The 57671-nt window shown below is 45.0% G+C and carries 49 protein-coding genes (1 of these 49 running past the window's edge); 35 read left to right on the top strand and 14 right to left on the bottom strand.

The window, feature by feature from the left end; genetic code table 11:
- Together A37S_RS0114250 and A37S_RS0114245 are read right to left on the bottom strand one after the other, a co-directional pair.
- Window positions 1-30 carry the 5' portion of an efflux RND transporter periplasmic adaptor subunit gene (locus tag A37S_RS0114250; protein WP_028297573.1) on the bottom strand. 1152 nt of this gene lie to the left of the window's left edge, so 30 of the gene's 1182 nt are visible here — the first part of the coding sequence; it begins with the start codon at window positions 28-30; its stop codon lies beyond the left edge, outside the window.
- Window positions 31-44: 14 nt separating this feature from the next.
- Window positions 45-1385, bottom strand: a complete 1341-nt coding sequence (locus A37S_RS0114245) for a TolC family protein (protein WP_036602582.1) — start codon at window positions 1383-1385, stop codon at window positions 45-47.
- Between the two features lie 241 nt (window positions 1386-1626).
- Between A37S_RS0114245 and A37S_RS0114230 the strand changes: the two genes are divergently transcribed.
- The 22 genes from A37S_RS0114230 to A37S_RS0114120 all read left to right on the top strand — a co-directional run bounded on the left by A37S_RS0114230 (window position 1627) and on the right by A37S_RS0114120 (window position 23932).
- Entirely contained in the window at window positions 1627-2694 is a 1068-nt protein-coding gene (locus A37S_RS0114230; protein WP_051293193.1) for a sensor histidine kinase, read from the top strand.
- The gene (locus A37S_RS0114225) at window positions 2691-3437 is read left to right on the top strand and encodes a LytR/AlgR family response regulator transcription factor (RefSeq protein WP_028297570.1); all 747 of its coding nucleotides are present in this window, start codon (window positions 2691-2693) and stop codon (window positions 3435-3437) included. Before A37S_RS0114230 ends, A37S_RS0114225 begins: the two co-directional genes overlap by 4 nt.
- 42 nt (window positions 3438-3479) lie before the next feature.
- Window positions 3480-4211 (top strand): bifunctional demethylmenaquinone methyltransferase/2-methoxy-6-polyprenyl-1,4-benzoquinol methylase UbiE, encoded by a 732-nt coding sequence (gene ubiE / locus A37S_RS0114220; RefSeq protein ID WP_028297569.1) that lies wholly within the window; start codon window positions 3480-3482, stop codon window positions 4209-4211.
- Between the two features lie 61 nt (window positions 4212-4272).
- Window positions 4273-5127 (top strand): hypothetical protein, encoded by an 855-nt coding sequence (locus tag A37S_RS0114215; protein ID WP_028297568.1) that lies wholly within the window; start codon window positions 4273-4275, stop codon window positions 5125-5127.
- 125 nt (window positions 5128-5252) lie between these two features.
- Complete coding sequence (locus A37S_RS0114210) at window positions 5253-6020, top strand: SDR family NAD(P)-dependent oxidoreductase (RefSeq protein ID WP_028297567.1); 768 nt, start codon at window positions 5253-5255, stop codon at window positions 6018-6020.
- A 148-nt stretch (window positions 6021-6168) separates the two neighbouring features.
- Entirely contained in the window at window positions 6169-6621 is a 453-nt protein-coding gene (locus A37S_RS0114205; RefSeq protein WP_028297566.1) for a GatB/YqeY domain-containing protein, read from the top strand.
- A gap of 99 nt (window positions 6622-6720) precedes the next feature.
- Window positions 6721-7392 (top strand): CBS domain-containing protein, encoded by a 672-nt coding sequence (locus A37S_RS0114200; protein WP_028297565.1) that lies wholly within the window; start codon window positions 6721-6723, stop codon window positions 7390-7392.
- A 106-nt stretch (window positions 7393-7498) separates the two neighbouring features.
- Window positions 7499-8383: an NAD kinase gene (locus A37S_RS0114195; protein ID WP_028297564.1), complete on the top strand. Its 885-nt coding sequence runs from the start codon at window positions 7499-7501 to the stop codon at window positions 8381-8383.
- A 161-nt stretch (window positions 8384-8544) separates the two neighbouring features.
- On the top strand, window positions 8545-9399 hold the full coding sequence (gene porG / locus A37S_RS24790) for a type IX secretion system protein PorG (protein WP_169719505.1): 855 nt from the start codon (window positions 8545-8547) through the stop codon (window positions 9397-9399).
- Between the two features lie 17 nt (window positions 9400-9416).
- Window positions 9417-10163, top strand: a complete 747-nt coding sequence (locus A37S_RS0114185; RefSeq protein ID WP_028297563.1) for an undecaprenyl pyrophosphate synthase — start codon at window positions 9417-9419, stop codon at window positions 10161-10163.
- A gap of 104 nt (window positions 10164-10267) precedes the next feature.
- Window positions 10268-12850 (top strand): outer membrane protein assembly factor BamA, encoded by a 2583-nt coding sequence (gene bamA, locus A37S_RS0114180; protein ID WP_028297562.1) that lies wholly within the window; start codon window positions 10268-10270, stop codon window positions 12848-12850.
- A 268-nt stretch (window positions 12851-13118) separates the two neighbouring features.
- Window positions 13119-13658, top strand: a complete 540-nt coding sequence (locus tag A37S_RS0114175; RefSeq protein ID WP_425414409.1) for an OmpH/Skp family outer membrane protein — start codon at window positions 13119-13121, stop codon at window positions 13656-13658.
- 104 nt (window positions 13659-13762) lie between these two features.
- Window positions 13763-14353: an OmpH/Skp family outer membrane protein gene (locus tag A37S_RS24785; RefSeq protein WP_051293191.1), complete on the top strand. Its 591-nt coding sequence runs from the start codon at window positions 13763-13765 to the stop codon at window positions 14351-14353.
- Window positions 14354-14549: 196 nt separating this feature from the next.
- Window positions 14550-15797, top strand: a complete 1248-nt coding sequence (gene hemA, locus A37S_RS0114165; protein ID WP_028297560.1) for a glutamyl-tRNA reductase — start codon at window positions 14550-14552, stop codon at window positions 15795-15797.
- Between the two features lie 120 nt (window positions 15798-15917).
- A complete protein-coding gene (gene hemC, locus A37S_RS0114160; RefSeq protein WP_028297559.1) occupies window positions 15918-17504 on the top strand; it encodes a hydroxymethylbilane synthase in 1587 nt (528 codons plus the stop codon).
- A 152-nt stretch (window positions 17505-17656) separates the two neighbouring features.
- Window positions 17657-18625 (top strand): porphobilinogen synthase, encoded by a 969-nt coding sequence (gene hemB, locus A37S_RS0114150; protein ID WP_028297558.1) that lies wholly within the window; start codon window positions 17657-17659, stop codon window positions 18623-18625.
- A 133-nt stretch (window positions 18626-18758) separates the two neighbouring features.
- Window positions 18759-20060, top strand: a complete 1302-nt coding sequence (gene hemL / locus A37S_RS0114145) for a glutamate-1-semialdehyde 2,1-aminomutase (RefSeq protein ID WP_028297557.1) — start codon at window positions 18759-18761, stop codon at window positions 20058-20060.
- Window positions 20061-20144: 84 nt separating this feature from the next.
- On the top strand, window positions 20145-21011 hold the full coding sequence (locus A37S_RS0114140) for a sensor histidine kinase (protein WP_028297556.1): 867 nt from the start codon (window positions 20145-20147) through the stop codon (window positions 21009-21011).
- An 11-nt stretch (window positions 21012-21022) separates the two neighbouring features.
- Window positions 21023-21733: a response regulator transcription factor gene (locus tag A37S_RS0114135; protein ID WP_028297555.1), complete on the top strand. Its 711-nt coding sequence runs from the start codon at window positions 21023-21025 to the stop codon at window positions 21731-21733.
- A gap of 3 nt (window positions 21734-21736) precedes the next feature.
- A complete protein-coding gene (locus A37S_RS0114130; protein ID WP_028297554.1) occupies window positions 21737-22252 on the top strand; it encodes a hypothetical protein in 516 nt (171 codons plus the stop codon).
- A gap of 8 nt (window positions 22253-22260) precedes the next feature.
- Window positions 22261-23295, top strand: coding sequence for a uroporphyrinogen decarboxylase (gene hemE / locus A37S_RS0114125; protein ID WP_028297553.1), 1035 nt, complete (start codon window positions 22261-22263; stop codon window positions 23293-23295).
- Window positions 23296-23395: 100 nt separating this feature from the next.
- Window positions 23396-23932, top strand: coding sequence for a CopD family protein (locus A37S_RS0114120; protein WP_028297552.1), 537 nt, complete (start codon window positions 23396-23398; stop codon window positions 23930-23932).
- Between the two features lie 128 nt (window positions 23933-24060).
- On the opposite strand, the gene A37S_RS0114115 is transcribed toward A37S_RS0114120, so the two are convergent.
- The 3 genes from A37S_RS0114115 to A37S_RS0114105 all read right to left on the bottom strand — a co-directional run bounded on the left by A37S_RS0114115 (window position 24061) and on the right by A37S_RS0114105 (window position 28134).
- Window positions 24061-27069: a glycosyltransferase family 117 protein gene (locus A37S_RS0114115; protein WP_051293190.1), complete on the bottom strand. Its 3009-nt coding sequence runs from the start codon at window positions 27067-27069 to the stop codon at window positions 24061-24063.
- A gap of 281 nt (window positions 27070-27350) precedes the next feature.
- Window positions 27351-27680, bottom strand: a complete 330-nt coding sequence (locus tag A37S_RS0114110; protein WP_036602576.1) for a Rieske (2Fe-2S) protein — start codon at window positions 27678-27680, stop codon at window positions 27351-27353.
- Window positions 27681-27771: 91 nt separating this feature from the next.
- On the bottom strand, window positions 27772-28134 hold the full coding sequence (locus A37S_RS0114105; protein ID WP_028297549.1) for an MmcQ/YjbR family DNA-binding protein: 363 nt from the start codon (window positions 28132-28134) through the stop codon (window positions 27772-27774).
- A 641-nt stretch (window positions 28135-28775) separates the two neighbouring features.
- Between A37S_RS0114105 and A37S_RS0114095 the strand changes: the two genes are divergently transcribed.
- The 3 genes from A37S_RS0114095 to A37S_RS0114085 all read left to right on the top strand — a co-directional run bounded on the left by A37S_RS0114095 (window position 28776) and on the right by A37S_RS0114085 (window position 34115).
- A complete protein-coding gene (locus tag A37S_RS0114095) occupies window positions 28776-32138 on the top strand; it encodes a TonB-dependent receptor (RefSeq protein WP_028297548.1) in 3363 nt (1120 codons plus the stop codon).
- A gap of 142 nt (window positions 32139-32280) precedes the next feature.
- Window positions 32281-32418 (top strand): hypothetical protein, encoded by a 138-nt coding sequence (locus A37S_RS27120; RefSeq protein ID WP_157278675.1) that lies wholly within the window; start codon window positions 32281-32283, stop codon window positions 32416-32418.
- A gap of 695 nt (window positions 32419-33113) precedes the next feature.
- Window positions 33114-34115 carry a D-alanine--D-alanine ligase gene (locus A37S_RS0114085; RefSeq protein ID WP_028297547.1) on the top strand — a complete coding sequence of 334 codons (1002 nt, stop codon included), beginning with the start codon at window positions 33114-33116 and terminating at the stop codon, window positions 34113-34115.
- 157 nt (window positions 34116-34272) lie between these two features.
- Here the strand turns inward: A37S_RS0114085 and A37S_RS0114080 are convergent, their stop codons facing one another.
- From A37S_RS0114080 to A37S_RS0114040, 7 genes are all read right to left on the bottom strand, one after another.
- Window positions 34273-34686 carry an acyl-CoA thioesterase gene (locus A37S_RS0114080; protein ID WP_028297546.1) on the bottom strand — a complete coding sequence of 138 codons (414 nt, stop codon included), beginning with the start codon at window positions 34684-34686 and terminating at the stop codon, window positions 34273-34275.
- 121 nt (window positions 34687-34807) lie between these two features.
- Window positions 34808-35182: a type II toxin-antitoxin system HicB family antitoxin gene (locus tag A37S_RS24780; protein ID WP_036602573.1), complete on the bottom strand. Its 375-nt coding sequence runs from the start codon at window positions 35180-35182 to the stop codon at window positions 34808-34810.
- A gap of 489 nt (window positions 35183-35671) precedes the next feature.
- A complete protein-coding gene (idi, locus tag A37S_RS0114060; protein ID WP_028297545.1) occupies window positions 35672-36184 on the bottom strand; it encodes an isopentenyl-diphosphate Delta-isomerase in 513 nt (170 codons plus the stop codon).
- 19 nt (window positions 36185-36203) lie between these two features.
- Entirely contained in the window at window positions 36204-37502 is a 1299-nt protein-coding gene (locus tag A37S_RS0114055; protein WP_028297544.1) for a hypothetical protein, read from the bottom strand.
- A 10-nt stretch (window positions 37503-37512) separates the two neighbouring features.
- A complete protein-coding gene (locus A37S_RS0114050) occupies window positions 37513-39381 on the bottom strand; it encodes a DUF4836 family protein (RefSeq protein ID WP_028297543.1) in 1869 nt (622 codons plus the stop codon).
- Window positions 39382-39394: 13 nt separating this feature from the next.
- The gene (locus A37S_RS0114045; RefSeq protein ID WP_051293189.1) at window positions 39395-40081 is read right to left on the bottom strand and encodes a hypothetical protein; all 687 of its coding nucleotides are present in this window, start codon (window positions 40079-40081) and stop codon (window positions 39395-39397) included.
- A 100-nt stretch (window positions 40082-40181) separates the two neighbouring features.
- Window positions 40182-42719, bottom strand: coding sequence for a cation-translocating P-type ATPase (locus A37S_RS0114040; protein ID WP_036602571.1), 2538 nt, complete (start codon window positions 42717-42719; stop codon window positions 40182-40184).
- Between the two features lie 254 nt (window positions 42720-42973).
- On the opposite strand from A37S_RS0114040, the gene A37S_RS0114035 reads away from it, so the two are divergent.
- From A37S_RS0114035 to A37S_RS0114005, 8 genes are all read left to right on the top strand, one after another.
- On the top strand, window positions 42974-43711 hold the full coding sequence (locus A37S_RS0114035; RefSeq protein ID WP_157278671.1) for an ImuA family protein: 738 nt from the start codon (window positions 42974-42976) through the stop codon (window positions 43709-43711).
- A 6-nt stretch (window positions 43712-43717) separates the two neighbouring features.
- Complete coding sequence (locus tag A37S_RS0114030) at window positions 43718-45220, top strand: Y-family DNA polymerase (protein ID WP_028297539.1); 1503 nt, start codon at window positions 43718-43720, stop codon at window positions 45218-45220.
- A gap of 6 nt (window positions 45221-45226) precedes the next feature.
- The gene (locus A37S_RS0114025; protein WP_028297538.1) at window positions 45227-48370 is read left to right on the top strand and encodes an error-prone DNA polymerase; all 3144 of its coding nucleotides are present in this window, start codon (window positions 45227-45229) and stop codon (window positions 48368-48370) included.
- 357 nt (window positions 48371-48727) lie between these two features.
- Window positions 48728-50182 (top strand): sugar porter family MFS transporter, encoded by a 1455-nt coding sequence (locus A37S_RS24775; protein WP_084163910.1) that lies wholly within the window; start codon window positions 48728-48730, stop codon window positions 50180-50182.
- 10 nt (window positions 50183-50192) lie between these two features.
- Window positions 50193-50336 (top strand): hypothetical protein, encoded by a 144-nt coding sequence (locus tag A37S_RS27515; protein ID WP_169719504.1) that lies wholly within the window; start codon window positions 50193-50195, stop codon window positions 50334-50336.
- 221 nt (window positions 50337-50557) lie between these two features.
- The gene (locus A37S_RS26325; RefSeq protein WP_051293188.1) at window positions 50558-52294 is read left to right on the top strand and encodes a sensor histidine kinase; all 1737 of its coding nucleotides are present in this window, start codon (window positions 50558-50560) and stop codon (window positions 52292-52294) included.
- Window position 52295: 1 nt separating this feature from the next.
- Window positions 52296-53054 (top strand): LytR/AlgR family response regulator transcription factor, encoded by a 759-nt coding sequence (locus A37S_RS0114010; RefSeq protein WP_036602570.1) that lies wholly within the window; start codon window positions 52296-52298, stop codon window positions 53052-53054.
- 83 nt (window positions 53055-53137) lie between these two features.
- Window positions 53138-54646, top strand: coding sequence for a TlpA family protein disulfide reductase (locus A37S_RS0114005; RefSeq protein ID WP_169719503.1), 1509 nt, complete (start codon window positions 53138-53140; stop codon window positions 54644-54646).
- 58 nt (window positions 54647-54704) lie between these two features.
- On the opposite strand, the gene A37S_RS0114000 is transcribed toward A37S_RS0114005, so the two are convergent.
- Together A37S_RS0114000 and A37S_RS28010 are read right to left on the bottom strand one after the other, a co-directional pair.
- Complete coding sequence (locus A37S_RS0114000; RefSeq protein ID WP_245586392.1) at window positions 54705-55415, bottom strand: LytR/AlgR family response regulator transcription factor; 711 nt, start codon at window positions 55413-55415, stop codon at window positions 54705-54707.
- Window positions 55415-56587 (bottom strand): sensor histidine kinase, encoded by a 1173-nt coding sequence (locus tag A37S_RS28010; protein ID WP_245586391.1) that lies wholly within the window; start codon window positions 56585-56587, stop codon window positions 55415-55417. Before A37S_RS28010 ends, A37S_RS0114000 begins: the two co-directional genes overlap by 1 nt.
- Window positions 56588-56848: 261 nt before the next feature.
- Between A37S_RS28010 and A37S_RS0113990 the strand changes: the two genes are divergently transcribed.
- Both A37S_RS0113990 and A37S_RS24760 read left to right on the top strand, forming a co-directional pair.
- Window positions 56849-57247: a hypothetical protein gene (locus A37S_RS0113990; protein WP_157278669.1), complete on the top strand. Its 399-nt coding sequence runs from the start codon at window positions 56849-56851 to the stop codon at window positions 57245-57247.
- A 234-nt stretch (window positions 57248-57481) separates the two neighbouring features.
- Window positions 57482-57671: DUF4372 domain-containing protein (locus tag A37S_RS24760; protein WP_028297637.1), on the top strand; the 190-nt coding region annotated here is incomplete at its 3' end.

Here is a 57671-nt window from a genome sequence, read left to right as displayed (position 1 = left end):
GGCAATAAAGATTTTCGTTTTGGTTTTCATTTTCTGTTTCCTGTTTATTTGTTGACGGCATCCGAGCCCTTGCTATAAAAATTGTAGATATCGATGGCCAAGAGGGCATTGTATTTGGCCTGTGTAAAGTTTTGTAACGCCTGTATGTATAGGTTTTTTTGCTGCACGTACTCTACTGTATTATAGGTGCCTATGCGCAATTCTTCGCCCGCTATACGGTAGGCCTCTTCGTTGTATTTCAATTGCTCTTGCGATGTGCCATACTGGCTGACAGCCGTATTGGCCGAGATATAAGCGCTCTCAACGGCTTGGGACAAGATGGTTTTCGTATTGGCATAGCTTAGGTCAGCCTGTTCGAGCGCGATTTTTGCCCGCGCCACGTTCGTTTGGTTTACCTTGCGGGAAAAAATGGGAATGGAGGCGGTGATGCCTATCTGTTGATATATGCTGTTGTTGAACTGGCTAAAACCCAGCGAAGTGTTATTGCCATAGGATGTTCCGAGCCCACCACTGAGGCTGATGGTAGGAAGATAGCCGCTCTGCGCATTTTTTATGTCCAATTTTGCGCCTGCTATGGCCAGTTCGCTGTTTTTTATCTCTGGTCTATAGGACAAGGCATTGGCGAGTACTTGCTGCTGCGATGGGATCGCTTGTATGGAGCCAGTACTGTCGGGCCTTTCGATATCAAAACCTGTATCCATGGGCAACTGGAGCAATTGCTTTAAGGTCAGCTTATCCTGTTTTTCATTGTTTTGTGCACTAGTGAGTGTGAACTGGTCATTGGCCAGTTGGGCTTCCAGCTGGATGAGGTCCTTGCGCGCTGCGCTGCCCGTATTGTACTGGGCTTGCATTTGCTTCACCTGCTCCTTAGAACTGTTTACCAGGTCTTCCGCATAGACAATAGTCTCTTTGTCTAATAGAATATTGTTGTACGCCTGAATAATCTGTAGATAAAGATTGTTTTTTTCTTCTTCCACATCGAGCTCGGACATGGATACGTCCAGTTGTTTCTGTTGTATATCTCTCCTTAGTACCCCTCCATTATAGAGTGTCACGGCCGAGGTGAGGCCCAGGCTACCGTTGTTGTTGGTAGTCGAACTGCCACCAGAGCCAGTTACTGTGGTGTGATTAAGATTATGCGAGGTGCTAGCGGTCAGGTTAGGCCAAAGCGCCGCCCGGGATTGAATGAGATTTTGTTCACTTGTCAGCTTGGACAATCTTAGGCTATTGACGGTGATGTTGTTTTCTTGGGCATATCGTAAGCAATCTTGTAGCGTCCACCTGGCTGGCAGCGTATCTTGGGCATATATCCCTTGAACCGTCCAAACGGATGTTACCACTAAAAGTCCCGACAGAAATAGCCATTTTCTGATGCTATTGTACATATACTTCGTTTTGATTTTCTGCAAATGAAGATTTTTGTTTTTTTGAAAAAAAATACCATGGATAGAAACGCAAGGTTGCCCGATAGACAGGCAAATTTTCCATACGAATAGGTCAAACAGGTTTAATAGACAAATATTGCTTCCATATCGGGAAATCTTTCCTTTCCGTCGGATTTTTCGTTTTGACAGAGAAATTGCGTTAAACTTGCATCCCAATGGGACAGCCCCATAGTGATACATTATGAAAACTATCAGTAAGCAACAGCAATATAAGACTTTGTGGATTGTCGTCATCCATGGCATGCTTTGGGCCTTGCTGGGCTTCGTATTGTTGTTTTATCCCCCCTTGTCGTGGAATGTAGAGTTGCCTTTCGTATTTTGGGTGAAGCAATGTCTCAGTATGTTCTTGTTGGCCGTGATTTTTTACCTGAATTATTTTGTGGTCACGCCAAATTACCTATTTCAGGATAAGTTGGGTAGATTTTTTGTGTTCATCCTCCTGTTTTTGGTTTCCTTGCAGGTGCTTAACTATGCGATTTCAAATCTGCTGTCTTTTGATCAGATGATGGCCAGTGTGCGCCATAGGCCACCGCCACGGGAATTTCGTTTGATTGACAGCTTTGTGTTGATGTTGAGCTTATTGGTGTTGGGCATCAGTACCGCCATTGCTGCGGTGCAACGATGGCAGAAAGATGCTCGATTGGGCGAAGAGCTGCAAAAGCAGCAGATAGAAGCGGAATTGTCCTTCCTGAAAGGGCAGATCAACCCGCATTTTTTCTTCAATACGCTCAACAGCATCTATTCGCTGTCTTATACAGACGTGGAACTTTCTAGGGAGGCCTTGCACAAGTTATCGCGCATGATGCGCTATCTTCTTTACGAGACACAACAAAACTTGGTAAGCCTCAAGAAAGAGATCGATTTTTTGAGAGACCATATCGCCTTGATGTCCCTGCGTTTGCATAGCAACAATCAAATCGAATTTAGGGAGCCAAAAATGGATAAAGATTTCATGATAGCGCCTATGCTGTTATTACCTTTTGTGGAAAATGCCCTCAAACATGGGATCAGCACCAGTAAACATACCCATATTTTGATCGATTTGGAGATATTATCTCCACATACCTTGCATTTGAGGGTAGAAAACGATACCTTTCAGGAACAAAAGTTGATGCAGGAATCTGGCGGCATAGGCTTGCAAAATACCAAAAGGAGATTGGACTTGCAATACCCGTCAAAATACACGCTTTCTCACGGGAAAGATGAACAGCATCGCTATATCGTTGATCTTAAACTGGATTTGTCATGACGATCAATTGTATTGCCGTAGACGATGAGCCATTGGCCTTATCGTTAGTGTCATCCTTTATAGACAAGACACCGTTTTTGAACGGTGTGGGTACCTTTTCCAGTGCCATTGAGGCGTTGGGCGAGATTGAGAAAAGGCAGGTGCAGCTTATCTTCTTGGACATTGAAATGCCCGATCTCAATGGCATGGAGTTTTCCAGGCTGCTGATGAACTCTACACGTAATTCAACCTGTAAGATTATTTTCACCACGGCATACAATCAGTTTGCGATAGAAGGGTACCAGGTCGATGCGCTGTACTATTTGCTGAAACCTTTCAATTACGCCGAGTTTCTGATGGCGGCCAACAAGGCCAAGAACTATTTTGAGCAGCAACAAGCTTTGGCACCTTCACCTGCGATGGAGGAACAACAAACGCTTGAGGAGCGTTATCTGTTCTTAAAGGTAGATTACAAATTGGTACGGGTAGACTTTGACCAGATACTTTATGTGGAGTCTTACAAAGACTACGTGAAAGTACATACGGTCAAGGAAGATGCTCCTTTGACGTCCTTGGCTAGCCTAAAATCCGTGGTGGAGAAGTTGCCGAAAAATGAGTTTACCCGTATCCATCGCTCCTTTGTGGTTGCCAACTCCAAGATAGATGCCATCAGCCGCAATGGTGTGGAGATAGGGAGGCAGCACATACCTGTGGGCGATCAATATAAAGAAGATTTCAAGCAATTATTGCAAAGGTGGGGGTAAGAGGGCTGCATCTTATATCCTTTTCTATATCTTTGTGCCAATATGTCCAAAACAGTCACTCCATACAATGCTGCTACCGTGAAGAAAAAGGATCAGGTAGCTACCATGTTCAACAATATATCCGGAACATACGACTTTCTGAACCATTTCCTTTCTTTCGGTATCGATATCATCTGGCGCAAAAGGGCCATTAGAACATTGGCTAAGCTGCAGCCCAAGCACATATTGGATGTAGCAACCGGTACAGGTGACTTTGCCTTTGAAGCATTGAAGATGCTGCAGCCCGACCATATTATCGGCGTAGATATATCTGAAGGCATGCTGGCTATTGCTAGAGAGAAAATTGCCAAAAGAGGGCTTCAGGGAAAGTTTAGTGTGGAACTGGGCGATTCGGAAAACCTTCCTTTTGCGGAAAACAGCTTTGATGCCGTGACCGTGGCCTTTGGTGTGCGCAATTTTGAAAACCTGTCCTTGGGACTGGAAAGCATTTGTCGGGTGCTAAGACCGGGCGGTCAGGTGGTGGTGCTGGAGTTTTCCAACCCTAGGAGATTTCCCATGAAACAGCTGTATAGCTTTTATTCCAAGACCTTTATGCCTTTCTTCGGAAAGCTGTTTTCCAAGGACAAAAGAGCCTATGCCTACCTGCCAGAATCCATTGTGGCCTTTCCCGATGGCAAAGACTTTACGGGTATCATGGAGCAAGCAGGCTTTTCAAAGACCAAGTGCAGGCCGCAGTTGTTCGGCGTATGCAGTATTTATACGGGAATGAAGTAAGTACGGTACTTGGTGGATCCTATTTAGTGTTTAGATAGATTGGTTTTGATACTTGAATTAAATGCTACAAAAGGCAATAATTTGTTTCATTTCATATAAGTTGCTGTTTTTTCAATCGGCAATCGCGCAGTTTTCCTTGCCCTTTGGAGGAGCTTATGATGAAGATGCGCGATTGCATCTTGGCTTTTTCTTCAATTACACGCCAAGTTACTATAGCTTGACATTAAAATCGGGTTTTTCAAGCTACGATCCCGTATTTGACAACAGTTCCGCGCTATCGGGCAAACATCTTTCAAGGGTAATCTCTGTACCCAGTTATACGGGGATGGGATTTGGGATACCTGTCGATTTTAAATTTAATGATCGCGTTGACTTTGTGCTGAGACCCACGTACAACATGCTTGCAGGGCAATATCTGGAATATCATTTTGTCGATGGGCAAGGCAACGAGGTAGTAGTGCCCCGTTTTCATCGAGATCTGCTAGAATCCAGCATTGGAACAGTAAACAGAGAATACAACTATTTTTCCTTCGATATGCCTTTGTTGGTCAAATACAAATCGAAGGAAAAGTCGCTGAAGGACAATAGGTATCGGGCATATGTAATCGCAGGCATGCGCTATACCAATAATTTGGGGGCAAGGAAATACAATAGCCAGCTGGCTGTAGAGTTTGAGAATCAACCAGAGCGAATGCCTTTGGTTATAAAGCCAGAAATTTTTTCGTACGAAGTGGGGTTGGGATTTGATATTTATTTTGAATATTTCAAGATGTCTCCCGAAATTAGGTGGTCACAAAGTATTGGCAACGTGCTAGACAGATCTGAAGCTGTAATGGCGCAAGGGCATAACCCCTATACTTCTGTTATTGATAAATTATTGCTACGAAACATTAACATTAGTATTTCGTTTCAGTGAAAGACAGCCATCAGCTTTCAGCTATTGGGGTTTTGCAATTGGTTGCGGTTTGGTTGTAGCGTAAACGTTTAATTCGTATTAATATCTCATATCTCATATCTCATATCTTTTAATCTAAAATAACCATGAACAAAAAAGTTTTCATCACTGGAGCGAGTTCTGGCATCGGTTTAGCCTGTGCCGATGTGTTTGCGCGAGAGGGCTACGATCTGCTTTTGGCCTCTAGACGTATAGATAAATTACATGCCATTGCTACGGATATACAAGTGCAATACGGGGTTCAGGTACAGGTCATAGGCTTGGACGTGCAGGACAAGCAAATGGTATCCAAAGTTTGGGACGAACTGCCGGAATCATGGCGGGAGATCGACATATTGATCAACAACGCCGGCCTGAGCCAAGGACTAGAACCCATACAAGACGGAGATACAGACGATTGGGATCGCATGATAGATACCAATGTGAAAGGACTGCTGTATGTGACCAGGAAAGTGGCGCCACATATGCAGGCGCGTAATGGGGGGCATATCATCAACATAGGCTCCATCGCGGGCAAGGAAGTGTATCCCAATGGCAATGTTTATTGCGCGTCGAAACATGCTGTAGATGCCCTATCAAAAGCCATGCGCATAGATTTATTGCCTTATAACGTGAAGGTAACCTGTGTGGCTCCCGGAGCGGTAGAAACTGAGTTTTCCATAGTGCGTTTCAAAGGAAATGTCGATAAGGCCAAACAGGTTTATACAGGCTTCGAACCTTTATATGCTATAGATGTGGCCGAGGCCATTTGGTTTGCGGCATCCAGGCCGGCGCATGTCAATGTGAATGATTTATTGTTAATGCCTACCGCACAGGCAAACAGCACGACATTTTCTAAAAAGATCACCACATAAGTCTTCAGAACATCATATTTCCATTTTATGAAGATAAAGTAGCAAAAAGAATTACATTTGTAACCATGTGGCTTGCACGGAGGCACGTATTTTTCACTCTATAATTTTGCGCCGCGCAAGACTTCGTTAGTAAAATTATATCTTAATCATGTCATTACAAGAGACTATTAATGCTGATTTAAAGGCAGCCATGTTGGCTAAGAATGAAGTAAAGGTTAGGGGGCTTAGGGCTATCAAAGCGGCCTTGCTGCTCGCGGCAACCGAAAAAGGTGCTGCGGAAGGATTGGGCTCCGATACCGAAATGAAGGTCTTGCAGAAATTGGTAAAGCAGCGTAAAGAATCGGCCGAGATTTATCAGCAGCAAAATAGGCAAGACCTATATCAAATAGAAAAGGAAGAGCAAGAGGTAATCGAGCAATATTTGCCCCAGCAGCTTGATAGTGACGAAATAGCTCGCGAGCTGGAAAAAATCATTGCCTCTGTGGGGGCAAGCAGTATCAAAGATATGGGTAAAGTAATGGGAATTGCCAACAAAGCACTTGCTGGACGTGCGGACGGCAAGACAGTGTCTGAGTTGGTGAAGAAATTGCTCAATAAATAATTTGCAGTTATGGCTTCGGGGTATGGATTCGCCAGTTAGTTGATAGGATTAAACCATTAGCTGCTTCCATCGTTTCACAATAACAGAAAGGAGGATAATATGACAGCAGGAGAAATCTTGAACAATACATTTTTCCCGGTACAAGTTGATGATACGGTCGACTATATGCTCGATAGAATGGGGGAGTATAAGGTTTCGCAATTGCCCTTGGTAAAGGAGGGTCAATACTTGGGTTTAGTATTTGAAGATGATTTATACGAGTTGTCGTCTGCAAATGGACCGCAAACCTTGCTGCCCGTAGAGCAGCGCCCTGCACGATATGTTTTTATTTACGAAAATCAACACGTCTATGATGTGTTGCGGTCTATTCAGGTAAATAGCATCGATGTGCTGCCGGTATTGGACGTTAATAACGTATATCTTGGCGCTATACTCAATGCAGATATGTCTGGCGTACTGGCGGGTTTTTTGTTGAGCAACGAACCGAGTAGCATTGTTGTACTGGAACTCAATAGCAGGGACAATTCCTTGGCTCATATAGCTCAATTGGTGGAGTCGGATAATGCACATGTACTCAATTCTTCCGTTCGTGAGTTTCAGGAATCTACCAAGATAGAGGTTACCATCACCATAGATCGGATAGACATTAATTCCATCCTCTCTGCATTTATGCGACATGATTATACCGTGAAATCGACTTTCAATGACGTGAAGCATTACGATGATACCCAGCAACGTTACGATCATCTAATGAACTATCTCGATATATAGCATGTTTTTTCTGGCCTATATCATTAGGAGCTATGATTTATTCTTTTAATTTTGCCTGAGCAGCAATGTGCAAGAGCTTCATTGCCACTAAAAACAAATTATTTGGATGAAAATAGCCATTTACGGTAGGGAGTTTCAAGACTCGGTACTCCCATATGTGCAGCAGCTCATAGATATGATGGCTAAACATCATATTGAAATCTGGATATATGCCGATTTTTATGCTTTTTTACTAGACAAAATCAATTTTCCTGATGATATTCAATCCTTCAATGATATCACCTCATTGCCGAAAGTTTCCTTTCTCCTGAGCTTGGGTGGCGATGGCACCATGCTATCGGCTGTATCTGTCATAGGAAATAGGGGTATCCCGGTGACGGGTATTAATCTTGGCAGATTAGGTTTTCTTGCTAGCATCAATAAAGAGGGAATAGAGCATGCATTTCAAGAGTTGTTGATAGGGAACTATGCCGTTGAGAAGCGGGTGTTATTGGCAGCAGGTATCGAATCGGTGCAAGGAGAACCTCCAAAAATCTTTCACGCACTTAATGATATGACCATTCTCAAGAAGGACATCTCTGCCATGATTACCCTTCATGTTCATATAAATGGTGAATTGTTGAATTCCTACTGGTCTGACGGGTTAATTATTGCTACGCCGACAGGCTCTACGGCTTATTCGCTGAGTTGCGGGGGACCAATAGTGGTTCCCGGATCGGGCAATTTCATCATTACGCCTATTTCTCCTCACAACCTCACGGTTAGGCCAATTGTGGTAAACGATGAGAGTAAGATACGTATCGTGATAGAAAGCCGGAGCGATAGTATTTTGTTTACGGCCGATTCGCAGACCGCATCTATCAGCACAGAGGAAACCGTTACTATCCAAAAGGCTGATTACCATGTGAACCTTATTCGGTTAAAACAGGAGAGCTTTTTCAAAACATTGCGTAAAAAATTACTATGGGGGCTGGACACTCGTAATTACTAATCGCCTAGCTAATGCTTGTGGAGCAAGAGCCGTTGGCTCCTGTGCGAAATCGCTCCAATGGATCCTGTGAGTCAAAAAAGTAAATCTAAAATCAAAAATCCACATTTCGGGAATTGTTTTTATCTTTACCGCTTTAAATAAAGTAATATATTTATATCGTCTTGAAGTTCGCTGTTTTGTTGTGCTTATCCATTGCTGCCTATGGGATAAATATTGCCTATTCGCAGTCTTGGGAGTTTGGTGTGCAAGGTGGTGCCTCTGGCTATATGGGAGACCTCAATCCGGAAAATCCCTTTAAGGTCAACGATTGGGCTGTAGGTGTATTGGGAAGATATAACATAAACGGCAACTATTCCCTAAGGCTAAACGCATGGCGCGCCAACATTTGGGGTAGCAGTAGCCATTTTGTTGAGGGCACTGAAGAGCGCAACAAAAATTTGGCGTTTCAATCTGCTTTGTATGAAATGTCCCTGGTGGGAGAGCTGAATTTTTTCCGGTTTATTCCTTGCTTGGATAAAATTTATTATACACCCTATATTTTTGCAGGCGCTGGCCTTACGCATTTCAATCCGAAAAGAAACGTCGATGGTCGTTTGGTAACCTTATACGACAAACCTACGGAGGTCTACGATCATCCATATGCTAGTTCCACGGAAAAGTACAAAAGGCTCACATGGAGCATTCCAGTGGGAGTAGGGTTTAAGTATAATTTCATGGGTCCGTGGACAGTAGGCGTAGAACTGGGATACCGTTTTGCTATGAGTGATCATCTTGACGATGTTTCTGGGATGTATCCCGATTTTGTAAATGCTGCTTCGGTATATTCACCGGAAAGCTTGGGCATGGTGGCTTACGATGCGCAACTGGCTCGTTTGTTGGCAGATCCTTCAGAACAAGCCCATGTGGCCGGTACTATGCGTGGCGATAGCAGAGAAAGGGATGCCTATATGATATTTAATTTTACCGTTACCTATGCAATTTTCAAAAAAGGTTGCCCGTTGTTCTATAAGAGATGAATTTCGACAATAACCACATGAGTGCAAAAGAATTAATAGACAAGGCAAAGGTGCCTAGTCACATTGCTATTATCATGGATGGTAATGGGCGGTGGGCCAGAGATAAAGGACAAGAAAGGTCGTTCGGCCATCAAAGCGGTGTGGATTCCGTGCGTGATGTGCTAAAGGGGATAGTGGAGATAGGGGTGCCTTATATTACCTTGTATACTTTCTCCACGGAAAACTGGAATAGACCAAAGGAAGAAGTACACGCACTGATGGATATTTTGGTGCACTCCATAGCTTTGGAAAGCGAAACGATGATGAAGCAAGGGATACGCCTCAATGCCATTGGCGACTTGCAACAGCTCCCTGTAAATGCCTATGATGCGCTGATGGAGGCCATTAAGGAGACGGCTAAAAATAGCGTTTGCACACTTACATTGGCCTTGAGCTATAGTGCTCGCTGGGAAATCGTAAATGCAGCCAAGCGGCTGGTGGCATTGGCTGCCAAAGGCGAAATAACGCCAAAGGATATCAATGAGGAATTGTTTGCCAATCAGTTGACTACATATAATTTGCCAGATCCTGAATTGATGATCCGTACCGGTGGAGAGCAGCGTATCAGCAACTACCTATTATGGCAGTTGGCCTATGCCGAATTGTATTTTACCGAAAAACATTGGCCCGATTTCCGAAAGGAGGACCTGTTTGAGGCAATTCTCGAATACCAAAAGCGCGAACGGCGTTTCGGCCTCACTAGTGAACAAATTATAGTGAAATAAATATTAAAAAAAAGATAAGCGAATAGGCTGTTGTAAGGTGAAATTTTTCTTTTAACAAAAATTAACAACTGATTGCCTTACTTTAGCGTCGTCAAATAAAATCGATGAAGAGACTTTTTCTGTTATTCAGTGTCATTATTATAAGTGTTAATTATGCATCTGCGCAAATACAAAATGGCGCTCAACGTAACTACAGGCCCGTAACTGGCAATGAAGACTTTAGTTATTTGAATCCAAAGGATTATATCATTGGCGGGGTAACCATTAGCGGTACCCAGTTTTTGGACAATGATGTATTGCTCACCATAGCCAAGCTTCATGTAGGTGACAGAATAGAGATTCCTAGCGATGCCACTTCCAATGTTGTGAAAAACTTGATGTCACAAGGCTTGTTTGACGACGTGACGCTAGAGGCCGATGTAGTGAAGAATGATACGATATACTTCAATATTGCGGTCGTGGAGCGTCCGCGACTTACCCGTATAGATATTACGGGCATGAGCAAGAGCCAGACGGAAGAAGTAAGAAAAAGACTTAATGAGAATACCGGTCGTATCATCAACCAAAACTTGATCAACACCACTGAAAATACCATTAGGCGTTTTCTGAGGGAAAAAAGCTTCTTATATCCCGATATTGACATTAGCCAAAGAAAGGACAGTTCGGAGGTAAACAACGAGATATTGGTCGTAAAGGTTGACAGAAATAAGAAGGTAAGGGCAAAACGTATAAACTTTACAGGTAATAAGGACTTTTCCGATAGGAAAATGCGTAAGTATTTAAAGAAGGTAAAGCAAGTAGCATGGTGGCGTATTTTTGGCCCTGGAAAGTTCAATTACGAGAAGTTTGAAACTGGCAAGGAGGCCTTGCTATCCAAATTGCATGATAAGGGCTATCGAGATGCAGAGATATTAAGCGACACGGTGACTCAACTGGACAGAAGGCACGTCCAAATTGATATAGAGGTATATGAAGGACCTAAATATTACTTCGGAAATATTACCTGGTCTGGAAATGCCAAATACAAATCAGAGGACCTTACTCGTATTTTGGGAATAGAAAGGGGACAAGTGTTCAGCGAAGATTTCTTGAACAAAAGACTGATGGGCCCTACCAAAACGGGAAGAGACGTTTCTGCACTTTATATGGATGATGGCTATCTTACTTTTCAGGTTGATCCCGTTCAAACACGTATCTATCAAGATACTATTGACCTTGAATTGCGTATGTACGAAGGGCCACAATATACCGTTAGTAAGGTGACCGTCAAAGGGAATGACATTACGAACGACAAAGTGCTAATGCGTCAAATACGAACCAAGCCAGGGCAGAAGTTTTCTAAAACACTGGTGATGCAGACCATGCGCGAAATCGCTACCCTTGGGAATTTTGACGAATCAAAGACGGGTATCGATCCTAGGCCAAACCCAAGTGATGGCACCGTAGATCTTGAATATACCGTTGCTGAAAAACCTTCTGACCAAGTGGAGCTATCAGGAGGTTTTGGTGCTGGACAGATCATTGGGACATTAGGTCTTACGTTCAATAACTTTTCTACAAAGAATATATTCAACAAAAAAGCATGGCAACCGCTACCGAAAGGAGATGGCCAAAAATTGTCTCTTCGTGGACAAACTAGCGGTAAACGTTACCAGTCATATAGCTTTTCTTTCTCCGAACCTTGGTTGGGTGGAAAGAAACCTATTTATTTTGGTTTGAGTGCTTATACATCCATGTCTTCTTATGTGGGCTATGACTATACTACTGGTAGGTACCAAGACGTAACGGATGTCACGCCGCGTATCCGCATGAACGGTGTTTCGGTTACTTTGGGTAGACGCTTGAAATGGCCCGATTACAATTTCCAGCTAAACTACTCGTTGAACTTCAACCAGTACAAGCTGCAAAACTGGACAGGATTTCTATTCCCCACTGGTACGGCCTATAATATTAACTTGACACAGGAAATCAGTAGGAACTCCTTGGATGACCCTATCTTTCCGCAGTCTGGTTCGCATTTGCGTTTCACCGTCCAAGCTACGCCTCCATACTCGTTGTTCAATAACCTCAATTATAGGACTGCAACCGATCAGGAGCGTTATCGCTGGACCGAATATCACAAATGGAAGTTCGATTCACAATGGTTTCAAAGCGTGATCGGTAAACTTACCTTTAAGGCACAAGCTCAATTTGGTTTCATAGGTAGTTACAGCAGTGTGACAGGAACTTCTGCATTTGAACGCTTCAAACTGGGGGGCGATGGTATGCAAGGCTTTGATTTCTTGCAAGGTTCTGAAATTATAGCCATGCGCGGTTATGCCAATGGCGTGGTTATCCCAAGAGATGCGAATAATGCAAGCCAAATTAACATAGCACGCAACTCTGGTAGTCCTATTTATACCAGGTACCAGATGGAACTTCGTTATCCCATTATGAATAGCGAACAAGCCAGGGTGTTTATGTTGGCTTTTGCCGATGCTGGTAATACTTGGAATCAGTTTAAGGATTTCAACCCCTTTCAGGTGCGCCGCTCGGTAGGTGTAGGTGCTAGGATATTCTTGCCTATTTTTGGTTTGCTGGGTATAGATTATGGTCATGCGTTTGATGCAGTGCCAGGGCTGTCCCGTGATCAGTGGCGCCAGCCGTTCACGTTCAGCATCATGCAGCAAATGGGTGGATTTAACTAGGAAATTGAAATTGTGGAATTAAATTTGTGTACATTTATGGAACATGATAGTTGATTGTGTAAAATAATGCAAAAGCTAGGGGTTAAACCTTAATAAGACAAAGCAGTCTTATTCTTTAGAACAAAAGAGTCGACAACGACTATGACATGTTAAAAAGATGAAACCTGCAGGATACGCGGCCATGTGAGAAATAAGAAGTGTACGTGTAGGTGCTATGAAGGTTCCCGAAAAGGCAAATTATTCACGAATGAAATTAAAAATGCAAAATATGAATATTAGAAAAATCGTACTGACATTGGCTATCTTGTCCTTGACGGGATTTGCCGCTTTCGCCCAACGTTTTGCATATGTAGACACTGAATATATATTGAAACATATTCCAGATTATACAGCGGCAGAGCAGAAATTAAATGATATGTCAGAAAATTGGCAGAAAGAAGTGGACGCTCGATATGCCGATATTGAAAAGATGTACAGGGCCTACCAAGACGATCAGGTGTTGCTCAATGATGATGCACGGAAGAAGAGGGAGGACGAAATCGTGAATAAGGAACGCGAAACCAAGGAGTTTCAAAGAAGAATATTTGGGTTCGAAGGTGAGCTGTATCAAGAAAGGCTACGTCTAATACAACCTATTCAAGAAAAGGTATCCAAGACCATTCAAGCTATTGCAGAAAGTCAGAATTTGGACTTGATTTTGGACAAAGGGAGCGAAGTTAACTTTTTATATGCCAACCCAAGACTGGACAAAAGTGATGAAGTCATAACAAAATTGGGATATAAACCAGGAAATGTTGCAAAACAGTAATATCTTGATTAAAATTGCAGCTAATATTAAAAACGGATAATTAAAATTAATTTAAATCCCACCGATCCAGCGGTGGTAAAAAACAAAAAAGGAAATTGAGTCAAATGAAAAAATTAGTTAAGTCAATTGTTGTTGGTGCGGTGTTGTTTTGTAGCTATGGTATGGTTAGCGCACAACAAAAGATAGGGCATGTAGATACAGAAGAAATCATACAGTTAATGCCTGAGTATAAAACAGCAGTTGAATCGGTTAATGCTTTTGTACAAACCAAACAAACAGAAGCGCAGCAGATGCAAGGTGAACTGCAGAAGAAGTACGCTTCTTATTTGGAGAAGCAAAAAAACCTAAGTGAAGCCAATAGAGACGTACTTGGTAAAGAATTGCAAGCACTGGAAGCGGAAATGACCGAGTTCCAGAATAGATTGCAAGAACATCAGCAAACTGCACAGCAACAAATAGGTGAAAAGAACAGGGAATTGTTGCAGCCGGTATTCACTAAGTTGACCACAACTATCGGTGCCGTTGCAAAAGAAAAGGGCTACGCCTATGTACTGGATGTAGCACAACAATCTGTAATATATTATGAAGGTGGAGATAACCTGAACGGAGATGTAAGGACAAAACTTGGTATAGCCGCTGATGCTAAACCTTATGTCCCTACCAATCCTAACGTAGGTGCTGTTCCTGCCAACTAGTTAACACTCAGGCGTACAAAAGCACAGTAAACGTAAAATTTAGCATAAGAAATGCCCCTGATAAAAGCGGGGGCATTTTTTGTTGTAGGCCATTTAGTTTATAAAGGTTCTAAATAGCTCCAAATTACAAAGTTCTGACAGATGTAGCTTTGCTTGTATGTACTTTTGTGCAACGGAAAAAATGAGGGGTTTAGCCTTGAAAGATCTAAAAGTAATAGCTTTTACACACAAACACATCGACCTAAAAGACTTAGGCAATTTGATTATTTGTAATGAGGAAATCGAAAATCGCTTGATGAATGTCAAGAGTAGCTTTGATATCCCGGAGATATTCTATGTTGGTACATGCAATAGGGTCGAGTTTGTGTTTCATTCCCCTCAGAACCTAACTTCCGATTTTGTCAAATCCTTTCTCGAAAAATTGAATTTTTGCGTGCCCAATGAGCAGTTTGCTTGCTTTTTGAGCCAAGTCACTACCTATGAGGACATGGAGGCGCTAAAACATCTTTTTAGGATGTCCTGCTCTCTAGATAGCTTAGTTGTAGGAGAGAAGGAGATTTTAGCGCAGGTAAGGCGGGCATATGAGCGTTGTAAACAGTGCGGGCTTACCGGCGATTTCTTGCGTATGGTAATGGATAGATTAGTGAAAACGGCTAAAGAGGTCTATACTAAAACCCGTATATCAAGAAATCCCATTTCCGTTGTCTCCTTAGCTTACCGTAAGCTACGTGATCTCAAGCTAACAAATGATCCCAGAATCCTCATCATTGGCGCTGGAGAGACCAACTGCAATTTGTCTAAATACCTAAAGAAACATAAGTTTAGTAAATTTTCCATCTTCAATAGAAGTCTAGATAAAGCACAAGCATTGGCGGCCGAACTGAATGGTAAAGCATTCGCCTTGTCCGATTTGACTTCCTATAAAGAAGGTTTTGATATTTTAATCACCTGTACAGGGGCCACTGAGCACGTGGTGACGCCGCTTATCTACTCTTCCTTACTCAATGGTGAAACAGATAAGAAGGTAGTAGTCGATTTGGCCATTCCAAACGATGTTTGCGAAGATGTGCATAATTTATATCCAGTTCATTACATAGAGGTTAGTAGCCTGCAGGCCATAGCCAATAAAAACTTGCAGGACAGGTATAACGAACTGGTAGATGCAGAGCGTATCATAGACGATAATATTCAAGAATTCCTACCATTGCTGAAGCAACGCGAAGTAGAGCTGGCCATGCGCCAAGTTCCCGAAAAAATAAAAGCCATTAGGTCTTTTGCCATCAATACCGTGTTTGCCAATGAAGTAAATTCCTTGGATCCAAGCTCGAGAGAGGTGCTGGACAAGATCATCAATTATATGGAAAAGAAATACATTAGTGGTCCTATGATTATGGCAAAGGAAATTTTGGTCAAAGAATCGGCCAAAGAGACAATAAAGAACTAATCTTTTCTTTATTTTATTTATCCCTTTTATATTTGCTGTCAAGGTAGAGATGTGTCGGTATGGCTATGTCTTTTAGGGAATAAATATAATCTTTATAGCTAAATAATTACATCATAAAACGTGGAGAGACAACTTGTTATTGGTACTAGGGGGAGTGAACTGGCATTGTGGCAGGCCAACTTTGTCAAGGATAGATTAGAGGAGATTGGTATTAATGCCGAGCTGAAGATCATTAAAACTCAAGGCGATAACATTCAGCATTTGCGTTTGGACAAATTGGAGGGCAAGGGTTTTTTTACCAAAGAGCTGGAAGAGGAACTTCTGTTAGGTCACATCGACCTGGCCGTGCATTCGCACAAGGATTTGCCCACAACCAATCCGACTGGATTAACTATTGCAGCGGTCTCAAAAAGAGAAGATCCTTCTGAGCTGCTTCTTATATTGAAAGATTGTGTGGATGCCACTCGTAGGCTTTCCCTTAAGTTTGCTGCTACAGTGGGCACTTCATCCAATCGGCGAAAGGCACAACTCTTGTCATTGAGGCCCGATTTGGAGATTGATGACTTAAGGGGCAATGTTCCGACCCGTATCCAAAAGTTGAGGGATGAACAATACGATGCCATTATGCTGGCAAAAGCGGGTGTGGAACGCTTAAAGATAAATTTGAGCGAATTTCATGTAGAGGAGTTACTGCCTTATGAAATCATTCCCGCGCCAGCCCAAGGCGTGTTGGCCATACAAGTGCGAGAGTCAGATACGGAATTGATTGAAGCGTTGCAACCCCTTCACGACGTCCAGGTTGCCGAAGAAATAGCCGTAGAACGAACAGTGCTTAATATGTTCGATGGCGGCTGTCATATGCCGCTGGGCTGTTACTGCCGTCGCACAGCTGATGGTTTTATGGCCTGGACCTCCAAAGCCGAAAGTGGTGAAGATTTTCCGACTCGTTTATACTTGCACGCTGCCAGCAGCGAGGGAATGGCAGAGAGCATCGTTTCCAAGTTTGCCGAAGATCGCAAGTTGCCCGAAAGCGTATTTATAACGAGGGAGCTGACCGAATCGAGCTATTTTACGCGTGCAATGTCAAGATTGGGAATTAAAGTGGAAGCTCGTTCCTTAATTAGGATATTTCCAATTATAAATGTGCTGGATCCATATATCCTTAAATACGTAAACTGGATATTCTTCGGCAGTAAGAATGGTATAGAGCATTTTTTTAAGTTAAACCCTAGATTGAGCAAGCATGTGAAGTTTGCCGTCGTTGGGCGAGGGTCGGAAGAAGCCTTGCGAAACTTGGGCCATGTTCCCGACTTTACCGGTGAAAGCGAAGGTATATCCATCGAAAAGGTAGGAAAGGAATTTGCAAAACTGGTAGATGGTCAGACGGTATTATTCCCTAAGGCAAAAGGATCTCTAGATACGGTACAGAGCTGCCTTACGAAAAACACGAAAGTTATCGACTTGCCTGTATATGAAACTGTACTCATGGACGAAGTGTCTCCAAGCTATGCCGACGTATTGATATTTACCAGTCCAACGAATGTGGATGCTTATTTCGCAGACAATCTGATGGAACCAAATCAAAAAATAGTCAGCATAGGTAAGTCAACCGGCAAGAAACTAGACGAAATGGGCTTAAAATATACGTTGCCCTACTCTCCGGATGAATTGGGATTGGCCGAGGCAGTCTTTGGATTGAACTATTAAAGACTTCTATTTGAAAAGAATGTCAGGCAACTGCTATAATGAGCAAATTTGACCATGAAGTAAATAAGCTTGTACACATTGTATCTTATCTTTGCATCAAACAATTTCAAAAAGGGGATTATTCCTCTTTTTTTATATATTAAAAATTAACCATGATTTATCGTCAGCGCAGATTGCGGAAAAATCCTTTGGTAAGAGATATGGTAGCGGAGACGCACCTTTCCAAAGATCTATTTATTTATCCTTATTTTGTTGTTCCGGGTACTCAGGTGAAGCATGCCATTGATTCTATGCCGGGTATATACCACTTTTCGGTGGATACATTGCTAGAAGATGTAGCCCTAGGCCTATCCCTGGGCGTAAACAAGATCATGCTGTTCGGAGTAGGTGAAGGGAAAAGTGTGGATGCCCACCATGCATACGATGCCCATGGGGTCATCCCTCAGGCTATTGCCGCCCTGCGCCAGCGTTTTGGCGACGAGCTTTACATCGTGACAGATGTATGCGTGTGCGCCTATACAAGTCACGGGCATTGCGGCATATTACAGGATGATTATGTACAGAATGATGCAACTATTGAGGTATTGTGCAAAATGGCCTTGGCTCACGCTGAAGCTGGAGTTGACATGATTGCCCCATCAGACATGATGGATGGCCGGATAGCCGCCTTGCGGAGTGCGCTGGACAAAAACGGCTTTGTCAATGTGGCCATTATGTCTCACGCTACAAAGTTTGCATCGGCCTATTACGGTCCTTTTAGGGATGCGGCAGATTGTGCTCCCGGCAAGGGAGACCGCAAAGCTTACCAGATGGATTTCAGGAACCCCCGAGAAGCAATAAGGGAGGCATTTCTGGATGAGCAAGAAGGGGCAGACATTCTTATGGTGAAACCGGGATTGGCCTATTTGGATATCTTGGCCAGGTTGAAGACGGAAACCAATTTGCCCCTGGCGGTATACAATGTTTCAGGTGAATACGCAATGGTTAAGGCCGCTGCCGAGAAAGGATGGATAGACGAACAGAAAGTAGTCATGGAGACCATGTACGCCTTTGTAAGGGCAGGCGCAAGTGTCATTACCACTTACCATATCCGCGATATACTGGCCAATAAGTGGATTTAGAAGCCACAAGGGGGCGTAATGCTTTACGCCCGAACAGACACAAGACTAAAGCAAAGAGACTAAAGACCAAAGCAGAAAGACTGATTGCCTTCCTAGGTTAGAAAGGAAGTCTTGATACTAAACACATACACAAGTGAAGGATATATCTAGAAGCAAATCGGCCGCGCTATATGAGAAGGCCAAGACTTATTTCCCTGGTGGGGTCAATTCGCCTGTAAGGGCATTTAAATCGGTATATGGTACCCCTCTGTTTATAGAGCGGGGCGACGGCAGTCACATATGGGATGCCGATGGCAACGAGTTTATAGATTTCTGCTGTTCATGGGGCCCCTTGATCCTGGGACACAATGATGGGCGCATACGCGAAAGCGTAATAAATGCCTTGCCTCAAGGCCTGAGTTTCGGCGCACCTACGGAATTGGAAAATGAACTGGCAGAGCTGATCCTCACGAACAATAAGTATATCCAGAAATTACGCTTTGTGAGTTCGGGTACGGAAGCAGTGATGTCTGCCATCCGATTGGCTCGTGGCCATACTAAGAGGGATAAAATTATCAAATTTGAGGGCTGCTATCATGGCCATTCAGATTCGCTATTAGTGAAGGCTGGATCAGGGTTGGTAACTTTTGGAGAGACCAGTTCACTGGGCGTACCGACATCCTTTGCCGCAGAGACCATTGTGCTTCCACTCAACGATAAGCAAGCATTGCAAGAAGCCTTCGCTCAATTCGAGGGACAGGTAGCGGCAGTTATTATTGAAGGCATACCGGCCAATGATGGATTGCTGATACAAGAACAGCACTATATTGAATATTTGAGGGCCATTACCCAAGAAAATGGCGCGCTATTGATCTTTGACGAGGTCATTACCGGTTTCAGACTAGGCTTTGAAGGAGCGGCAGCCTACTATGGTATCCAACCAGACATCATCACCTATGGCAAAATCATAGGCGGTGGAATGCCAGTGGGAGCTTATGGAGCGTCTGAGGAATTGATGAGCTGTATCTCACCTGATGGCGGAGTATATCAAGCCGGTACCTTATCGGGCAATCCGATTGCCATGGCAGCAGGCATTGCCCAACTGAACGTATTGAATACCGATGGTTTCTATGAAGGGCTTGCCACAAAGACCAAAAACCTTGTCGATGCCCTTACCGCCTATATCGATGCTCGGAATTATCAGGTGAAGGTATTCAGCATAGCTTCTATCTTTTGGATAGCATTTACTGACAAGTCTTCCATTCGCTCGGCAGATGAAATAGACGCCAATAGCATGGAGAAATATAAGGTGTTCCATAGAGCACTGCTCAATAGGGGAGTGTACTTAGGACCATCGGGCTACGAAGTGGGCTTCGTGTCGGCGGCTCATACTCAAGACGATCTAGATAAGGCCCTGACGGCCATGAAGGAGGGTTTGGACCTGGTATTTGTTTAGCATTTCTTTGTTATTTGTCATAAATACGAAGACGAATGTTGGGATTTCTCGATTTTGGATTTTTAGCTTTAATTTAGCGGTTGTATGAGAAGATCGTTGGTACTGTTTTATGCGCTGATGTTTTACGCCATTGCCCAGATTGTGTGGTGGGGTATATTGCTCATGGAAGTGGAGCCGAATAGGAAGGGGATGATAGTTGGGGAGGGTTTCTTGTTTCTGTCTATTTTTGTGGTAGGCGCCATACTTCTTAAACGAGCGATCGTCAGGGAACATAATTCGCGCACACAACAACACAATTTTCTGCTCTCCGTCACACACGAGCTCAAATCGCCCTTGGCATCCATCAAACTCTATCTGCAAACGATATTGAAACGCGATTTGGACAGGGAACAGCGCAACAAGTTCCTGCACAATTCCTTGAAGGACATTGAACGGCTGGACGATATGGTGGGCAATATCCTCTTGGCTACCCGCTTGGAAAACCTGAACGGCTCGGCCGTTATGGAAGACCTTAACCTATCCGAGATTGTAGAAAAAGTCTCCGATAGGCTGCAGATACATGCCTGTACCTCGCAAATGATTCAGCTCGATCTGGAGCCGGATGTCAGCGTATTTGGCGATCGCTTTGCCATTACTTCGGTGGTGACCAACCTGATGGAAAATGCCATTAAGTATTCTCCTGAGTGTGCCAATGTACAAGTGAACCTCAGGCGAAATGAACAAGGGAAAGGGGTGCTTGTGGTGGCAGACTCCGGGATTGGTATTGCCGATGAGGAAAAGAAGCGTATCTTTAATAAGTTTTACAGGGTAGGTAGCGAGGACACTAGAAAAACCAAAGGCACTGGGCTGGGTTTATATATAGTAAAATCCGTACTGGATAAGCACAAAGCCCAGATCAAGGTGAAGAACAATGTACCCCATGGAACCGTATTTGAGGTTTATTTTAATTAACACAAGTATTTATGCAACAGAAACAAAGAATATTGCTGGTAGAGGATGAAGAACATCTCTTGGAGGCCATTAAGCTGAACCTCGAATTGGAGGGATATAAGGTGAGTACAGCCACAGATGGCAAAAAGGCACTCAAAATTTTCAAGGAGGAACGATTCAATTTGGTTATCTTGGATGTGATGATCCCCGAGATCAATGGCTTTCAGGTGGCGGAGACCATACGTCTTGAAAACACGGAAGTCCCCATCATGTTCCTTACGGCAAAAAACAGCAACGAAGATAGGGTGTCTGGCTTGAAAAAAGGTGCCGATGACTATATGGTGAAGCCTTTCAACCTGGAAGAGCTCATCCTGCGTGTGGCCAATTTGGTGCGCCGAGGCATGAAAGGGGAGGAATTGAAGGAGCTTAATTCATACAAGATAGGAGACAAGACGATTTATTTTAATTCCTTTGAGTTGCACCATGCCGATGGTACCATCATTCCACTGACCAAGAAGGAGACCATGTTGCTCAAACTTTTAATAGAGCGTAGGAATGAGGCCGTCTCGCGCGAGCAGATATTGGAAACGGTGTGGAACTATGACGTTTTTCCTTCTACCAGGACGATTGACAATTTTATCCTTACCTTTAGAAAGTATTTTGAACCAGATCAAAAAAATCCCATTTATTTCCATTCCATCAGAGGGGTTGGTTATAAGTTTACGGACAATCAAAACCATTAGTACATGCTGACATCCAGGGCTCGCATACTGGTCATTGCCGTTTTAATTTTATTGTTTGCCGTAGCATTGTATCAGGGCACCTATCAATTGGCGGTCATTATCCTCGGCATGATCGGCTATACGGTGTGGAGTTATTACCGGGATGGAACGGTTTTTATGGCTTCGGAGGCATTCAAGCGGAAGGAGTTTGACAAGGCAAGGATACTTCTGTCCGATATCAAGAAGCCTGAATACCTGCGAAAAAAAAGGCGCAACTATTATGAATACATCAGTGGTAGTTTGGCTTTGCAATTGCTAGACTATGACAAGGCCGAGATGCATTTCCAGATAGCCAGTCGGCTACCATTCAGAAGGTCCAATGACAAAGCCTTGGTATTGGTTCAGCTGGCCAACATTAACCTGCACAAGAAAAACTATGAACGCGTGCGTGCTTATGTAGATAAGGCACGGGAGCTAGAGGTGACCAGTAGGGTTGCCCAGATTATAAACAGAATAGAAAACGAAATACCTAAACAATAAAAGTGAGTATAGCGACATTACAAAACGACCTTTTCATGAGGGCCGCATTTGCAGAGAAAACGGAACGCCCGCCGGTATGGATGATGCGTCAGGCAGGCAGGTTTATGCCGCAGTATTGGGAGATAAAGAACAAGTATTCCTTTCTGGAAATGTGCAAAACACCGGAGATTGCGGCCGATGTGACCATGCTTCCTGTGGATCTTTTGGATATAGATGCCGCGATCCTCTTTTCGGATATTTTGGTGACGGCAGAGGCTATGGGAGGCGACTTGAGCTTCACGCAGGGCGTAGGCCCTGTTTTTGCTAATCCGGTACGTTCAAGGGCCGATGCGGAGGCTTTGCGTACGGATGTAATAGGCAAATTGCAGTATGTGGCTGATGCAATTAAGGTGGTAAAGGAACGTTTGGATGCACGCATTCCGCTCATCGGTTTTGCCGGTGCTCCATTTACGGTGTTAAGCTATTTGATAGAAGGCAAATCGAGCAGGGATTTCAAGCTCACCAAATTGTTGTTGAACAATGAACCCGAACTAGCCCATTTGATATTGGGAAAGATTGCCGATGTAACAGTAGACTACCTCAATATGCAGATAGCCGCTGGCGTGGATGCCCTGCAGTTGTTCGATAGTTGGGCCTTGGCGCTCTCTTGGGACGATTATCGCGAATTTTCCCACCATTATAACAAGCTGATATTTTCCAAACTGAATAGAAAAGATATCCCCATCATTTCTTTTTGCAAGGGAAGTTCCGTTTTTGCACCCATGATGGCCGAGGCCAAGCCAGATGTCATCTCCGTTGATTGGAATGCCGATTTGAAGAACATCAAAACTGCTCTGCCGCAAGGTATGGCCGTGCAGGGCAATCTCGACCCTTTTGTGCTCTATGCCGAAAAATCGGTCATCAAGAATAAAATCGAAAGCTTGTTTGAGCGTATGAGAGGGGAGGAGGGCTTCATCTTCAACCTGGGACACGGTATCATGCCCGATATCCCATTTGATCACGTGAAGCACGCTATTGAGGTGGTGAAAGAGTTTAGGTATTAGAAGTAGGTATAGGAAGGAAGGTGTAAGGCTGAAAGACTAAAGCAGTCTAGCAAGCCGGAAAGTCTGTCTTGATACTTAATATAACTCACAACACACAACTATGATATATTTATACGCCAAGGCTATCCACATTATCTTTGTCGTCTGTTGGATGTCGGGTATATTCTATATTGTGCGCTTATTCATTTACCATACGGAGGCACGAAAGAAATCACCAGAGGAATATGCCATTCTTCACAAGCAATTTGTGATGATGGAGAGCAAGCTTTGGTGGATCATCACCACGCCATCCATGTATTTTACGGTAGGGGCGGGTTTGCTTATGCTTCATCTGGTACCAGGTCTATTGAGCAGCGCATGGATGCAGGTGAAGCTGGTATTCGTGTTGGGTATGCTTGTTTATCATTTCATCTGCCAACGCATCCTATTCCGATTAAGGGAAGAAAAGAGCAAGTGGTCGTCCATACAGTTACGTATCTGGAACGAAGTGGCCACCATCTTGCTCTTTGCCATTGTCTTTACCGTGGTACTGAAGAGTGCCGTCAACTGGATTTATGGCCTAATCGGGCTCGTTTTCTTTTCTATGATGATCATGGTAGCCGTGAAGATCTACAAGAGGTATCGGGAAGGAAAGTAAAAATTTAAAAGTAAAAAATAGATCTGCCATTTAACTGTTCGTAGTCTTACACTTCAATCCATCTTCAGGCTCAGGACGGCATTGAGCCTAGCTAACATCTCGAACAGTTTTTTCCATTTTTCATTTTCTTAGACCCTTCCCAGCTTATTTTCCAGTTCCTTATACCGTTGTTCCACAAGCGCTTTCATTTTGCTATCCTTATGCTTGCTGGCAGTTTCCAGCAAAGCGTTCAGTAGCCCCATACCTCGCCTTATTTCGTAGGCATTGTAGTCGGGTTTGGTCGCTGCGATGTCTATCCAATAGTTGAGCTGGCTATATACATACTCGGTATTCTTTTCCAGCAGTTGTTGCGCCTTAGACGTTTCGTTCACTTCATACAGAGTGTCTGTGGTGAAATACATGCCAACGGCATGGTTCAGCGAATATATGTTTTGAGGCATCACTTCCACTGCCTTGTTGGCTATGCTTTTTGCTCTTTCCCTATCCTGCTGTTGCAGTAGATCCTGCGAGAGCTGTCCCATTTCAATGGATAGCTGAGCCACCATGTTTCGGCTCAGTGGATCGAGGTACTTTTGCTCCTTCAGGTTTCCATATTCAAATTTCTCCATCAGGTTGCTATATATCGCTTCCGTGTTGGAAGGCGTATCTGTTTCCGTTGATGCCTTGATGGGCATCAGTTTGGATACCAATCCTTCGTTTACCAGGTATTTGTCCAGTCCCATGGATTCATCGGGTGGCACAACCTTGGAGAAATAGATAGGTCTTTTCCACTGGTTATGTGCCAAAATATCCAAGAGGACTATATGCGCACGCGTGATGTAGTCTCCGTTAAATTCCCACTCCATGGTGTCGGCCAACAAGTGTTGCCAGTTTTGGGGAACTATCTTGTTCTCGATCACCTCCTCCTTATTGATGGTATATTTCATCTTCTTGGTAGGCAAGAAGTTGACCAATTGGCCGGATCGGGTCTCCAGCTTGTCGTTGGGATTGTTCGATAACATCACATCCAGTAATTTTTCGATTTCTATGTGCCCTGCTATGCCATAGTCATAGTGATCCAGGTAATCCCGCACGCCCTTGGTAAACTGCTCTTCCTTCATGCTGATGGGCAGCGCTTCGGCATTGTTGATTTTCTTTTTCATCTGTCTGGCATACCAATCTGCTCCTAGCAAACCGATATTGACGATACGGACGTCCGTACGGAATTTCTCCACTTCTTGTGCGTACCACAGTGGATAGGTATCGTTGTCGCCCATGGTAAACAGGATGGCGTTGGGTTCGCAGGATGCGAGGTAGTTGTGCGCATTGAGGTCCCGGGCCGTATACTTTTCCGAGCGGTCGTGGTCGTCCCATCCCTGTATGGCCATGATGGCGGGAACTGCCAATAGCAGGCCGGAGGTAGCAAGGACGGCATAGCGCCGTGCCACTCTTTTGGATAGCAGTTCTTGCAGGGCTATGGTACCCATGCCTATCCAGATGGCAAATACATAGAACGAACCAACGTAGACGTAGTCGCGCTCACGCGGTTGTATGGGGCTATCGTTGAGGTAAAGTACAATAGCTAGCCCTGTGAAGAAAAAGAATAGGGCGGTGACAGAAAGTGTTTTTTTGTCCTTGCGGTAGTGCCATATTAGTCCTACGATGCCTAGTAATAGTGGTAGGAAGAAATAGGTGTTGCGCGTGGGGTCGTTCTCCATCTGCTGTGACAGGCTATATTGACCACCTAGGCGGGCATTGTCCAATGCTTTGATGCCGCTTATCCAATTGCCATCGGTATAATTGCCAAAGTGGCCTTCTTCGTCATTCTGCCTGCCTACAAAATTCCACAGGAAATAGCGCCAGTACATTACATTGGCCTGATAGCTGATGAAAAAGCGAATGTTGTCCACGAATGTGGGCTTCTGGCCATCGCCTATCTGGAGCCAAGAGCGGTAGAAATCTGCCCGTTTCTGGTCGTGGATACGGGGGAATAGCGTAGTTCTATCATAGACGTAATCGGACTTATGCTTTACCAAGGTATACTTGTCGGCATCTTTCCGGTAGATGGCCGCTCCCTCGGCTATGTTGGTGGGGCGAGAGTCGTAGAAGGGGCCCGTGATCAAAGGTGCTGAAGGGTACTGGTCGCGCGTCACGTATTCTATGAAGTTGAAAATATTGTCGGGTGCGTTGTTGTTGAGCGAGGGGTTGGAGGCTCCCCTGATGGCCACCATGGCAAAGGAACCGTATCCAAATATAACGAAAACGAAGCCCAGTAGGCCGGCATTTGAGAGCGCATTGCCTTTCCGCTGTGTATAACCTATGCCCAAGGCCAAGGCAAGGAGCAGGGCAAGCGCAAAAGCTACTATGCCCGAGCCAAAAGGTAAGCCCATACCGTTTACAAAAAGCAGCTCTGCTTGGGCGGCAGCTTTCAAGAGGTACTGTATGACGCCCCACAGTATGAAAGCCAAAATGGCCACACTCCATAAGAGCGTTGATGCAATGCCTTTTTTGGTTGTCTTTTCCGTCATTCTGAAATAGACCAATAAGCCTATCACCGGTATGGTCAGCAAGTTGAGCAGGTGAACACCAATGGACAAGCCCATCATATAGGCGATGAGCAGCAGCCACTTGGAGGAGCGGGGTTCGTCAGCCTTGGCATCCCACTTGAGTGCCAGCCAGAAGATCAGCGCCGTGAACAGGGAACTCAGGGCATATACTTCCGATTCCACGGCGGAGAACCAAAAGCTATCCGAAAAAGTAAATGCCAAAGCGCCAATGATACCGGCGGAAAAAATCTTGATATGGGATGTGGCCTCGTCCGTATGGTCTGTTTGATTAGCAAGTATTCTCTTGGACAGAGCCGTGATGGTCCAGAAAAGAAACAGGATGGTGAGCGCGCTGGCCAATGCCGAACCCGCGTTCATCCATAGGGCGATATGTGCACTGTTGTCTAGGGCCAAGTTGCCAAATATGTTCTGCAATAGGAGGAATAGGGGGGCACCGGGTTGATGTACGACCTGCAATTTATAGGCAGCAGCAATAAACTCGCCACAGTCCCAGTAACTGACAGTGGGCTCTTTGGTAAGCCAATAGACGATAAAGGCCAGGAGAAATACAGTCCATCCTATGAGGTTATTTGTTTTTGTATATGTCATCATAATGGTGTATATGAGTTATCAGTTATGAGTTGTCAGTTGTCAGTTGTGAGTGGGTGTACGACAGATTTCCTTCTTACGGTTTGCCGCCATTGCGATCTGCCGATTTACGAACAAAAAAGTGTCATTGCGATGATCCGCTTTTGGCGGAGAAGAAGCAATCTGCTTTTTTGTTCAAACGGGATTTTTGTCGAGCACCCTTTGTTAGTATTGCCGTAAAGATAATCAACTCATCGTCAACGTTAATCGACGGTGGGTGATAAATTTGCTAAGTAATAAAATTGTTAGGGAAAGAGTCGTTTCCAGAGGCTGGGTTTTATGGCTATATAATAACCATTTTTCCTGCTTTCTATTGGATATATGTTGATGTAGTTGCCTTGATGGGGCAATCCCCTGCCTGTCTGTAGGTCAAAGGCGTGGCGATGGTAGGGGCAAATGAGGTACCTGCTATCGCACCATCCCTGTGTCAGGTCGGCACCTGCGTGCGGACATTTGACAGCGGTGGCATACAGTTTGTCCTCTTGCTTGATGAGGCAGATGATTTTACCGGCTATCCTGGCTTTCTTGATATTTCCGTTTTCAGGGATGTACTCCCAAGGGATTTTGTGCCACATGTTTTTAGTTGTCAGTTGTGCGTTTTGAGTATCAAGTATCAAGACATAAGTATCAAGACAGGCTTCCCAGCTTGCCGGTAAGCTTTAGTCTTTAGTCTTTCAGCTTTAATCTTTCTTTTTCCTTCTTGGGCAAACCAGCGACTACCAGTTCATAGCTGTGATCTATGAGTTCACGTAAGGTGTCGTCATTAAGTTCACCTATGATATAGACACTATTCCAGTGTTTTTTGTTCATGTGATAGGCTGGTTTCACGCTGTGTGGATGCAATTCCCTTAAGGAGATTGCTCGTTCGGGATCACATTTCACGTTGAAATACAGGGGGTGTTCGTCCAGACCGACAAGCAAGAAGACTTTTCCTGCCACTTTGAAGACTAAGGTATCCTCGCCAAAAGGAAATCCTTCATCAACGGCTTTTTTGCCTAGGCAGTATTCGCGCAATGTTTCGATGTTCATGGTGAAAAGTAAAAATTAAAAAGTAAAAAAATCAGAAAACTTTACCTGCGCTTTGGCCTTACGCACAACATTGGTAAGGTTTTTAAAAAAAGAAAAATTTGTGCCCCTCATTATATTCACTTAAAAAAGGATTCTATGACGGGGGGTGTGGGCAACGGTACTTTCCATTCGCTTGGCAAAAAAAAGATACGATCGTTATTTGCACGACCTTGCTTTCGCACAACCGCCAATATAGCTGCCTATTTGTGTACACAAGATAGTCTACTCATATAAAACATCATAGAAAAAAAGAAAGAATTTTGCTTAAGGATGTGTCGGTAAATGAACCACTTTTATGTTTTTTGTTCATGCAAAAGACCTAAAAATATCAACATTACCAAAAAATTTTCCACATTCTTGTGTTTTTTGCAGGCAAATCTGTCGCATGAAGATTAATCAATCGTTATTTACCTCATTTTTTGGTTAATTTTTTGTTGTTATATTAATATATATAGTCGCTATATGTCATTTTACTGGGATTTACAAGATTTGTTTACGAAAATCAGTTAACGATTTCTTAACATAGGCTTATCGGTAAATTCGATTTCGCTAGCTACCTTTGTCCCATCAAAGCAATTAAATATTTATTTAAAACCACACAAATGAAGAAGATTTTACTCTCTCTTTTGATGTTACTGATGGCGGTAGCCCTACATGCCCAGGTAACGACAAGTAGTATGACAGGTACGGTTTTGGAGTCTGACGGTAAGCCGTCCATTGGCGCCACTGTCCGGGCCATTCATACTCCCACAGGTACCGTATACGGTACGTCCACCAACGAATCGGGCCGTTTCAACATCGCTAATATGCGCGTAGGAGGTCCTTACCGCGTGGAGGTATCCTATGTGGGCACCAATCCTGAAAAGTATGAAAACATTTTCCTGCAATTGGGTCAGCCTTATGTGCTCAACGCTACTTTAAGCTCTGGAACACAGTTGGGCGAAGTAGTGGTGACAGCAATTTCTGGTGGAGTAAACGTTAATAGAACAGGAGCAAGTACTAATATTGCTACTGGACAATTGGAAAACCTCCCTCAGATAACCAGAAGCGTTACTGAGTTCATGCGACTTACTCCGCAAGCCTCTGGCAATTCGTTTGCTGGTCGTGACGCACGATATAACAATCTACAGATTGACGGTGCTAATTTTAATAATGGTTTTGGCTTGAGTGACAGTCCACTTCCAGGGGGCAACTCTCAACCTATATCATTAGATGCAATTGAAGAAATTCAAATAAATATAGCGCCTTATGACGTTACACAAAGTGGTTTTACAGGCGCAGGTATTAATGCAGTGACGCGTAGTGGTACCAATACATTCCATGGATCTGCTTATGGTTTCTTTTCCAACGACTACCTTACCGGACGAAAGATTAAAGATGTTATTTTAGATCCCGTGGACGGGGCAAGACGCAATTATGGTTTTCGATTGGGTGGACCCATTATCAAAGATAAATTATTCTTTTTTGTGAATGCGGAACGTGAAGAGGGAACAGGCGCCAATGCATCGGGAGCAAATCTGTGGCGTGCTTCTACAAATGGTGTTGCTGACGCGAGTAATAATATTGCAAGAACCACTGTTGCCGATTTGGAAGCAGTACGCAGCCATTTGATCAATCAGTGGGGATACGATCCAGGTCTGTATGAGGGATATGCCGATGAAGCGTCCCAGCATAGCACCAAATTCTTGGCCCGTCTGGATTATAATGTCAATGAAAGACATAAATTATCTGTACGATACAACCAAGTGATTGGAGTTTCCGATCAATTGGCAAATGGAAATTCTGGTCCTTATCCGCGTAGTTCCTTCAATCGTGTGAGTCAAAACTCTATAACTTTTCAAAATGGTAACTATGGATTTGAAAATACAGTACGATCTTTAAGTGCTGAGCTGAATAGTAACTTTAATTCCAGGTTGTCTAACCAATTTTTGGCTACTTATACACGTATTCAGGACAAGCGTACTACACCAAGCAGTCAATTGTTTCCCTTTGTGGACATATGGGACGGAGGTCGTGCTGATGGTAACAACAATTATATGAGCTTTGGTACTGAGTTGTTTTCTTACAACAATGATGTAGTTAATGACAACTATTCTTTTATCAATAATCTTACATATAACTTGGGGCAGCATGCCATCACAGGAGGTGCAGCTTTTGAGATACAGAAATTTGGCAATAGCTATACTCGTATGGGGACATCATACTACCGATACGCATCTGTGGAAGACTTTCTGACTACGGGTACCGCAAATGAAGTCGCGCCAATTATGTATGGATTGACTTATCCTTACGAGGGACAAGAAACATATGCTCGAATCAATTTTGGTTTAGCCTCTGTTTATTTGCAAGATCATATGAGCGTAACGGATCGATTATCGTTAACACTGGGTGTAAGAGCCGAATTGCCGCTTTACTTGAATAAATTGACGCCTAATCAAGCTATAGATGCTATTCAGTTATTGGATATAAATGGTAACCCTACTACATACAGCTCTGGCTCATGGCCACGATCAAGGGTACTTATATCGCCACGTTTCGGATTTAATTATGATGCCATTGGAGATAGATCGCTTATAGTGCGTGGTGGTAGCGGCTTTTTTTCAGGACGTGTACCATTTGTATGGTTGACCAATATGCCAACCAATGCAGGAGTATTGCAAAATACAATAGAACCAGGTAGCTATGCACAAGTCGCTCCTTGGATTGGTAATATTACTTTCCAACCACAAGACCCATATTACTATGTAAATAATCCTCCTGCTGGTGGTGAAAATGTGTTTATTACCTCACCTTCCGGTGGAGCTCCTGGCTCTTTTGCTTTGGTAGACAAAAATTTTAAAATGCCAATGGTATGGAGGAGTAGTTTGGGTGCCGATTATAAAATACCCCAGACACCAGTGACCTTAACTGCTGACTTTTTGTACACACGTGATATCAATGCCGCATTCCAATACGGGGCAAATAGAGGAGGTTCTAGCTTAACAATGAATTACGGTTCCAGTGGGCAGGCAGATGACCTTGGGGACAATCGTGAATTTTATGTTTCCGCTAGCGATGCTGCCTTTAATTCAGCAATGGGCGCTAATAATGCAACAGTCTTAACTAATACTGATGTGAAAGGACATGCTTTTAGTGCCACCTTCGGCGCTTCGGTTTCAAATTGGAATAACCTCTTTGGATCTGTTTTCTACACCTATTCAGAAGCCAAAGAAGTAACTGCAAATGCGGGATCGAGTGCAAACTCGGCTTGGTCTGGTAGTGCAAACATCAATAGTCCCAATGATCAATTCTTGTATCATTCAAATTATGCCGTACCACACCGTATAGTAGCAAATTTGAACTACAAGTTCCAAAATACAACTATTGGTGTTTATTATAATGGATCACATCAAGGAAGGTATTCCTATACTTATTCAGCGGATATAAATAATGATGGTATCAATGCCGATTTGATCTATCTGCCACGTAACACTTCGGATATCCCATTTCAAGCATATACGCGGGATGTAACCGTGAACAATGTGACTACAACATATAGCTTTTCTGTGGAAGACCAGCGCGCGGCTTTTGATGAATTTGTAGCAGCTAATGGATTAGACAAATATCGTGGAGATTATTTGCCAAGAAATGCTTTTTTGATCCCATGGCTCAATCGCTTTGATGTAAGATGGACACAAGATTTGTTTACTAATGTAGGTGGTCAGAAAAATAAAGTTCAGTTTACTGCCGATATTGTGAACTTTGGCAACTTCCTTAATAGAGACTGGGGTATACAGAAAGTTTTTAATAATATGCAAAACTTACTAACTAGGGCTTCAGCAACAGGTGCAGATGGTGTTCCTGTTCTGAGGATGAATTCCATCATTGTTGATAATGAAGCTATACTGCCAACTACCCCTTTCCAAGATGCCAGTACGTTTGGTACTACTTGGAGTGTACAGTTGGGCTTGAGATACACTTTTTAAAGTTAATTTAAATAATATAACTCGATTTATTTGATTAAGCTCCCATCCTGCTGGATGGGAGCTTTTTTACGTTTTTATGGAAAGATATATGGTGTTAATCACTAATTTTCGGGAATGACCATTACGTTCAATAAATGATCAGGTGACTACATGTGATAGTATATTGGCAATAGAAACTGAAGCAGAGCTGATAGCTAAGCGTTTCGAGGCTAGAGTCAAGCACGATCCCGAAAATTGGGGCAGGGCTTTTCTGGCTCAAGGTGTACAGGTTGTTGAATAGGGATTATCGGTAGATTAGCAATCTTGACAAAATAACTTTCCGGTTTTCTTCTGAAAACTTTACCAAGTTGTGCACATACAGCCAAAGCGCAAGCGAACTTTGGTAAAGTTATTATACGTCGAATTAGGAAAGTTATTTTGTCAGTATCTCCCGAGTCCAAACGCAAATTGTCATGCGACAGATTCAGGATAGGGCTGGATCGCTGTACAAGTTCATTTGCTTATCACGACAAGTAATAGATTTCTGTAAACGCAACTATCAGTCCATCCACTATCGTTTGAATGTTAAGCTGAAAATAGGTATGCAAGCAGACGGTACCTTAAGGCCGAACTGTTTAAGAGGATTCAACTTTTTTGAACATGAAGAAAAGAAACGACAGCTGGTTTTTCGGGGTAGGGTTCATGTTATCAGCAAAAGACGTATTTATTGCCATATCACTGGTAGTATCCAGCTTAGTGACAGATTGTAGTGGATAGCGATTTGTTGATTGACCTTGAACGATTTTTATTGTTAAGAGGCTTTTCGGCCATCCTTTGTCGCTATGTTAAGGAAAGGTTGATAAAAAATAGTCTCTTTTCCCTTTGGCGCACTCGAATATGCGATTATATTTGTCGTTTTAAGTGTCAAGACATCAGTATTAAGATAAAAAAATAGCTAACAGCCGATAGCTGGTAGCCGATAGCTAAAAAGAAAGCATGAAACCTAAAATCGCATTGATAACTGGAGGCTTTACGGGAGAATCCGTGGTATCGCTCAAAAGTGCCGCATTTGTATATGAGCAGGTTGATAAAGATAAATACGACCTGTACAAAATTGTTATATCCTTATATTCATGGTATTATGAGCTAGAAGATAAACAAAAAATTGATATAGATCGCACGGATTTCTCGCTTACGATCAATGGGGAAAAGGTGGTGTTCGACTTGGCATTTATTATCCTACATGGCTCCCCAGGTGAAGATGGTAAGCTACAAGGCTATTTGGATATGATAGGGCTTCCCTATACCTCATGCGATGCATTGACCTCCGCGGTGACTATGAACAAGGCCTATACCAAGGCATTGTTGACCGGTATAACAGATCTTTATCTTTCCAATTCCGTTCATTTGTTTGAATCACAGCGTGCTACTGCCGCAGACCTGGTACGAGCCAAGTTGCGATTGCCTTATTTTGTGAAGCCCAATGGGGGGGGGAGCAGCATCGGGATGACCAAGGTAAAGGCCGATAGTGAATTGCAGGAGGCTATCGACAAGGCCTTTGATACGGAGAATACGGGCAAACAGGTATTGGTGGAAGAATTCGTCACTGGTAGGGAATTTTCGGTAGGGGTATATCGTGTTGGCAGCGAGTTGCGGGTGTTGCCGCCCACAGAAGTGGTGACCACGCGCGAGTTTTTTGACTTTGAAGCCAAATATACACCGGGCCTTACGCAAGAGATAACGCCAGCCGATCTGAATGAAGAGCAACTTTCTAGGGTGCAACGCTTAGTGAAGGCGATTTATATACGCCTCAACTGCAAGGGTATGGTACGTGTAGACTATTTCTTGGAGAAGGGTACGGACAAATTCTATTTCATAGAGATCAACACCATTCCGGGACAAACCGCACAAAGCTTCATACCGCAGCAGGTACGGGCATCGGGACTCACGGAAAGGGAATTCTATGGCCTTTTGATAGAAGACGCATTGGTTTCTTAATTTGCTCGCAAAGCCGCAGGGACGCAAAGGCAGTTATTCTAAGTCGGGAGGAGATAGCGTAGGACTATGGATTTTGGACGAGACAGGTAGTCTGAGGACTACCTTTTCTATTCAATCAGCCTTAGTCTTTTCCCCATTGCCCAGTTCCAAACTACCCCTATATCGCATACTGCTCCAGCAACTCCTCGGGCATCTTGGTTAATTTGCCTGTGGCTGTTTCAATGAGGATATACTCAAACCAACCCTCGCAGGAAACCTTCTCGTTCTCCTTGAACAATATTTTGAACTGTACGGTGCAGCCTCTCTCATGAATGCTTTCTATGCCCGTTTCCACGTAAAATTCCTGCCCCATTTTGAGCGGCCGCTTATAGGTGACATGTGCCGTGCGGATCACCCAACCTAGCCCGCGCTCCATATAGTCCTCCATGGTGGTACCGTAGTTATCGCGCATTTGCTCGTACCGGGCAGCCAGCACATAATCGAAATACTTGCTGTTGTGCACATGCTGGAACATGTCTATATCGTCTGGACGCACTTTCATGAGCGTGCGAAAGGAAGAGTAACTTTTCATATATTGCTGCAAAGATACCTAGAAAAAGGCAAATCTATGGGACGTGACAAAAAATCGTTGAATATGACATAAGTGGTCCGGTAAAACTGACATGGGCACAAATGGGTTGCGCCGAATAAATCTATTCAGCGCGTTTAACTAATTCCGCAGTGAAATCATCCTCATGTTTTACAGCATAGAGCAAAGCCGTTTTAACAAAGTCGTTCAAGCTGATACGGTGCTGTGAAGCAAAAATAGCCGCTCTTTTGTGTAGTCCGGCTGGTACCCTTACATTGAATGCTCCTTTATATGTTTTATCCGGAGATTTGCCCATTGCCTCACAGTCTGCCAAATAATCGTCAATAGCCTCGTGAAAAGCTGTCTTCAGTTCTGAAACTGAAGTTCCTTCAAATGTAATTAGGTCATTTAGAGCAATCACCTTACCAAAAAAAACTTCGTCGTCATCACTATAATGTATCGTGGCGGTATAATCCTTATAGGTTAATGCATCAATCATTTCAACTTTCCTCTCTCTTTTAGATGTTCCAAAACTTGCTCAATCACATATGATTTTACAATGGGCCTTGGGTGAGGGGGGGGGAGGAAACGGGCTATCAGTTTATCAAGTTTACCCATGATATGTAACTGAATTTTAGTTGCAAATATAGTGCCGAGCGCTTATATTTCAAAACATTCAAAACTTTTTTACCCCCGATATCCTTCTCTCGGTTTCTATAAACTCAACCGCCAAATCCTCAAATAGACATTAGGCCGACGAGTGTGCAATATAGACATAGGGAGGCCGGTACGGGTATGTTGAGAAATAATTAAAATAAATCATATTCCCGAATTTTTAATTGTACCTTACACAAAATCACATTGTATGTCAAAGGAAAAGAGTGCCCGGAAAAGTGAAAAAAAAACTGCCGTAAAAAACCTAAAGGAAAAACGGGAGGATAAAAAGATAAAGCAAGCCAATAAAAAGCGGTCAGAATAGGATTTGATCTTACCGATGCGCTTTCATTTGATCGAAAGTAATCTTGAACCATTCCGTATAACGTTGCGGATGTAGATGGATGTCGCGCTCGATCTCGTGTAGGGATATATAGTTGCACAACCCTACTTCCTCTGGGTTGGGAGTTATTTGTCCTTCATAGGTGCCAAAGAAAACATGGTCATATTCATGTTCTGTCAGTCCCTTATCCAGTTCACTGCGATAGATGAAGCTATAGGCCCATGTCAATGGACAATCGAAGCCCAATTCCTCTTTCAGCCGCCTATGGGCCGCTGCTTCAATATCCTCATCGGGTCTTGGATGGCTGCAGCAGGTATTGGTCCACAGTCCACCGGAATGGTATTTCCGTTGGGCTCGTTTTTGCAACAAAAGCCGGCCTTGTAGATCAAACACAAAGATAGAAAAGGCACGGTGCAAGAGCCCCTTCTCATGAGCGGCCATTTTTTCTTCATAGCCAAGCACTTCATCGTTTTTGTCTACCAGTACCACCAGTTCCTCTTTCATGTTTTTGGTTATTTCAGTATTAGTTTTGTTCGGGAAATAAACCTTGCACCAAGCTATTGATATTTTTCAAGCGATTGGTCAGGATAATTTCCATTTCTATTCTGTTGCCTTCCAATTGCTCCGCCTGCCCGCTTATACGGTTGAATGCCTGGAGAAAAGAGGGAACGTGCTTCTCCATCTTTGATGGATTCAGTTGAAATCGGAGAAAATAGGGCGTCTCTTCTGTCAAAATGGTGCTGCTGAAATCCGTTCCCGTGCCGTACGTCAACGTGTCTGCCCTTTTGTTGAAATGCAATTGATAGACGACCTGCTTGGGGATATAATTGGCCAGGTGGGGGGAAGCTTTCATACGCACGTAAAATTCGGGGACTTTCGTGTTCCTGATCTCCTTTTGTTCCGTTTTCTCGAAATTGTCGTCATATCCATAAGTAATTACCGTATCCTGCTGTTCCAGCCAGTTTGCTTTCCATTCCGCATCCAGATAGCCCCCAAAATAGCGCGTTAGCGTGTCTGCAGGAATGCTGTACTTGGCCAAGAAAGCCTTGTTCCTCCTGATAAGGGAGTCTATATCGGCCTGCAGCTGAAAAGAAGCAATGCTGTTCTCCTCGAACTGCTTTGCACGGGTGCGCTTGGCTCCATGGATCAATTGGGTTTGAAATGTTCCTTTAGCATGTATTGCGCCATTGTCAAAATCAATGCTTATATAGTCGTCCTCACCGGCATATACCACATCCGCCTTGCTTTCCATCAGTTTTGGATATAGGGGGTGTTGGGTAACCGGTATGCTGCTTGTATCTTTCAGTAATTCGTATAAAGCACTCATTGTCTGCTCTTTTTCTAGGCTTATGCCAATGATTACTTGATGCTGGTCTATTACCATGCTGATCACGCTATCGGTAGATATGGCCCTTGTTTTATTGGAATCTGCGGGCAAGATATGGATACCGAAGTTCTTGGACGCAAAACGAAGAAATGTGGTGCTGTCCTTGATGGGAGTATGTATGAAAAAAGTGCTTGCCTTGAAGGCCGGTAGATGATAACCGTACAGGTTGGCAGGCAAATCCATGCCGGCATCGTTCCAGGTCGCCGTCGTGTCTTCAGCAGCGGATTGGCGGAGCTTCCAGTAATAGGAGGGATGTGCCAAGGCATTGCTGCTTATCTTCTTGAACAGTTGGTCGCTTTTTATTACCAATAGCGCATCGGCAATGGCAGGAACCTGCTGCTTGGTCGATTGCTTGCTCCTATAATAAAAATAGGCAAGGGCAGCAAGAAGCAATATGATGACTACGACAAATAGATAAATAAGCACTTTTTTCATATTCAGCAAGTTACATTGAAGTGGCGATGCTCCCTATAAGATCCAGGAGATAGGTGAGTCCATTATCTGAACCCCGTGGTACATCTACACCGATCTCACCCACCAAGCTGCTATCCTTTACCCCCTTAGATGTCAATTTCACATCGGACACTCGCTGGATAAAAGTATTTAATGTGGCATTTTGTTTGTCTAGTGCCAGCTCTTTCCAGAGTATTTCCCTGGTTGGCTGGCTATTTACCAAGAATGCAAAATTGTTTCCTCTGATGATGTTCTTGTTCTTTCTGGATGCCTTTATTGCCTTCTTGCCTTTGGCGATATTGGTAATATCTCCTTTTGACGTACCAAGAGCTACTATGCCTTTGCGCATCGTAAGATACAGATCCATGGGACTGCGCCGTTCTTGCAATCGAAATATCCCCGGTTCTTCTTCCACTATCTTGCCTCTGTTCTTCCCATACTGCAGCAGTTTTTTGAAAAAACTTTGGTCTTTGCTAGAGAACAGGATGCTGAAGTCTGGCAATCGTTCCGTTTTGGTTTTCTCTATCTCTTTATAGTTATAATTATCGTCATATTCATAGCTCATATACGTTCTCTCAAACTCATTGATGCCGTTCACCCAGAAAAGACCATCTCCCAAGACCACATTACCTATGGCTTCTTCATCTATCAACAGTGACATTAAGTCACCTGCCAACTCCACCTCTTCTCCATACATACCCAAAAGTGACGAATAGATATCGCTCATGAGCACGGGCAATTGACGTAGGTACTCTTTCGTGTTGATGGATATGGACATGATGGAGAGTGCACTATCGAGGGGTGCGTATGCCAGCAATTTTCGATTTATCTTTTTATCGTATATTTTTTTAAAGCTTTGGGCCACAGAAGGGGAGAGCGCTATCTCGCCTACTATCTTGGCTTCGCGTTCATTGCATATCAGGTGCGCCTCGGCCCATTGGAAGCCTCGCATACCACTTCTTTGTGGGTATTGAAACAAAGTGAACGGATTGATTGGAGGAATTGCTTCCTGATATAGGTTGCTCAAATCATTGATCCAGATACTTGCCAGCGCATCTTTACGGCTGTTTTTCAGAAAGGCAGCGTTTGTCTGTAAGGTGCTTTTTTCTTCAAGAGCATGCCACTCTTGCAGTTTATCTATTGTCCATTTTTCTTGCAAGGCTCTTTTAATGGAATCTTCCCGTTCGTAATAGTTGTCGTAATTTTCCCATGCTCCGCTTGGATTTTCAATTGTCACATCCTTTACAGAATAATTTTGATCATCATAAAGGCTATCCAATACACCTGTTACGCTATCCGTTTGAGCATATTCTTCCTCATAATAAGGGGCTATGCTGGTAGATGGTGAGTATCGTTCGATACCATATTTGTTGGCAATACTGTCGTCGATGAAGTAGCTGTATTTGAAGTTGGTGCTGAGCATAACTAGGCAATTGTCTTTCCAAGAGTACAGGTCCTTTCCAGATGCCGAACGCATGTAAGGCGTTTTGTCTAGGTATTGTACCGCGTTTGCTCCCGTTTCCAATTGCTGCTGTATGGTATTGATCACGAGATCCCTTTTTGCCATGGGCAGTAGTATTCCATGTGTGGTAGTACTGTCTGTTTCGAGCAGGAAATAGTAGAAATTTCCCTTTAAGTCCAGGCCTGTTTCGTCGATATTTTTGCCTTGCAAGCTTTTGTTAAGGCTCTCTCCGAATTTGGAATTATTGAACTGTTCCATGCCGATGAGCTCAAACAGCTTTGCACTTTTGAAGGTGGCCACTGCCGTAGCATCTTTGGGTATATAGCGGCTCAAATCTTGCGCTTGAGATGTTTTTGCCAGTAACAATAACGAGGCTATAAATAAATGAGATTTCTTCATGTCTTACAAATGGTTATTGAATAGTGATCTGATTGTCGATATGGGCTGTTCCATTGATGAACGATAAAATGGGGGTTTGGAGCATGATGGCCTTTTTGGAGGGAGCTACCTTTGCCGCTTTATTGCTTTGTGTACCTATCTGGGCATCTGGAAAACGGAAGATACTCGTGTACATTGCCTGCTCAAAGACAGCCTGATCTTGTTTTTTTAGCTTGCCGTATCCAGTTGAAATCTCTGGGATAGCCGTATATTTTTTTTGGAAAATACCTTTTGCTTTGATATAGCTATAAGAAATATGGCGTTGGTCTTTCAATTTTAATTGATCAAAGATCATTTGGCTTATCTGGTTGAGTCTTTCTACTTGGTCAAAAGAAAATCCGATGGTGGCTATGTAATTATTGAAATCCATACGGCTGGTGACTTGACTGATGCCGTCCATGCCGCGAAGCTTATCTGTCATTTCTTTCATTTGTCTATCCATTTCATTTCTAGACGGCACCTTGTGCCCATTGACGCTATCCAGCAGCAGGACGGAAGATACCTTGGACTTGCTCTGGCTCAAATTGAGCGTGATGGTCATGCTGCCAGTGCCATCCTTGCGGAGATTTACTTCCTCCAGCACCTCAAAGCAGGCAGATAGTGACACGCATATCAACAGCAGTGCCATTTGGAAAATGACCACTCTCGTCGTATTCTTCATAGTCACAAACATAGGGTTTTGACCTGCAAAGTGGAGCAGGGAAAATGAAAATCCCTGAAACTAGGGATTACGAATGCCTTGGTAAATCCTACTGTGCTCCTTATTGCTTTTTGGCCTTTCTTCGCTTGAAGTATTTGTACAGCTCTACCACGAAGAAATTGAGACTGGCCACTGCCGTAGCTATGCCAAGCTCAGCCAAGGTCAATGGCTGCGTATGGAAAATGGTGTTCATGAAGGGCAGGTAGATCACCGCCAGCTGGAGCAATAAGGTAGCTAAAAATGCCCATAGCATCGGTTTATTGCTCAAAATGCCAATTTGCCATAGCGATTGCCGTTCGCTTCGGATAGCAATGGCATGGAAAAGCTGGCTCAGGCAGAGCACAGTGAAAACCATGGTCTGCCAATGCTTATCGGTATTGACTGTGAACCACTGTGTCGTCAGGGTAGCCGCAGCAATGAAAATGCCCATCCAGATCACGTGTTTGCCCAATCCACCTGCAAAGATGCTCTCATCGGTCTTTCTGGGCGGCCGTTGCATAATGCCCTTTTCTGCCGATTCCGAAGCCAGTGCCAATGCCGGCAGGCCATCGGTAATGAGGTTGACCCATAGGATGTGTATGGGCTGCAAGGGGATGGGCAGCCCCAGAAAGGGTGCCAGGAATATGGTCCATATCTCGGCCGTATTGCCCGTGAGGATGTACTTGATGAACTTGCGGATATTGTCATATATCCGTCTGCCTTCCCTTACGGCCTTTACGATGGTGGCAAAATTGTCGTCCAGCAAGATCATGCTCGATGCCTCCTTGGAAACATCCGTGCCGGTAATGCCCATGGCGATGCCTATATTGGCCTTTTTGAGAGATGGCGCATCGTTGACGCCATCGCCCGTCATGGATACAAACTGTTTCTTTTGTTGTAGAACATCCACGATGTTGAACTTCTGTTCTGGTGAAACGCGTGCATATACCCTTATCTTTTCCACCTCCTGTTGCAAAAATTCCATTCCTTCCTCTTGCAATTGCTTTCCGGTCACTACCAGTTCATCGTCACTATCGATGATTTTCAGTTCACGGGCTATGGCTTTGGCGGTGAGGGGATGATCGCCGGTGATCATTACAGGTATAATCCCGGCCGACTTGCACTCTGCGATGGCCGTTTTGGCTTCTTCCCTTGGTGGGTCTATCATGCCCACCAGTCCCAGGAAAGTGAGGTTTTTCTCAACGGTATCTACCTTGATTTCTTTTGGCAATTCATCCCATTCGGTATAGGCAAATGCCAGTACGCGCATCCCTTGCGCTGCCATTTCTTCGTTCTGGGCCGTTATTTTGTCCTTGTCGTATTTGGCATTGCATATCTCTGTGATAGACTCGCAGGCGCCTTTGGTGAAGATCATGTATTTGCCGTCTTTCTCGTGGATGGTAGTCATGGCCTTGCGGTCTGAGTCGAAAGGGATTTCGCCCACGCGGGGAAGTGCCTCTATGTCGTCCTCTTCGGTATAATCCAATAGGGCTATCTCCGTGGGATCGCCAGTGAGTTTTCCTTCCGATTCCTGGGCATCGTTGTTGAGCCGCATGGCGATTTTCAGCAATTGATCATCACTTTCGTCCGGTGTCCAAGTGGTCTTGACGGTCATGCTGTTTTTGGTAAGTGTACCTGTCTTGTCGGTGCATATGTAAGTGACCGAGCCCAATGCTTCCACGGCATATAATTTTCGGATGAGCACATGTTGCTTGGCCAATCGACGGGCACCGAGGGCGAGCGATATGGTTACCACGGCGGGCAGGGCCTCTGGAATAGCCGCTACGGCCAGCGAAATGGAGGTGAGGAGGATGACGGAGAATTCTTCGCCCCTCAAATAACCTACCCCAAACAGTACGCCACATAAAATAAGGACGATGAGGGTGAGCTTGCGGCTAAATTGACTCAGGCGAAGCTGCAGAGGCGTGCTGCTTTTGGCATCGTCCAGCATGTCGGCAATATGGCCTAGCTCCGTGTCCATACCGGTGGCCACCACCAATCCCTTTCCTCTGCCATTGGTAATCATGGTTCCCTTAAAGGCCATGTTGACCTGATCACCCAAGGGCAGGTTTTCCTCCGTAAGGTCATGAGTGTTTTTATCTATGGCATTGGACTCGCCCGTCAGGCTCGACTCGTCGATCTGGAGCGACTCCGATTCCAAAAGCCGCATATCGGCCGCTATCATGTTGCCAGCTTCCAGTATCACTACATCGCCAGGGACGATCTCCGTGGCGGGCACTTGTAAGTTTTTTCCCTCGCGCAATAATTGAGCAGTGGGAGAGGCCATTTGGCGCAGCGCATTCATGGCCTGTTCGGCGCGGTATTCTTGCACAAAACCGATGATAGCATTCAATAGCAGGATGAACAGGATGACATAGCCATCGGTCATTTCTCCAATATACATGGATATGGCGGCGGCCGCGGCCAGTACCCAGATCATCACATCGGTAAACTGGCGCAGGAAAATGAATATGGGGTGTTCTCTTTTCTTTGCCGTCAGCTCATTCTTCCCTACGGAAGCTAGTTTTTCCGATGCCTCCTTTTCACTAAGTCCTTCTGGTCTGCTATGGAGTTGTTCTAAAAGTTGATCTGTTGCAATAGTGTACCACTTGCCTTTCATGCTGCACAAGATAGGGAATAATATGGTCTTATGTCAAAGGATATATAGATTTTAGCTATGGCACACATAGGGCTATTTTAGTAGGGCACACGCGACACGCGTGCGCTAGTTTCCGCCAGTTTCGCCAGTATTTGTATGGTTCCCATAGCTGGCACGTGTATCGTAGCTGTAATTCAATCAATTTCTAAAAGCAGTTTGTTTGCTAATTTTATTAGTATTACATTTGCTATTCCAATTCTAAGAATAGGATAGCAATGATGGACAGCAAACGTGAGATAGTAAGCCGCTTGAAGCAGGATATCCTGCGTTTGCAGGGATTTATTGCCTCTGAAAGCCATGTAGCCAGCAATATGGGGCTTGGGCCGGTGGAGGATGCCTTTCCCAACGGTACCTTTCCTAGAGGAGGCGTCCACGAATTCATCAGCGAAAGTAGGGAAGAGGGCGCCACCACCTGCGGCTTCATAGGTGGTTTGCTATCCCACCTGATGAAAACAGGCGGGGTGTGCTTATGGATAGGTACCTCAAGCACATTTTTTCCGCTTGCGGCCAAGGTATTCGGGGTAGAACCCGATCGCATCATCTTCGTGGACATGCCACGGGAAAGGGAAGTGCTCTGGGCCGTGGAGGAAGCCCTCAAATGCAGGGGATTGGCGGCCGTGGTGGCCGAGTTGCAGGAAATGGATTTTGTGCAGTCGCGCAGGTTGCAACTGGCTGTGGAAAAAAGCAGGGTGACGGGACTGGTAATCCGGAACAATCCCCGAAGCATTGGGTCTACGGCCTGCGTTGCCCGCTGGCAGATAAAGCCCCTACCCAGTGTGCTGGAAGAAGGCCTGCCAGGCGTGGGCCACCCGAGGTGGGAGGTGGAACTGTTGAAAGTGCGCAATGGCAACGCTGGACGTTGGCAGCTAGGGTGGTCAGAAAGTGGCTTCGTGCCGGTGCCAAAGCCTGCTCAAATGGATGGACGGTCGGCAGAACGGATAAAGATGGGGTAGAGGGATATGGGAAAACGCTTTGCATCGATATGGTTCAGGCACCTGACTACTGACTGGGTGACGCTCCGTAAGCCCCAACTGCGGGAGCTGCCGTTCGTGCTTGCTGCACCCGTGCATGGGCGCATGGTGGTCATGGCGGCCAATGCCTTGGCTGAATCACAGGGCATATCCGCCGGTATGGTTGTGGCCGATGCCAAGGCGTTCTTGCCTGGCTTGGAAGTGATAGACGACCGGCCGCGTTTGGCAGGGAAACTGCTTCGGGCACTGGGACTATGGTGCATCCGCTATACGCCTGTGATAGCAGTGGATCCGCCGGATGGACTGATCCTCGACATCAGCGGCTGCGCCCACCTGTGGGGTGGGGAGCGAATTTACCTGAAAGAAATCGTTACCCGATTGCGGAGCAAGGGATATGATGTCCGAATGGCCATCGCACCCACCATCGGTACGGCATGGGCAGTGGCACGCTACGGAAAGGCGACCCCAATTGTGGAAAGTGGTGGGGAAGGGGGTGCCTTGGTGTATTTGCCGCCCGCAGCCTTGAAGTTGGAGCCAGATGTGCTGGAGCGGATGCACAAACTGGGGATGCGCACGGTGGGTAGCTTCATGGAGATGCCGCGCTCGGCATTGCGTAGGCGGTTTGGCGACCAGTTGTTGATGAGACTGCGGCAGGCATTGGGGAAGGAAGAGGAGCACGTCGTTCCCTTGCGGCCAGTGCCACCTTACGTGGAACGATTGCCCTGCCTAGATCCCATCCGCACGGCCACTGGCATAGAGATAGCACTTGAGCGGCTACTGGAAACGCTCTGCAGGCGGCTTGCGGGTGAAGGCAAGGGACTGCGAACAGCCGTCCTGAAATGTTACCGGATAGATGGCAAGCTAGTGCAGATAGCCATTGCTACCAGTCGGGCCACGGCCAACGTGACGCATATCTTCAAGTTGTTTGCCCTGAAAATAGCACAGATTGAACCGGCGCTGGGCATTGAGCTGTTTGTCCTGGAAGCTCCTAAGGTGGAAGATGCCGATGCAGTACAGGAAGCACTATGGGATAGTGCATCAGGGCTGGAAGCTGCGGAACTGGCCGAACTGCTGGACCGGCTGACCGGAAAAAGCAGGGGCTGCACGGTGCGTCGCTACCTCCCGGACGAGCACCACTGGCCAGAACGCTCCATCCGCCTGGCTGCCTCGCTATCGGAAAAGCCGACCATTCCCTGGAGTAAAGCCAGGCCGAGGCCTACACGGCTCCTGCCCAGGCCAGAACCCATCGAAGTCACTGCCCCCATACCCGACTATCCGCCCATGCTGTTCCGGCATAAAGGTGAGGTGCATCCCATCAAAAAGGCGGAGGGACCCGAGCGCATCGAGCGGGAATGGTGGATGGACAAAGGTGAGCACAGGGACTATTATTACGTGGAAGATGAAAAGGGCCAGCGGTACTGGATTTTCCGCTCCGGCCATTACGGAGATGACCATCCCCGGCAGTGGTTTTTGCATGGATTTTTTGCGTGAAAGATTATGGCATACGTTGAATTGCAGGTGACATCGAATTTCAGTTTCCTTCGAGGGGCATCGCATGCCGAGGAGCTCATGGAGCGTGCCGCGGCCTTGGGTTATAGGGCTATTGCCATTACGGATCGCAATACTTTTGCTGGTCTGGTACGTGCGCACATGGCGGCAAAGAAGCATAGCATCCGGCTGATTCCGGCCTGCCGCCTTGATCTGTTGGACGGCCCCAGCCTGTTGGCCTATCCCACGGACAGGAAAGCCTACGAACGGCTTTCCTCACTGTTGACGGTGGGCAACCGTCGTGCCGAGAAAGGGCAGTGCCATCTTTACAAAGCGGATGTCTATGGATATAGCCAGGGCATGGAGTTCATTGCCGTGCCGCCCCATAAGCTGACGGCCACCTTTGAACTGGAACCCGAATATGTACGGCACATCACGGAATACCGGCAGGCATTGGGCGACCATATTTGCCTCGGTGCCGTTCGCACCTATTCGGGCGATGATGCGAAGGTGCTGTTCCGCATCCACCAACTCTGCCAAAGGCTAGACATGCCGATGGCGGCCTTGAACGATGTGCATTATCACGTGCCGGAGCGTCGCGAGCTGCAGGACGTGTTGACCTGCATTCGCGAGAAATGCACCATCCATACCGCAGGATTTCGGCTGCATCCCAATGCGGAGCGCTACCTCAAGCCGATGGACGAGATGGAGCGCCTGTTTCGCCAATACCCCGATGCCATCCGCCATGCGGAAGCCATTGCCGATGCCTGCCATTTTTCGCTGAACGAACTGGAATATGTTTATCCCGAGGAGCTAACCACGGAAGGGCGAACTCCGCAGGAAGAGCTCACCCATCTGACGTGGGAGGGAGCCAAGCGGCAATTCGGGGAGGACATTCCCGAATCGGTCAAGGAAGCCATCAAGCATGAGCTGGCATTCATCGAACGGAAAAACTATGCTTCCTACTTCCTCACGGTGCACGATTACGTGCGCTTCGCCCGCGAGCGTAACATCCTTTGCCAGGGGCGCGGGTCGGCAGCCAACTCTACCGTTTGCTACTGCCTGGGCATCACCTCGGTGAACCCTGCGAAATTCCGGCTGCTGTTTGCGCGCTTCATGTCGGATGCCCGCGATGAACCGCCCGATATAGACGTGGACTTTGAGCACGAACGGCGCGAGGAAGTCATCCAGTACATCTACGACAAGTACGGCCGTGATCGTGCGGCTATTGTGGCCACCGTAACACAAGTTCGTACCAAGGGTGCCATTAGGGATGTGGGCAAGGCCATGGGCCTATCGTTGGACGCCGTGGGTCGCCTGTCTGGGGTGATCGGCAGCCATTGGGATGATCATGTCGATCTGGGGCGACTTGCCGAACAGGGCTTCAATCCAGAAGATCCACATTTAAGGAAAACATTGGAACTGATTCACCAGTACGTGGGCTTTCCCCGGCAATTGGGCCAACATACGGGCGGCTTCGTCATCACGCAGGGCAAACTGCACGAGCTGTGCCCCATCATCAATGCCCGCATGGAGGACCGCACGAACCTCGAATGGAATAAGGATGACCTCGAAGCGCTCGGCTTTTTGAAGGTGGACGTGCTGGGGCTTGGGATGCTGACCTGTATCCGCAAGGCCTTCGACCTGGCCAAACGGCACTACGGCCTGGATCTTACGCTGGCCAATATTCCCGAAGATGAGCCAGAGGTCTACGAAATGATCTGCCATGCCGATACGTTGGGCGTATTTCAGATCGAAAGCCGTGCGCAGATGTCCATGCTGCCGCGCTTGCGGCCGAGGAAGTTTTACGACTTGGTCATCGAAGTGGCCATTGTCCGCCCCGGCCCCATTCAGGGCGACATGGTGCATCCTTACCTAAGGAGGCGAAACAAAGAGGAAAAAGTGGACTATCCCTCCGAGGAAATAAAGGGTATCCTCGAGAAGACCCTGGGCGTGCCGCTCTTTCAGGAGCAGGCCATGGAAATCGCTATCGTAGCTGCAGATTTCACGGCTGCCGAGGCCGATGAGCTGCGCCGGAGCATGGCCACCTTTAAGGCTAAGGGGGAAGTGAGCCGCTTCCACCGGAAGATGGTGGATGGCATGGTCAAGAAGGGCTATACGGAGGAATTCGCCAATCGGGTGTTCAGGCAGTTGGAAGGTTTCGGCTCCTACGGTTTCCCCGAAAGCCATGCGGCTTCCTTTGCCCTGCTGGTATATATTTCTTCCTGGATCAAATGTCGCTATCCGGACATCTTCGCTGCTTCCTTGCTCAACAGCCAACCGATGGGTTTCTATCAGCCCGCGCAGATCGTCATCGATGCCCAGAAGCATGGGGTGACCGTGCTGCCCGTGGACGTGAACCATTCCCATTGGGACCATACGCTGGAGGGTGAGTTCGGCAAGTGCCACCACGCATTGCGGTTAGGTTTCCGGCAAGTGAAGGGGCTAGATGAGGATGATATGCGGTTATTGGTGGAAGCACGGAAGGGAGGCTATACTTCCATCACGGCGTTGGCGGATGTAGGTATCCCTTTGTCTGCCATGGAACGACTGGCAGATGCGGACGCTTTCCGCTGCATCGGTATGGACCGCCGTCAGGCACTGTGGGAAGTGGCCGCCTTACAGGACAGACCCATTGCAATATTCGAAGGACAGCCCTCCGAAAGTACCATGGAAGGACAGATCGAGCTGCCATTGATGACGCCGGGCGAACATGTGGTGCAGGACTATGCCAGCATTTCATTGTCATTGAAGGCGCATCCGGTCAGCTTTATGCGCGAGAAACTGGATAAGTTGCATGTGGTACCCACAGGCTCGCTACCGACCATGAAGGACGGCATGTTGGTCAAGGTGTGCGGCATGGTCACCGTACGGCAACGGCCAGGTACGGCCAAAGGGATATTGTTCGTGACCATCGAAGATGAAACGGGTTTTGCCAACCTGGTGCTATGGGGGAAGCTATTTGAGAAATATCGCCGCGAAATCCTGCAATCGCGCTTGCTGATGGTAACGGGTAAGCTACAGATCGAGGGCGAGGTTATCCATGTGATTGTACAACACTGCATCAACCTGAACGGATGGTTAAGGGAATTGTCTGTGCCCGAAACAACCGACACTGCAAAGGTGTTCTATAAGGGAAGGAATTTTCAGTAATTTGTTTTCAGTGAATCTCGGAAAGGATGAATGGCAAAATCGCGTGTTGGACTCGCTTTATTGGAATACCTTCTAGGCTTGATTTTCGTATCCTCCCTTTTTTTAGTACATTTGCACACAATCATTCGTTACTTGTTTGAATAAACTATAGTTAATTTTATCGTTTTATTCATCGTTCATTAAAGTAACACAACAAGAGAACTCTGGCTGATAATCTTCTCTGGCTTTTTTAAATTTTTCACCACCCGTTGTATTACAACGAGATTTTACCTATTTAAATTTCCGTTATCAGCCTGGATAAGCATCATAGCTAGGGGCAAAAAAGGGTAAAGTCGTTATCAAATTTGTTCAGTTAGTATGAATCAAAAAGTATCGAAAAATCCAGAAGAAAATGAGCATGAAAGTCCAATACCAGAAAAAACACAGCCAGACAACGACCAAAAAATCCCTCCTCACCGTTACGTACGTATCATTGTCCTTATTTCCACAATTGGTGCATTAGCTTTTGGATACGATACCGGAGTAATAGCCGGAGCCCTTCCCTTTATGACGCTTCCCTTTTCTGAGGGAGGCCTAAGCCTCACACCATTCACAGAAGGTGTGGTTACCTCATCCCTTATTCTTGGTGCCGTAAGTGGTGCGTTTCTGGCAGGCAATCTAGCTGACAAGTATGGCCGGCGCAGAACATTGCAAATGCTCGCATTGGTATTCTTCTTTGGAGCATTAGGAACTGCACTCGCTCCTAGCTTAGAGTGGATGGTAGCATGCAGGATTATCTTAGGATTGGGTGTGGGAGGTGCTTCTACCATTGTTCCCATATTTATCGCAGAAATAGCTCCGGCCAATAAAAGGGGGCAACTGGTGTCTCAAAATGAACTGATGATCGTAACCGGCCAATTGTTGGCTTATACGGCCAATGCCGGGATAGCCTATGCCTTTGATGACTCGCAGCATGTGTGGCGCTATATGCTGGCTATTGCGGCCTTGCCTGCGGCTTTGCTATGGATAGGTCTTCTGTTTATGCCCGCTTCTCCGCGATGGCTTGCCAGCCAAGGCCATTTGAAAAAAGCACGTCAGGTACTTTCCCTTATACGGGAACCCCAGCACGTCAACAGGGAATTGAACGAAATCAAAGAGTCGATCGATCAGCAGGAAGAAGCCAAATGGAGTGATCTTAAAACACCGTGGATCAGAAAACTGATATTGATCGGTGCGGGATTGGGATGCGTACTCCAGTTCAGTGGCGTCAATTCGTTTATGTATTTTGCGCCCTCCATTTTATTGGAGTCCGGTCTGGGCACACAAGCTGCCTTGACGGCAACCATCGCTAATGGGGTGGTGTCGGTCATTGCCACTATTATCGGCATACGGTTTATATCCAGAAAGGGGAGAAGGCCCATTATTATCAGCGGATTGATCGGCATTATCTGTTGCCACATCCTGCTGGCCTGCTCTTTTCTTTTGCTGCCAGAAACCGTGACGCGCAGTTACCTTATTTTGACACTGATGCTTGTTTTTCTTTTTTTCGTGCAGTCCATGGTCGCAATCGTTTATTGGCTGATGATGTCCGAAATGTTTCCGTTACGGATGCGTGGGCTCGCCACTGGTATCGCCGTATGTTTTCAGTGGGGAGCTAACGCAACGGTAGCCTTTTTATTTCCCATTCTTCTGGCCGGATGGGGAGGCAAAACGTTTATCTTATTCGCTATTGTCAACACCTTCTCTCTGTTGTTTTTGTTAAAGTTCATGCCCGAGACAAAAGGTAAGACGTTGGAGATGCTAGAAAAACACTTTGAAAAAACGCTTTCATAAATGTGCCTTGATGTTAAAGATTAGCTTGGATGCTTCGGTATCAGACGGAGTGGAATCAAAAAGATCGCACAGCATGCTCCTGTTCCCCATGATTGATGGGAAACGGGAGCATATTGCAGGTACAATGATTAATGAGCACGGACCCTTCCTCTAAACACGCTACACCTGTCGAAAAATAGCATGGCCATCAGCTGGTACTCATTCCTTTTGATACTGAACACATAGCGATCTATGCCTCGCTGAACCCACCTGTTAATTTTAAGGTTTCTTGACCAAATTCTAAGTCGTTCTTCCCAAATCCTCAATCCCTGTTGTCAGACAAGCGAATTTATAGCAAGTTTGTAGCAACAATGGCTATGGGCAAGCACATAAAACATGAGAGGGTTTAACTATTTTTCTTTAGCGATAGGCTTACTGTTGAGCTGGATGCAGCCCATTATAGCCCAAGAGGATTCCTTTGGCCCTCATTTTATATTCGAACTGCAGAATTTGGAAAGGCAGACTATGGTCTCTCAGCGATATATAGAGCACATAAGCGATACCGCCGTATACCGGATTTTTGATCACCTTAAGGACAATCCTTCTGACCGGATTATATCCTCCACACCCAGAAGCCCCTTATTGTTGGGCGTTAAATTAAATCCTGAACTGAAAAAATACCTTACAGCTTCCATAACGGTCTTTACCAAAGAATATCCGGTCTATCTTATTGGCGACAGCTCTGATGCGGTATTGATCGCTATGGGGATCAATGCGCAAAACAGCCATGATTACCATTACAGAGTGGTAGAAAATGACAGCATGGAAATAATAAAATGGTCGCCAATTCCAAAACTAGAACAGGCATATGGTGCCAAAATGCCCTATGGTTTTATTGGCAAATACAACTATCCCGGGAAAAAGATCATGGTAGAGGTGGCACATAAAGAAAAGTATGGGCTGCGGGATGGCGTAGTGTTCGATTGGCGGACAAGCTATCAGCCTGTTTTAGAGCAGATCATCGTTTCCACCCGCAATGCCTATTTTAATCTGAATTATGAGCATGTCAATAAAGGATACGCCACCCGGTTTGATCAACATACCGGATTGCCAGAAGATTTCAGGTTTCCCGTGGATAGCGTGACACGCTTGTTGTTCCAGTTTAAAAGACAGGAAACATTGGCCCATAGTGTACAGTTGATAAAAAACATTGGAGACAAGACGGACACGCTAAGCGTAGGTTTCGTGGATCGTTATGGCTATGTTGAGCTAAAGAGACAATACTATAACACCCCCGGCCACTATGAATTAATCGTGCAGCAGCAGAACAGGGTGCTTAAATGGGATGAACCGAATCTCGTGAGGATACCCTTTGAGGTGCTTCCGACACCATTCATGGATAAAAAGTACGGGCTTAAAGATGGATTGCCCTATTTCATTGGATTGTTGCTCCTCTTTCTTATTGGATTTCTGATTTACAGGTTATACCATAAAAACAAGCTGGATCAGGCGCATAAGCAGCGGATGCAATTGCAGTTGCAATTAAAAAGCATTCGGGCTCAACTGAACCCACATTTTATTTTTAATGCCTTGGGCTCGATCCAAAACCTGATGAACAAAAACAAATTGCTGGAAGCCAACCATTACCTTTCCAAATTTGCGGGACTGACCCGAAAAGTATTGCAATCGAGCGAGGAGGAAATGATCAGCCTGCGGGAAGAATTAAAAATTACCGAAGATTACCTCCAGATGGAGCAATTGCGGTTTGGGTTCCATTATCGCATAGAAGTGGACCAGACCTTGGATTTGGAGCACATAGACATTCCGACCATGCTCTTGCAGCCCTTTATCGAAAATGCCGTAAAACATGGGGTATCCAAATTGAAAGACGAAGGTATGATCCTGATAGGCATTCTGGCAGAAGGGCATCATTTGGTGTTTACCGTAAAAGATAATGGAAGAGGCTTTAACGTTCAGGAAAGGCCCACTGGAGACAAAGCTTTTGGGCTTAAATTGAGCAAGGACAGATTGCATTTGTTAAGTCAAATGCATCCTTTGCAGCCCGCAACGGTGACGATTGACACCGATGGGACTGGGACGCTTGTTACTATTACAATCAAAGACTGGATTTGAAATGGACATCAGGAGCATTATCATAGAGGATGAAGCCAACAATGCAGAAAACCTGCAAAACATCTTAGGAAGATGGTGTGAAGGCGTAGAGGTGGTGGCCCTTGCTTCTACCGTGGCAGAAGGGATAGCGGCCATCCGTTCTTTCAAACCTGAATTGGTATTTTTGGACATCCAACTGCATGAAGAAACAGGATTTGATGTATTGAAAACATTGGACACGATCGATTTTGAAGTGATCTTTATCACTGCTTTTGACCAATATGGTATTCAGGCCGTCAAGTTTTCTGCACTCGACTATCTTTTAAAACCGATAGACATTGCAGAGTTGCAAGTGGCCATAGCAAAGGCAAAAACCAAAATTGCCGCCAAACAACGAAACTCAAACCTGGACAATTTATTACACTTCATTAAAAACACATCGGCAACAGCCCCGAAGATAGCCTTGCCAACACTACAGGAAACACATTATGTCAAGGTAGACGAGATTGTACGGTGCGAGGCTTCCAACAACTACACCACGTTTTACCTTAAAAACGGCAGTGCCATCCTGGTCTGCAAGACCTTAAAGGAATTTGCCGGATTATTGGAGCCTTATAATTTTCATCGTCCGCACCAATCGCACTTGATCAACATGAATAAGGTGAAGAGCCTTTTGAAGGAAGACGGTGGACAGCTGCTGTTAGAAGATGGCAGTAAAATACCCATATCCAAACAAAATTTGCAGCACATAAAAAAAGCACTGAACAGCACTAAAATCTAAACAAACAAATTATTCACGCATAAAAAGCTCAATAGAAAATGAAGCTTAATGGCTAATCTATGTCCTTTAAAAAGCAAAATATCATGAAACTTAACTTCACATTTCTGGCGCTGGTATTTATCCTGAAAACCACTTTATCTATAGCCCAGACACCACCCAAACCAGTGGTACTCATAGGGAAAGTAATGAATGCCACTGCAAGCACCCCGAAGGTGTTCGGGATTAATTTCTTAAATCCATTCTTAGATATCCGAAAAAGTGCCACCCTAAACGAAGACATGGCATTTTCTGTTCAAGAAGAAATGGTGTTTACACAGAACATGACGGTATCATACAACGGCAAGTTCATCAATCTCTACGTGGTACCGGGAGATACGGTCTGTCTGACCATTGATGCGGCAAAACTGAAGCTGCCCCATTTTGAATGGCTACTCATCACTGGTGACCATGCGGCAATAAGCACCCAATTGAATCTGTGCTATGACTTTATGGCAAGCTTGCCCAATACAAAATACGATCACGATATGGGTGTGGGCGATATGATGGAAGCCGTTAAACAAGATTATGCTCGCCAAATGCTCGCCTTGGACGAATATGCGAGCCAACATGATCTTGACCCGCTTGTGCTTGATTTTTTCAGGCGGGATACCAAGTTAGCGATTTCGAACTGGATTTCTGATTATGTATCGGCAGAGAACAACGTCGTATCCAGCAAAGCAGAAAGGATACAACTGTTTACCGATCCATTTTTTGAACCTTTTAACGATACCAATTTTGTCTCCATGCTATTTCCTTACCATGTGTCCAATTACACGGGATGGATAACACGAGAGGACAGCACCATTCAGCAGGCCATAAAAGAAGCAAGGTTGGAAGAGGCCATAGAAAGGGGTGCCAAACTGATCTTGAAAGAACCGGCAAAGGGTATCACCCGCGATTACATGCTGTTTTCTTTCATTTCCAAGTTGACAAACAAGCACCCGGAATTGCTGACAGGTACAATACCGATAAACGAGTACTTCATCCATCCCCTTCACTATGAGTACCTGGTGCAGGCCGCTGAGATTGCCAATACCACCACCTTTCCAGCCACGGTAATTGCTGATTTGCGGTATTTATCTGCCCAAGGTGAGGTGACCACAGTACCGACAAATGAAATGCTACAATTTCTGGCCAAGCAATACCCCGATAAAGTGCTCTATGTGGATGTATATGCTACCTGGTGCGGGCCTTGCCTAGAAGAGATGAAACATGCACCTGCCATTCACAAGCTGTTTGCCCAGGACGATGTGGTTTTTGTCAACTTATGCCTCCAGTCTTCAGAGGCAAATTGGGAAAAACTGGTACAGGAGAGGCAACTACAAGGGGAGCATTATTTTCTTAATGCTGATAACAGCAAATTGTTGATGGGAAATTACAATATCGGCGGTTTTCCAACCTATATGCTGATTGATAAAAATGGGCAAATTGTAACCACCGAGGCACCGCGACCATCAGACAGTGAAAACTTAAAGAAAGCGGTTGAAAAACTATTAGCACGTCCAGGCGGTACATTAACAAACGAGAAAGCCGTTTTTTTGCATGAAAAATAACTTTTTTATGCGTTGCTCCTTTGGGACAGAATAAACCCGAGGCTATTGGTTCGTAAATTCATTTAATATCAAGAGTTCCGCTTAGTGTCTTTATCATCTGTTGCCGATAAAGTTTCCCGACAGGTATAATGGCTTTTTGTATTTCAATATCCTCTGGCGTATAAGAATCTATACGATGAAGCGCAACAAGGTATGAGCGGTGTACTCTTAAAAAAGATGTTGCAGGCAGCATGGCCTCCAAAGAAGCGATGGCGTATTTTGTTATTACAGGCCCTTTAGTAGTATAGATCTTTACGTAATCCTTCAAACTTTCGACATACAAAATTTCGTTTAGCAGTACTTTTACCATCTTGCGGTCGGCACGAAAATATAGGAAAGCGGGATCAGCACTTTCCGTAGTATTAACGGCGGGTGGGGTTTCCTGTTGAATATCATGCTGAGGTAGGGCTTTCATAACAGATTTTAGAAATCGGTCAAACTGAATGGGTTTGACCAAGTAATCGACAACATCCAGTTCAAATGCCTGTACTGCATACTGCTCGAACGCAGTCGTCAGCACAATGTTTGGCGGCTGTTGGAGCGTTCCTATTAGGTCTAAACCCGAAATCTGTGGCATTTGAATATCGAGGAACAGCAGTTCAATCTTTTGCTGCTTCAATGCTGTAAGTGCCTGCAGCGCGTTAGCGCATTCGCCAACCAGGGTGAGCATAGGTATCTGCGCAATGTAACGCCGCAAGACTTCTCTTGCTGGCGGCTCATCATCAACTATCAGGCAATTATATTTTTTTCAGTAACTCCATCATATACGGGTGTTGTCATGTCGGGAAATGCTGCGACCAATGTAACCTTCAGGTTCACGATATACATTTCGTCCTCCTCATCGATCAGCAGTTCATGCTGATCAGGATAAAGCAATTCCAGCCTCTTGCGTACATTAGCTATGCTTATACCGGGTGTAATGTGGTTCGTGTCGGCAGGCTTACCATTGATCAATTTCATCGATAGTTGGTTGTCTGTTACCGTTACGGTCAGGCTGAGCCAAGGTTTTTCCGTCATTTGGCTGGCACCATGCTTAAAAGCATTTTCAACAAAGGGTAAAAGCATCAGCGGTGCGATCAGATAATTAGTGCTTTTCGGCAATTGTACCGCCATCTCCAGGCCATAGTCATACCGTTTAGTTTCTAAATTGAGATAGTCGCCGATCATTTTTAACTCTCTATCAAGCGGTACCAGCGGCTTATTGCAGTCGTACAATATATAACGCAATATTTGCGATAATCCCATGATCATGTCAGAAGCCTTTTCAGACACCTCCTGCGTAAAAGAATAAATATTGTTGAGGGTGTTGAATAAAAAGTGCGGGTGAAGTTGAGCCTTTAGCATTTGTAGTTCAGCGTTGGCTTTTTCCCTTTCGAGCAAGAGCGCTGCCTGCTGCCTTTCATAGAAGCACTTCATCAGTTTAATGGCAGCTGCCACACCGCCCACCGTGATACTTCCGCGAAGGCCTGCGAGCATGGCCACACCGAACCGAACATAAAACGCAGGATGTGGCTCGCCGGCCACAAGCGGCGATATGTTATCTGCATAACGGTGACGGATATAGTCGATCACGGTCATCGATAAGGCTGCCGACAAGGCTGCGGTTAAAAAGACCAATAGGACCGCACTAAGCGTTGCCCAAACATACTTGCCGGGTAAGATCAGTTTGGGGATAACAAGGTACATGAGGGTATAAGCAAGGAAAAGGCTTGGGATCATATACATCAAAGTTTCGGGTGACGTAATGATCAGGCGATGCAGAAAGGGCTGCTGTTGTAATGCAGGTGAAGGCGAAAAAGAATAGAGCAACAGCTGGAACACAAACCACAGCAGCCAAAAGATCGAATGCAGCCATAGGCGCCAGGCTTGTTTATTGGAATAGAAAAAAGGTAATTGCTGCATCACTCTACTGTTCAGAAGCTAAGGTACAGAATTATCATCAAGGCAAATCATAAACAGCTACTTATTCGATCAAAGTTGCCAAGCTGTCTATCAGGTCATTTCGTCGTCGACGAAATGACCTGATAGACGGGCTATTTGATTATTTCCCTGAAAGTAAAGCAAATATCAACCCAAATAGTAACAACTTTAGCACCACAAAAACAAACTATAGGCAGCAATAGTAAGAACCAGCTGTTAGAACAGCTTTATATAGACTTGGGTATGCGTATCAATTATGCGTATGATAACAACGAAAACCTGAAAACGATCGCCTGGTCACAGAAAGGGGTTGATAGTTTTATTCCCTATTCCAGGCTTACCGTGACTAGTCTTGATGACAAGCCATCTCCCTTTTCAGCCGTAAAGGGCTATCAGTTTGCTGCCTTTCCGATGGCTTATGCGCCTGAGTATGGATTGGCTTTCTGCAAAAACAACCCGCTCGAAATCGTAGAAGAAGTTGTTGATCCCGCCACAAAGCAATGGACGCTTTATGCCCGAACCACATTTGCTTATGAGTATAATGATAACGGTTACCCAACTAAAATAGCCGCTGCTACCACTTACCACACGACAGCAGGCGCATCTACTTTTTATAAAACGTATGTATATACTTACAAATAGAATAAAGGATGGCTTTTTTCTGGTTGGACGCAATGCTATAAAATCGGTAAGGAACTTCACCCAATCGCTTATTGATGATTGATTTTTCAAAGAGTAAAATTTTGCGAACAGTATCATTTTTTGATAACGTTTGCAAAAAATGAATCACTACTGACCGACAAAAAATAATTTAAGGAGCTGCCATATCTGGCAAGCTCCTTTTTTCATATTTTGGTTTTACGACAAACTAAAAATATGAGTGATAAAAATACAGAAAAGAAATTAGTCGGTCAGCCAATCTTCAAACAATTATTAGGTTTTATTCCAAGGAACAAATTTGAGATGCTTGTGAGCAAGCACCGGTCTGACCGCTATTACAAGACCTTTGATTCATGGACACAACTCATGACGATGCTGTTCGGAATATTCAGCCGATGTGATTCTA

It is taken from the genome of Olivibacter sitiensis DSM 17696, from assembly GCF_000427965.1.
Classification (GTDB): Bacteria; Bacteroidota; Bacteroidia; order Sphingobacteriales; family Sphingobacteriaceae; genus Olivibacter; species Olivibacter sitiensis.
The sequence above is the reverse complement of the archived record's forward strand: the minus strand, read 5'-3'. Positions and strand labels throughout refer to the sequence as shown.

Bases quoted from the DNA above. Each gene is read 5' to 3' on its own strand.
- A37S_RS0114195 (WP_028297564.1), top strand. From the start codon at position 7,499: ATGAAAATAGCCATTTACGGTAGGGAGTTTCAAGACTCGGTACTCCCA.
- A37S_RS0114175 (WP_425414409.1), top strand. From the start codon at position 13,119: ATGAATATTAGAAAAATCGTACTGACATTGGCTATCTTGTCCTTGACG.
- A37S_RS0114055 (WP_028297544.1), bottom strand. From the start codon at position 37,502: ATGAAAAAAGTGCTTATTTATCTATTTGTCGTAGTCATCATATTGCTT.
- A37S_RS0114120 (WP_028297552.1), top strand. From the start codon at position 23,396: ATGATATATTTATACGCCAAGGCTATCCACATTATCTTTGTCGTCTGT.
- A37S_RS0114210 (WP_028297567.1), top strand. From the start codon at position 5,253: ATGAACAAAAAAGTTTTCATCACTGGAGCGAGTTCTGGCATCGGTTTA.
- A37S_RS27515 (WP_169719504.1), top strand. From the start codon at position 50,193: ATGTTAAAGATTAGCTTGGATGCTTCGGTATCAGACGGAGTGGAATCA.
- A37S_RS0114215 (WP_028297568.1), top strand. From the start codon at position 4,273: ATGCTACAAAAGGCAATAATTTGTTTCATTTCATATAAGTTGCTGTTT.
- A37S_RS24785 (WP_051293191.1), top strand. From the start codon at position 13,763: ATGAAAAAATTAGTTAAGTCAATTGTTGTTGGTGCGGTGTTGTTTTGT.
- A37S_RS0114130 (WP_028297554.1), top strand. From the start codon at position 21,737: ATGCTGACATCCAGGGCTCGCATACTGGTCATTGCCGTTTTAATTTTA.
- A37S_RS0114245 (WP_036602582.1), bottom strand. From the start codon at position 1,385: ATGTACAATAGCATCAGAAAATGGCTATTTCTGTCGGGACTTTTAGTG.
- A37S_RS0114095 (WP_028297548.1), top strand. From the start codon at position 28,776: ATGAAGAAGATTTTACTCTCTCTTTTGATGTTACTGATGGCGGTAGCC.
- A37S_RS0114005 (WP_169719503.1), top strand. From the start codon at position 53,138: ATGAAACTTAACTTCACATTTCTGGCGCTGGTATTTATCCTGAAAACC.
- A37S_RS26325 (WP_051293188.1), top strand. From the start codon at position 50,558: ATGAGAGGGTTTAACTATTTTTCTTTAGCGATAGGCTTACTGTTGAGC.
- A37S_RS0114010 (WP_036602570.1), top strand. From the start codon at position 52,296: ATGGACATCAGGAGCATTATCATAGAGGATGAAGCCAACAATGCAGAA.
- A37S_RS0113990 (WP_157278669.1), top strand. From the start codon at position 56,849: ATGCGTATCAATTATGCGTATGATAACAACGAAAACCTGAAAACGATC.
- A37S_RS0114045 (WP_051293189.1), bottom strand. From the start codon at position 40,081: ATGAAGAATACGACGAGAGTGGTCATTTTCCAAATGGCACTGCTGTTG.
- A37S_RS0114135 (WP_028297555.1), top strand. From the start codon at position 21,023: ATGCAACAGAAACAAAGAATATTGCTGGTAGAGGATGAAGAACATCTC.
- A37S_RS0114230 (WP_051293193.1), top strand. From the start codon at position 1,627: ATGAAAACTATCAGTAAGCAACAGCAATATAAGACTTTGTGGATTGTC.
- bamA (WP_028297562.1), top strand. From the start codon at position 10,268: ATGAAGAGACTTTTTCTGTTATTCAGTGTCATTATTATAAGTGTTAAT.
- A37S_RS0114200 (WP_028297565.1), top strand. From the start codon at position 6,721: ATGACAGCAGGAGAAATCTTGAACAATACATTTTTCCCGGTACAAGTT.
- A37S_RS24775 (WP_084163910.1), top strand. From the start codon at position 48,728: ATGAATCAAAAAGTATCGAAAAATCCAGAAGAAAATGAGCATGAAAGT.
- A37S_RS0114205 (WP_028297566.1), top strand. From the start codon at position 6,169: ATGTCATTACAAGAGACTATTAATGCTGATTTAAAGGCAGCCATGTTG.
- A37S_RS0114050 (WP_028297543.1), bottom strand. From the start codon at position 39,381: ATGAAGAAATCTCATTTATTTATAGCCTCGTTATTGTTACTGGCAAAA.
- A37S_RS0114225 (WP_028297570.1), top strand. From the start codon at position 2,691: ATGACGATCAATTGTATTGCCGTAGACGATGAGCCATTGGCCTTATCG.
- A37S_RS0114030 (WP_028297539.1), top strand. From the start codon at position 43,718: ATGGGAAAACGCTTTGCATCGATATGGTTCAGGCACCTGACTACTGAC.
- A37S_RS0114105 (WP_028297549.1), bottom strand. From the start codon at position 28,134: ATGAACATCGAAACATTGCGCGAATACTGCCTAGGCAAAAAAGCCGTT.
- A37S_RS0114085 (WP_028297547.1), top strand. From the start codon at position 33,114: ATGAAACCTAAAATCGCATTGATAACTGGAGGCTTTACGGGAGAATCC.
- A37S_RS0114080 (WP_028297546.1), bottom strand. From the start codon at position 34,686: ATGAAAAGTTACTCTTCCTTTCGCACGCTCATGAAAGTGCGTCCAGAC.
- A37S_RS0114110 (WP_036602576.1), bottom strand. From the start codon at position 27,680: ATGTGGCACAAAATCCCTTGGGAGTACATCCCTGAAAACGGAAATATC.
- A37S_RS28010 (WP_245586391.1), bottom strand. From the start codon at position 56,587: ATGCAGCAATTACCTTTTTTCTATTCCAATAAACAAGCCTGGCGCCTA.
- A37S_RS0114140 (WP_028297556.1), top strand. From the start codon at position 20,145: ATGAGAAGATCGTTGGTACTGTTTTATGCGCTGATGTTTTACGCCATT.
- A37S_RS0114115 (WP_051293190.1), bottom strand. From the start codon at position 27,069: ATGATGACATATACAAAAACAAATAACCTCATAGGATGGACTGTATTT.
- idi (WP_028297545.1), bottom strand. From the start codon at position 36,184: ATGAAAGAGGAACTGGTGGTACTGGTAGACAAAAACGATGAAGTGCTT.
- A37S_RS24780 (WP_036602573.1), bottom strand. From the start codon at position 35,182: ATGATTGATGCATTAACCTATAAGGATTATACCGCCACGATACATTAT.
- hemB (WP_028297558.1), top strand. From the start codon at position 17,657: ATGATTTATCGTCAGCGCAGATTGCGGAAAAATCCTTTGGTAAGAGAT.
- A37S_RS0114035 (WP_157278671.1), top strand. From the start codon at position 42,974: ATGATGGACAGCAAACGTGAGATAGTAAGCCGCTTGAAGCAGGATATC.
- A37S_RS0114025 (WP_028297538.1), top strand. From the start codon at position 45,227: ATGGCATACGTTGAATTGCAGGTGACATCGAATTTCAGTTTCCTTCGA.
- A37S_RS0114185 (WP_028297563.1), top strand. From the start codon at position 9,417: ATGAGTGCAAAAGAATTAATAGACAAGGCAAAGGTGCCTAGTCACATT.
- ubiE (WP_028297569.1), top strand. From the start codon at position 3,480: ATGTCCAAAACAGTCACTCCATACAATGCTGCTACCGTGAAGAAAAAG.
- A37S_RS0114040 (WP_036602571.1), bottom strand. From the start codon at position 42,719: ATGAAAGGCAAGTGGTACACTATTGCAACAGATCAACTTTTAGAACAA.